Consider the following 54,545-nt stretch of genomic DNA (forward strand, 5'->3'; position numbering starts at 1 on the left):
CTTCATGCTGGGCCCGGCGACGGTCTGTCTCGCGGTGCCGCTGCATGCGAACCTGCCCAAGGTGAAACGCGCGCTTCTGCCGATCGCGGCGGGTCTGGCGGCGGGGTCGGTCACGGCCATCGTCTCGGTTCTGGCGATTGCAAAGGCGATGGGCGCGGGGCCTGAACTGCTCGCCTCGCTCGCGCCGAAATCGGTGACGGCCCCGGTGGCTATCGGGATTTCGCAATCGCTTGGTGGCGAGCCGTCGCTGACCGCGGCGCTGGTGATCCTGACCGGCATGATCGGGGCGATCACGGTGACGCCGATGCTCAACCTGCTGGGCTTTCGCGACTGGCGGGCGCGGGGCTTCGCGGTGGGTGTGGCCGCACACGGCATCGGCACGGCGCGCGCCTTCCAGGTGCATGAGACTGCGGGCGCGTTTGCGTCCATCGGCATGGGGCTGAACGCGGTGCTGACCGCTTTCCTCGCGCCGGTGGTGCTGAGTTACTTCGGCTAATCGCCGTCCGTCAGTATTGGCGCGGTGGGCGCGCCTTGTAGACCGGAAGCTTCCAGCCGAAGCGCAGCGATCCGGCCCGCAGCGCAAAGGTAACGCCGCCGCAGATCATCAGCGCTATCAGCGTATCCGCCCCGAGGGCCGTCGCGATTACCGCGCTCATGGCCCCCGCAAACGCGCAGGACAGATACAGCTCGCCCTGTTTGAGCACCAGCGGCACCTCGTTGCAGACCACGTCACGCATCAAGCCGCCGAACGTGCCGGTGGCGATGCCCATGATCAGCACGATCACCGGGCCATGCTCCAGTCGCATCGTGATCGCCACGCCTGCAGGCACCGCGACCGCCAATGCGCAGGCGTCGAGCCACAGCAGCGCGCGGTAGCGGCTTTCCAGAAGATGCGCGGTGAAGAAGACGACCACCGCCGCTCCTGCCGCGATCAGCACATAGGTCGGATCGCCGACCCAGAAAACCGGGTCGCGGCCCAGTAGCAGATCGCGCAACGTGCCGCCGCCGATAGCGGTCAGCGCGGCAATGAAGATGAAGCCCACGAGATCGAGCTGCTGGCGCGAGGCGACCAGAGCCCCGGTCAGCGCGAAGACCAGCACCGAGGCGTAATCCAGCGCAGCCCCCAAGGGAAACTCCCCCAGCCAGTCGGGCAGGGCGGTCATTTTTGCTTCGCCGGTTTGAAGGGCTCCATCCCGGCGCGGGCGAGCTCGTCGGCGCGCTCGTTTTCGGGGTGGCCCGCATGGCCCTTGATCCATTCCCACGTCACGCGATGGCGGCGCTGCGCCTCGTCCAGCCGCTGCCAGAGATCGACATTCTTCACCGGCTTCTTCGCCGCGGTCTTCCAGCCGTTGCGCTTCCAGCCGTGAATCCAGCCGGTCACGCCGTTCTTCACGTAAGCGGAGTCGGTGGTGATCGTGATCGCGGTGTCGCGGGTCAGGGTCTCCAGCGCGTTGATCGCGGCCAGAAGCTCCATCCGGTTATTGGTGGTCTCGGCCTCGCCGCCCTTCAGCTCGCGCTCCTTGACGACGCTTTCGCCGTCCATCGCGCGCATCAAGACGCCCCAGCCGCCGGGGCCGGGATTGCCGCTGCAGGCACCGTCCGTCCATGCGAAAAGCTCAGGCATCGAGACCCACATAGCCGTCGAGCGCTGCGATCCGGTCGAGCCAGCGGCGCAGCGCCGGGAAGGGCTCGAGATCATAACCGCCGCGGGTCTCGGCGGTATGGGTGTAAGCGTAAAGGCAGATATCGGCGAGGCTCATCGTGTCGCCCGCGAGCCAATCGGCCTGCTCCAGCCGCTGCTCCATGATGCCCAGCAGGACGTGGCCGCGCACTTCCAGCGCGTCGAGCGTCTCTTGCGTGCGCTCATGCGCGCGATGCGGATAGCACAGGATCGCGGCGCGCACGGCGATGACGCCCTCGTGCTGGTTCTGCTCCCAGAACATCCACGACAGCATCTGCGCCCGGACGAAACGATCCTCCGGCACGAAGCGCGAGCCCTCGCCGAGATAGGTCAGGATCGCGTTGGACTCCGCGAGCACCCGCCCGTCGTCGAGATGCAGCGCCGGCGCCCGCCCGAAGGGCAGCGCGCCGCTCTCGTGAGCCTCGGCCAAGGCGTCGGTGTCATACTCGACATCGATCTTGTCGTAGTTCTGGCCCAGCAGCGCCATCAGCAGGCGCACCTTGTAGCTGTTGCCCGAGGAGGGCATCGAATAAAGCTTCATCTCGTTCAGGTCCTCACAAGCGCGATCAGGCAGGCGACGACGACGACCGTCAGGCCGATGCGCAGTTTGAGCCACCAGCGCGGTGTGTGGCCGAATTTCTGGAACAGCCAGTCGAGCGGCAAGAGCGCGAGGAAGCCCAGGATCAGCACGAAATTCACCGGCATCCCGAGCGCCACGAAGGCGATGAAGAAGATGACCGGAGCGACGGCGAGGAAATAGCCGGTCTCCCATTCCGCGCTCGCGGCGAAGCCCCAGAGGCTGCCCGCCATGAAGCAGAAGATCATCAAACCATAGGCGAGCACCGCCACGCGCGGGTCCGCGATGAAGGCGAATTGGCCGGTCTGCACGACCAGCACGCCCCAAAGGAACGGGATCAGCCCGGCAAGGCCAAGAATCAGCGCGCCGCCGGGGATTTTCGGGCCGATTTCGCGCATCACGACGCCTCTCTCAGCACGCGGGGCACCTTGAATTCGATATCCTCGCGGGCGGTTTCGATCTGGTCGACGGTCAGGTCATAGCGCTGGCGGAAAGCGTCGATCACCTCGTCGATCAGCACTTCCGGCGCGCTCGCGCCCGCGGTCACGCCGACCGTCTGCACACCCTCCAGCGCGCGCCAGTCGATATCTGCGGCGCGCTGCACCAGCTGCGAATAGGCGCAGCCCGAGGCTTTGCCAACCTCGACCAGACGGCGCGAGTTGGACGAGTTCGGCGCGCCGATCACGAGCAGCGCGTCGATCTGATCGGCCATCGCCTTCACCGATGCCTGACGGTTGGTGGTGGCGTAGCAGATGTCTTCCTTCGCGGGGCCGACGATCTTCGGGAACCGGTCCTGCAGCGCGGCCACGATCGCCGCCGTGTCATCGACCGACAGCGTGGTTTGGGTGATGAAGGCCAGCCTATCGGGATCGCGCGGCGTGATCTTGGCGACGTCCTCGACCGTCTCGACCAGCAGCACCTCGCCATCTGGCAGCTGCCCCATCGTGCCCAGCACTTCCGGGTGGCCCGCGTGGCCGATCATGACCATCTGCAGCCCCTCGTTCGAGTGCCGCTCGGCTTCCTTGTGGACCTTGCTCACCAGCGGGCAGGTCGCGTCGACATAGATCATCTCGCGCCGCGAGGCCTCGGCGGGGACCGATTTCGGTACGCCATGGGCCGAGAAGATCACCGGGCGGTCATCGGGGCATTCGTCGAGCTCTTCCACGAAGACCGCGCCTTGGTCGCGCAGGCTGTCGACGACGTATTTGTTATGCACGATCTCGTGGCGCACATAGACCGGTGCGCCCCATTTCTCGATCGCCATCTCGACGATCTTGATCGCCCGGTCGACGCCCGCGCAAAAGCCGCGCGGGGCCGCCAGATAAAGGGTCAGGGAGGGTTTCATCGCGCGCTCCTTTGTTCGGGTTCAGACCTAAAGCCCCGTCCGCCTCGCGTCCAGAGGCGATCAGCTTGCGAGTTTGATCGCTTCCGCCGTCAGCCAGGCCAGCACCGCGTAACGTCCGGCTTTCGCGATGAAGACCAGCGGAATGAAAAGCCAGAGCGACATGCGCAGGATGCCGGAGATCAGGCAGATCAGATCGCCGCCGGGCGCCCAGCTCAACAGCAATAGCCCGATCCCCCAGCGCTCGAACCAGCGATGGCCGCGCGCGAGCTGCGCTTCGGAGGCGGGAAACCATTTGCGGTCTTTCCAGTGGGTGACGCCCAGTCCGATCACGTAGGTGACGAGCGAGCCGATCGTGTTTCCCACGGCGGCGATGAGGATCATCAGCCAGATATTCTGGGTGCCAAGCGTCTGCAGCGCGACGAATACGAGCTCCGACTGGAACGGGATCGGCGTCGCCGCCAGCAGCGCCGAGACGAAGAGGCCGAAGAGGGAGACGTTTTCGAGCATAGAGCTTTCCGCGAAAGGCAAAGGGCGCGCAGGTGATCTGCACGCCCCTTCAATCACGAATTACGGGTCGCGTCAGGCCCCTGATCAGCTCTCGTCGCCGTTCTCGTCCTCGCGCGGCTCACGCGGCGGGCGACCGATCACTTCGCGCAGCGCGTCGAGTTCGATGAAATTGTCGGCCTGACGGCGCAGCTCGTCGGCGATCATCGGCGGCTGCGAGCGGATCGTCGAGACGACCGAGACGCGGCAGCCCTGACGCTGAAGGCTTTCGATCAGCGGACGGAAATCGCCATCGCCCGAGAACAGCACGATATGATCGAGGCGCGGTGCGAGTTCCATCGCATCGACGGCCAGCTCGATATCCATATTGCCCTTCACCTTCCGGCGACCCATGGAATCCGTGTATTCCTTGGCCGGTTTGGTGACCATCGCGAATCCGTTGTAATTCAGCCAATCCACGAGCGGTCGGATCGGCGAATATTCTTCACTCTCCAGAAGAGCGGTGTAATAGAACGCGCGGACGAGTTTACCGCGACGTTCGAATTCTTGTCTCAACAGCTTGTAATCAATATCAAAGCCAAGCGCCTTGGCGGCCGCATAGAGATTAGATCCGTCAATGAACAGGGCGAGCCGTTCGTCCTTGTAGAACATACAGTCCTCTTGCACAGGTAGGGTGGACCAGTTCGCGCAGGTGCCGATACGGAAAGTATAGCCGCATCAATTGTGTTGCACAGGCGGGGAGGGCCGACCAGATTTATCTAGGACATATCGCATTTCGCGAGGGAAACGGAATCTGTCTTTATGGACACTAACTATTTGGTCGCTTTCGGGGCGAATCTACCAAGCCAATTCGGGTCTCCTCGCACTACGCTCTGCGCCGCGATCGAGCGGCTCGAGCAATTGGGGTTTTCCTTGGTTGCCGCCAGTCGGTTCTGGTCGACGCCTGCCGTTCCCGAAGGGTCCGGTCCCGATTTCGTGAACGCTTGTTGCAAAATGCGAAGCAGTTTGCAACCGCGCGATGCGCTCGCGCAACTTCATGGAGTCGAAGAAGAATTTGGCCGTGTGCGGGAAGGTCGTTGGAGCGCGCGTGTTGTCGATATCGACCTGATCGCCTCGGAGGATCGGGTTCTGCCAGATCGCGAGAGCTTTCTGCGCTGGAAAAACCTTCCGCCGGAGGCGCAGCAGCGCGAGGCTCCGACCGACCTGATCCTGCCGCATCCGCGCTTGCAGGACAGGGCCTTCGTGCTGATTCCCCTTGCCGAAATCGCACCGCTCTGGCGCCACCCGATCACGGGCGACAGCGTGATGGAAATGCTCGCCGCCCTTCCCGAGGCGGAAAAAACCCCGATTTCCCCTCTGTAACGTGGTCAAAACCCTGCGGACGGGCCGGATGGGCGCTTGTGTTTCTGCACTGCAAAGCCTAAGTAGGGCCCTCAATCCGAGTTCTTCTGGAGAGATTCATGGCCCGCGTGACGGTTGAAGATTGCGTTGACAAGGTTCCGAACCGCTTCGAGCTGGTAATGCTCGCTTCGCATCGTGCCCGCGAAATCGCTGCCGGCGCTCCCCTCACGGTCGAGCGTGACAACGATAAAAACCCCGTCGTCGCTCTGCGCGAAATCGCCGAGGAGACCCAATCGGCCGAGGATCTGCGTGAGCGTCTCATCGAGAGCAACCAGACCCAGATCGAGGTCGACGAGCCCGAAGAGGACTCGATGGCGATGCTCATGGGTGGCGAGTCCCCTGATCGTGCCGTCGAAGACGACATGAGCGAAGAGCGTATGCTGCGCGCGCTGATGGACGCGCAGGGGCGCGAGTAATCCACTGATTGGCTGGAACGAGCGCGAATGATCGACGTCGAAGACCTGATCGCGCTCGTCCGCAATTATAATCCAAAGACCGATGCGGATCTGATCCGGAAGGCCTATGCCTACGGAAAAGACATGCATGAAGGGCAGTTCCGGCATTCGGGCGAGCCCTATTTTTCGCATCCCGTCGCGGTGGCGGCGATCCTGACCGAGCAGCGTCTGGATGATGCGACAATCGTCACCGCCCTTCTGCACGACACGATCGAAGACACGCGCTCGACCTATGGCGAAGTGTCGGAGATGTTCGGCGAGCAGATCGCCGAGCTGGTCGATGGCGTCACCAAGCTGACCAACCTGCAACTCTCGAACGCGGCCTCGAAGCAGGCGGAGAACTTCCGCAAGCTGTTCATGGCGATGTCGAAAGACCTGCGGGTGATCCTCGTGAAGCTCGCCGACCGCCTGCACAACATGCGCACGATCCGCTCGATGCGGGCCGAAAAGCAGGCGCAGAAAGCGCGCGAGACGATGGAGATCTACGCGCCGCTCGCAGGCCGGATGGGGATGCAATGGATGCGCGAGGAGCTTGAAGACCTCGCCTTCAAGGTGCTCAACCCCGAGGCACGCACCTCGATCATTCGGCGCTTCGTCAGCCTGCAGAAGGAAACCGGCGATGTGATCCCGAAGATCACCGCCGACATCCGCGCGCTGCTCGAAGACGAGGATATCGACGCCGACGTCTTCGGGCGCGCGAAGCGGCCCTATTCGATCTGGCGCAAGATGGAGGAGAAGCAGCTCACCTTCTCGCGCCTGTCGGATATCTACGGTTTCCGCGTCATTACCCGCACCGAGATGGATTGCTACCGGGTGCTGGGCCTGATCCATCACCGCTGGCGCGCGGTGCCGACGCGGTTCAAGGATTACATCAGCCAGCCGAAGACCAACGGCTACCGCTCGATCCACACGACGGTTTCGGGGCGCGACGGCAAGCGCGTCGAGGTGCAGATCCGCACCCGGCAGATGCACGAAGTGGCCGAGGCCGGCGTCGCTGCGCACTGGTCCTATCGCGATGGCGAGCGGGCGCAGAACCCCTTCGCGGTCGATCCGGCGAAATGGCTCGCCTCGCTCAGCGAACGGTTCTCGGACCCCGACGGCGATGGCGATCACGACGAATTTCTCGAGAACGTCAAACTCGAGATGTATTCCGATCAGGTCTTCTGCTTCACGCCGAAAGGCGATGTGGTGAAGCTGCCGAAAGGCGCGACCCCGATCGATTTCGCCTATGCGATCCACACGCGGATCGGCAATAGCTGCGTCGGCGCGAAGGTCGACGGCATCCGCGTGCCGCTCTGGACCCGGTTGAAGAACGGCCAGTCGGTCGAGGTGATCACCGCCTCGGGCCAGCGCCCGCAGCTGACCTGGCTCGATATAGTGGCGACCGGGCGCGCCAAGGCCGCGATCCGCAAATCGCTGCGCGAAGAAGATCGCGACCGCTTCATCAAGCTGGGTCAGGAACTGGCGCGGGTGGCCTTCGAGCATGTCGGTCGCCGCGTGACCGAAAAGGCGCTGCGCACCGCCGGCAAGGCGCTGGGGATCGGCGATCAGGACGAGGTCTTGGCCCGGCTCGGCTCTGCCGAATTGGCGGCCTCGGACGTGCTCGACGCGCTTTACCCGGAGCTCGCCCAACGCCGCGAAGGCACCGAGATCGAGCCGACCCGCGCCGTTCTGGGCCTCGGCGCCGATCAGAGCTTCCGCCGCGCCGATTGCTGCCAGCCGCTGCCGGGCGAGCGCATCGTCGGCATCACCTATCGCGGCAAGGGCGTGGTGATCCACGCGATCGATTGCCCCGCGCTCGAAGAGTTCGAGGATCAGCCCGAACGCTGGGTCGATCTGCATTGGAAAACCGGGCAACACCCGCCCGCCTACACCGCGACCCTGAAGGTCACGATCTCGAACGATGCGGGCGTGCTGGGACATATCTGCACATTGATCGGTCAGCAGAAGGCAAATATTTCGGACCTCGACTTTGTGGAGCGCAAGCCGGACTTCTATTCGGTTCTCGTCGAGGTCGAACTGTGCGATGCAGAACATATGCATCGCCTGCTTACCGCCTTGGAGGCGGAGAGCGACGTGGCACAGGTGGAGCGGATCAGAAACCTGTCGCGCAAACCCTGACGCACACGGCGCAGGGGGGAGAAAGGACGGCGGCGTGGTCTTCAGACGACGCGAAAAACGGGGGGTTTGGGCCAACCTGCGCGAGGCGATCTGGCCGCGTTCGGGCTGGTCCCGCGCTTTCCAATACGTCAAGCACAGGGTCAACCGGCTTCCCGACCGACCGCACCGGATCGCGCGTGGCGTCTGGGCCGGGGTCCTGGTCTCGTTCACGCCGCTGTTCGGATTTCACTTCGTCAGCGCCGCCGCCGTGGCCTGGATCATGCGCGGCAATATCCTCGCCGCGATCCTCGCCACGTTCTTCGGCAACCCGGTCACCTTCCCGATCATCGCGGTCTTCTCGACCAAACTGGGGCACAAGATCCTGGGCGACCGGCTCGATCATGGTGGAGAGCCCGAAAGCCTGCTGCAGACCTTTCAGGCGGCGAGCCACGATCTGCTGCATAACTTCTGGGCGATGTTCACGCCCGAGCGCGCGGAATGGAGCGGGCTGGAGCGGTTCTTCACCGATGTCTGGTTGCCCTATCTGATCGGCGGGATCGGTCCCGGCGTGATCGCGGCGACGATCTGCTACTACGTGTCGCTACCGATCATCACCGCCTATCAGAACCGCCGCCGCAGCAAGCTGAAGTCGCGGCTGGAGAAGATACGGGCGAAGATCAAGCGCGAGGAACGCGCGGCGGCGGGGAAAGCAGAGAACCCCGAAGATTGAGTAGGGCTCAGGCCTGCGCTTCGCCTGCGCCCGCTTCGCTCAGCGCATAGCCGCGGCGCTGCGCTCGGCGACGAAACCGCTCCGCCGCATGGACCGCGTCGCGCAGGTTGGAAAACCACCGCAGACAGGACGCCCCGGTCTGGCCCTGCAGGCCCCATTCGCGCAGCACGGTATATTCCCCGAACAGGTTGTCGGAGACTTCCACGCGATAGAACCGTCGCGACGTCGGCGTGTGAAGAAGGAGATTGAGCATGGCAGTGCCCCTGTATCCCGATTTCGTGAAGTGAATCAGAGCGGGGCGGTTTTGGCCAGCGAAAAGAGGTTAACGCCTTGATGTCCGCGCTAGAGGCGGTGTCGTCAGCTCCAGCGAACCTCGCCCAGAAAAATATAGCCCGCGCCGTAGATCGTCTTGATAAGGCGCGGATTTTTCGGGTCTTCGCCAAGCTTCGTGCGCAGCCGCGAGATCCGCACATCCATCGCCCGGTCGAAGCTCTCGCCTGCCGCGCCGCCCAAGCTTTCCTGCATCTGCGCGCGGGTGATCAGTCGGTTCGGGCTTTCCAGAAACAGCCGAAGCACTTCGCCTTCGGCATGGGAGAACGAGGTTTCGGCCCCGTCCTCCGCCACCAGAAGGTAGCGGTCGAAATGTGCGGTCCAGCCTGCGAAATGGGCGGTCTGCGCCTGTGCTGGGCCTTCGCTGCGTCCCTTGCGCAGGCGCGCACGGATGCGGGCCACCACCTCGGCCGGATCGAAGGGTTTGATGATGTAGTCATCCGCGCCAAGTTCCAGCCCCGTCACCCGGTCCTGCACCTGCGCGCGGCCCGAGATGATGATGATCGCAGCGCCCGATTCCAGCGCCAGCCGATGCACCAGCGCCAGCCCGTCACGGTCGGGCAGGCCCAGATCGACGAGGCAGACATCGGGCGAGGAGCGCTTCAGCCCGGCTTCGAACTCGGTCGCGCGGCCGTAGCAGGTTGTGCGGAACCCGGCCTCTTCGAGCGCGTCGGAGAGCATCCGGCGGATTTCGGGCTCGTCGTCGAGGATCGCGACAAGGGGATGGTCGGCACTCATCGAGGCACTCCCGCAAGCAGCGCCGCAAGCTGCGCGGCGGTAAAGGGTTTCTGAAGGACCGGGCAGGGGGCCTGCGCGCGCAGCGCATCGCCCGGCGGCAGCGAGGTCATCAGGATCATGGGAACCTGATTGCGGATTTTGCGGGCGAGATCCACCCCGCTGCGCGGTCCGGGCAGCTGGATATCCGACAGGACCAGCGCGATGTCGGGCAGGTTCAGCAGGGCTTCGGCCTCGGCGATCGTGCCCGCCTCGACGACCGTGTGATCCATCGCGCGCAGCATGTCTCGGGTGCTGGCGCGAATGTCCTCGTCATCCTCGACCAAGAGCACCATCATCGGCTCGGCTTGGCGGGCGGCGGGTTTCAGCGGCAGGCGCATCGTGACGCGCGCGCCGTCCTCGGTATTGGCCAGCCGCAGCGTGCCGCCCGCGAGCTTGGTCTGGTCATAGACCATCGACAGGCCGAGCCCGGAGCCTTCATTGCCCTTGGTCGTGAAGAACGGATCGAGCGCATGTTCGAGCGCCTCCTCCGAGAATCCGCCGCCCTGATCGGTCACGGCGATCTCGACCCATGTATCGCGCACCGCACGGGCCTCGATCCGGATCGTGCCGCCCTCGCCGCGCATCGCGTGATTGGCGTTCAGGATCAGGTTCAGCAGGCTGTCCTGCAACGGGCCGGGATCGAGCAGGATCGGGTCTTTCAGATCGCTATTGTCGAAATCGAGCGTCACCGGATCATGCAGGGTCGGTCCTGCCATCGCGGCGAGATCGTCGAAGAGGTCGTCCAGCACGACGGCCTGCGGGCGCAGCTCGCGCGGGCCCGAGATCGCGGCGATCCGGTCGAGAAGGGTGCCGCCGCGCCGCGCCGCGCCAAGGGTCGCCCGGATCGCGTCCTGCGCGTCGGCGGGCAGCCCCTCCATCCGTTCGAGCCGCCCCTGCAGGCCGAGGATGATCGTCAGCAGATTGGCGAAGTCATGCGCGAGCCCCGACGACAGCTGCGCGGCCAATTCGCGCTTCGCGGATTGCGCGAGCGCCGCGCGGGCCTGCGCCTCATGCGTGACGTCGGTGGAGAGGATGTAGACCCCGCTCACCTCGTTCTTGCTGGCAAGATCGGGCGTCAGCGCGACGCGGATGCGCCGGCCCGACGGGTCATGCGTGATTTCGACGACGCTCGCCTCGCCCGCCAGCGCGCGCCGAAAGCCGGGTGTGATCTTGCGATAGGTCTCGGGGCCGAGCGCCTCGCTCGCGTGATGGCCGACCGCATTGGCGAGCGAGCCGGGCATTACGGTCGACAGGCGGCGGTTGGAAAAGGTGTAGATCAGGTTGCGATCGACCCGCGCGATATGGGCGGGCATCATCTCGGTCACCTGCCGCGTGCGGGCTTCGGTGATCGCCAGCTGGCGCGAGGTTTCCTCCAGCGCCATGTTGGTCGCGGCCAGTTCCCGGTTCGCAGCTGCCAGCGCCTCGGCATGGTCGAGGAGTTGGTCCGACAATTCCTCGGACCGCGCGCGCAACAGCGCCTCTTGCCGCTTCACCGGCGTGATATCGGTATAGACCGTGACCCAGCCGCCTTCGGGCAGCGGCGCGCCCTCGACCGAGATCGTGCGCCCGTTCGCCCGCTGGCGCTCCATGTAATGGGCCTCGAAGGCGCGGGCGGTCTCGACCCGCTCGCGGACGGCGGCTTCGATGTCGTCGACCTCGCCATATTCGCCCCGCGTGACGAGGAAGCGAATCGTATCCTCGAAGGTGGTTCCCGGCTGGGTCAGCGTGTCGGGCAGGTCGAACATCAGCTGATATTGGCGGTTCGACACGGCGAGCCGCAGATCGCTGTCGAAGATCGACAGCGCCTGTCCGATCAGGTTCAGCCCCGCCTGTGTCAGCCGCTCGCGGCTCGTTTCGCTCACCTCGCCCCTCCCGCTCCTTGGCTTTTGCTACCACCGGCGGGCGGCGCGGCAAAGCGTGTTTCGCGGCGACGCGAGGTCGTAAGAATTCGTTACAATCACGAAAAGATCACGAAAACTTTGACATGGACTGTCGAGCTATGCCGAACTGTGCGCGGAGGAGCGCCCGGGGCGGTCGAGGGACGCCGGACATACCGGCGCGAGGGAGGAAAATTTGGCTGACGCAGTCGCGAAGGGGCAGGAATCTGCCCAATCGATTCCTGCGCTTTTGGCGCGGAACGTGGCCCGATATGGTGGCTACCCCGCCTATCGCGAAAAGGAATTCGGGATCTGGCAGAGCTGGAGCTGGGCCGAAGCGGCCGAGAAAATCCGCGCGATGGCGCTGGGCTTCCTGAGCCTCGGCGTGGAACGGGGCGATTATATCGCCATCATCGGGCGCAACCGCCCCATGCATTACTGGTCAATGGTCGCGGCGCAGATGTGCGGCGCGATTCCGGTGCCGCTCTATCAGGACGCGGCGGCCGACGAGATGGCCTATGTGATGGAGCATTGCGGCGCGCGCTTCGTCGTCTGCGGCGATCAGGAGCAGGTCGACAAGATCGTCGAGATCGAGGACCGCATCCACGCGATCACCCATGTCACCTACACCGACAAGCGCGGCATGCGGAAATACGACCATTCGCGCATGAACGCGCTGGAGGACGTGCAGGCCGAGGGTCGCGCGGGTCATTCGCGCTACGAGGCCGAGCTGGACAAGCGCATCGCCGAGCTGACCTATGACAGCACCTGCGTGATGCTCTACACCTCGGGCACGACTGGGAAGCCGAAGGGCGTGGTCCTGTCGAACCGCAACATCATCGAGACCGCCAAGGCGTCCTCGGAATTCGATCACCTGAATCATAACGACGAGGTTCTGGCCTACCTGCCGATGGCATGGGTGGGCGATTTCATCTTCTCGATCGGGCAGGCCTATTGGTCGGGCTTCACCGTGAACTGCCCGGAAAGCCCCGAGACGATGATGATCGACCTGCGCGAGATCGGGCCGACCTATTTCTTCGCGCCGCCGCGGGTCTTCGAGAACCAGCTGACCTCGGTGATGATCCGCATGGAAGACGCGGGCAAGCTGAAGAAGAAGCTGTTCGATCACTACATGAAGGTCGCGCGCGAAGTCGGTCCCGACATTCTCGACGGCAAGCCCGTCAGCTTCGGCAAGCGGATGTCCTATGCGCTGGGCAATTTCTTCGTGTATGGCCCGCTCAAGAACACGTTGGGCTTCTCGCGCATCCGCGTCGGCTACACGGCGGGCGAGGCGATCGGGCCGGAGATCTTCTCCTTCTACCGCTCGCTCGGGATTAACCTGAAGCAGCTCTACGGTCAGACCGAGGCGTCGGTCTTCATCACCCAGCAGCCCGATGGCGAAGTGCGCGCCGATACGGTGGGCGTGCCGTCTCCGGGCGTCGAGGTGAAGATCGCCGACAATGGCGAGGTGTTCTATCGCAGCCCCGGCACCTTCGTGGAGTATTACAAGAACGCTGAGAGCACGGCCTCGACCAAGGACCCGGAAGGCTGGGTCGCGACGGGCGATGCGGGCTTCTTCGAGGAAGACACCGGGCATTTGCGGATCATCGACCGCGCCAAGGACGTGGGCAAGATGGCCGACGGTCGCCTGTTCGCGCCGAAATATGTCGAGAACAAGCTGAAGTTCTACCCCTCGATCCTCGAGGCTGTGGTGTTCGGCGCAGGCAAGGACCGGTGCACGGCTTTCATCAATATCGACCTCACCGCGGTCGGCAACTGGGCCGAGCGCAACAACATCTCCTACGCCTCCTATCAGGAGCTTGCGGGCCATCCGCGCGTCTATGAGATGATCCGCGAGCATGTCGAAGAGGTGAACGAAAGCATCGCCGAAGACCCGATGCTCTCGGGCTGTCAGGTCCATCGCTTCCTGATCCTGCACAAGGAACTCGACGCCGATGACGGCGAGATGACCCGCACCCGCAAGGTGCGTCGCAACGTGATCGCCGAGAAGTTCAACGACCTGATCGAGGCGCTCTATGACGGGCGCGACGAGATCTACACCGAAACGGAAGTGACCTACGAGGACGGGCGCAAAGGCTCGATCAAGGCGACGCTGAAGATCGCCGACGCGAAGGTCGTGGCCCCGAAACAGATGGCGGAGGCGGCGGAATGAAAGACATGAACGAAGGTTACGTCACCGCCGACGGCCGCCAGATCGGCGGGGTCATCATGGAGATGAAGAACATCACGCTGCGCTTCGGCGGGGTGGTGGCGATCAAGGATATCTCCTTCGACATCCGCGAGGGCGAGATTCGCGCGATCATCGGGCCGAACGGCGCGGGGAAATCCTCGATGCTGAACGTCATCTCGGGCTTCTATATCCCGACCGAAGGCGAGGTGTTCTACAAAGACATCAAGCGCGGCCCGATGAAGCCCTATCAGGTCGCGCGCCTCGGTATCGCGCGCACCTTCCAGAACATCGCGTTGTTCGACGGCATGTCGGTGCTCGACAACATCATGACCGGCCGGCTGACCCATATGAAGAAGGGTCTCATGTCGCAGGCGGGCTGGTGGTGGACGGGTGCCGCCGCCGAGGAGCACGAGAACCGCGAGAAGGTCGAGAAGATCATCGACTTTCTCGAGATCCAGAATATCCGGAAAACACCGGTGGGACGTCTGCCCTACGGCCTGAAGAAGCGGGTGGAGTTGGCGCGCGCATTGGCCGCCGAGCCGAAAATCCTTCTGCTCGACGAGCCGATGGCCGGGATGAACGTCGAAGAGAAAGAGGACATGAGCCGCTTCATCCTCGACGTGAACGACGAATTCGGCACCACCATCGTCCTGATCGAACACGATATGGGCGTCGTGATGGACCTCTCCGACCGCGTGGTCGTGATGGATTACGGCAAGAAGATCGGTGACGGCACGCCCGACGAGGTGCGCAGCAATCAAGACGTGATCGACGCCTATCTGGGGGTGGCCCATGACTGAGACCACCCGCATCGCAATTCAGACATCGGAGGCGCGTCATGCCTGATATCGTTCTCTATGCCGTCGAGGTGACGCTGAACGGCCTGATGGCAGGGGTGCTCTATGCGCTCGTGGCGCTGGGCTTCGTGCTGATCTTCAAAGCCTCTGGCATCTTCAACTACGCGCAGGGTGTGCTCGCGCTCTTTGCCGCGCTGACGCTGGTCGGCATCCAGAAGGGGCAAGTGCCCTTCGCCCATCTCATCAACGCGATGACGGGCAATCACTACACGAATTTCCCGTGGGAGGTTCCGGCAATCGTCGCGATCCTGCTGGCGGCGGCCGTGATGGTGGTCCTCGCGATCATCATCGAGAAAGTGGTGCTCAAGCATCTGGTGAACCAGGCGCCGATCATCCTCTTCATGGCGACGATCGGGATGGCCTATTTCCTCGAAGGCTTCGGGGACGTGATGTGGGGCTCTGACATCAAGACGCTCGATGTGGGGCTGCCGCAGGGCATTAACGAGACCATCGACACCGTCACCTACAACATGTTCGGCTACGGCTTCTTCATCGACAATCTCGATATCGTGGCGGCGATCGTTGCGGTGCTGCTGGTGTCGGCGCTGACCGTGTTCTCGCAATACTCCAAGCAGGGCCGGGCGCTGCGCGCGGTGGCCGACGATCACCAGGCCGCGCTGTCGGTCGGGATCTCGCTGCGCTTCATCTGGATCCTTGTCTGGTCGATCGCGGGCTTCGTGGCGCTGGTCGCGGGCATCATGTGGGGCTCGAAATCGGGTGTGCAGTTCTCGCTGTCGCTGATCGCGCTCAAGGCGCTTCCGGTGCTGATGCTGGGCGGCTTCACCTCGATCCCGGGCGCCATCGTCGGCGGTCTGATCATCGGTGTGGGCGAGAAACTGTTCGAACTGCTGATCGGGGCGCCCTTCCTGGGTGGCGCGACCGAGAACTGGTTCGCCTATGTGCTCGCGCTCGTCTTCCTCGTCTTCCGGCCGCAGGGCCTGTTCGGCGAGAAGATCATCGAGAGGGTCTGACCGATGATCACGACGCTTTCACGCCACGGTGAAAAATTCCTTGATCGAGCCGCAGGGGTGCGACAAGCTGCCACATGTCGTGGCGTCAAGGGGAGGGGAGCCCAGTGTCGTCGCGCTGATGTGACGATCATTGGGAGGACCGTTACCGATGAAGACCTGTGCAACCGTGTTCACGATTGGCTGGGGAGCCGCGCTCGCATTCGGATGGATCGCGCTGGCCGCGCCGCCGGAAGAACCGACCACCTTGCAAACACTGAATATCGTGCTGGCCGCCTTGGGGGCGGGAGCCGGGCTCTGGGCCTGGGTGAGGATCCGGCGCGGCAACTGCTGACGGGAGACGACGCGCTCTCCCTGACGAAAGGGAGAGGCTGATGTTTTACCGCGAAGCAGGTGATTTCAAGACATCCTACCGGGAGGACAGTCAGACCTTTCCGATCAAATTCGACCGGCTGCGCTATTACGCGGTGCTGGTGGTCGCTTTCGGGATCGTGCCGCTGTTCATCAATGACTACTGGGCGAACGCGGTCGCGGTGCCCTTCCTGATCTACGCCATCGCGGCGATCGGGCTGAACATCCTCGTGGGCTATGCGGGGCAGGTCAGCCTTGGCACCGGGGGCTTCATGGCTGTGGGCGCCTATGCCGTCTACAAGCTGATGACGGCCTTCCCTGACATCAACATCTTCTTCCACGTCATCATCGCGGGGTTCATCACCGCCGCTGTGGGCGTGATCTTCGGCCTGCCGAGCCTGCGCATCAAAGGGTTCTACCTCGCGGTGGCGACGCTGGCGGCGCAGTTCTTCCTCGTCTGGCTCTTCAACAAGGTGCCGTGGTTCTACAACTACTCGGCCTCGGGTCAGATCAACGCGCCCGAGCGCACCGTCTTCGGCGTCTTCGTGACCGGCGCGCAGACCTCGGCGATGGCGAAATACATGTTCTGCCTGGTGATGCTGACGCTGGTGGCGCTGGTCGCGCGGAACCTGACGCGCGGCACGGTGGGGCGCAAATGGATGGCGATCCGCGACATGGATATCGCCGCCGAGATCATCGGTGTGAACCCGCTGACGACGAAACTGTCGGCCTTCGCGGTCAGCTCCTTCTTCATCGGCATCGCCGGCGCGCTGTTCTTCGCTGTCTACCTTGGCGCGGCGGAAGTGGGCGAAGCCTTCGGCATCCAGAAGTCCTTCCTGATCCTCTTCATGGTGATCATCGGCGGTCTGGGCTCGATCTTCGGCTCGTTTGCGGGCGCTGCCTTCCTCGTGCTGCTGCCGGTCTTCCTGAAGAACGTGCTCGTCGGCACGCTCGGTTGGCCCACGGACCTCGCCGCGCATATCGAACTGATGATCGTCGGCGGGCTGATCGTGGCCTTCCTGATCGCGGAACCGCATGGCCTCGCGCAGCTCTGGCGCGTCGCGAAAGAAAAACTCCGGCTTTGGCCCTTCCCGCACTGACGGCCGGGCCGCCCAACACAAAGAACCGGGACACGCCCGGCGCAACACTCGAACATTCTGGGAGGAGAACCGAATGAAGAAGACCCTAACCGCACTGGTCGCGGCGGCGATGACGCTGACCACGGCCCCGGCTTTCGCCGAACTGGTGGTGCCGAACCTCAGCTATCGCACCGGGCCCTATGCCGCGAATGGCATTCCCTATGCCGATGGCTTCAACGACTATTTCACCCTGCTCAACGAGCGTGACGGCGGCATCGGCGGCGAGATGGTTGCGACCCCCGAATGCGAAACCGCCTACAACACCGAGAAGGGCGTGGAATGCTACGAGTCGACCAAGGGCGAAGGCGCGCTGGCCTATAACCCGCTCTCGACCGGCATCACCTATCAGCTGATCCCGAAGGTCACCGCTGACGGCATCACGCTCTACACCCCGGGCTACGGCCGCACCTCGGCCGCGAACGGCAAGGTGTTCAAGTGGGTCTTCAACTTCCCGGCCAACTACTGGGATGGCGCCTCGGTCGCGATCAAACACATCATTGATCAGGAAGGTGGTGACATCAGCGGTAAGAAAATCGCGCTGGTCTATCACAACTCCGCCTATGGCAAGGAGCCGATCCGCACGCTCGAAGAGCTGACCAAGAAGCACGGTTTCGAGCTTTCGACCCTGCCCGTCGACCACCCCGGTCAGGAGCAGAAGTCGCAATGGCTGCAGATCCGTCGTGACAAGCCCGACTATGTCCTGATGTGGGGCTGGGGCGTCATGAACCAGGTCGCCATCCAGGAAGCCGTGAACATCCGCTTCCCGATGGATCACTTCATCGGCGTCTGGTGGTCGGGTTCGGAGAACGACGTGGCCCCGGCAGGCGACAAGGCCTCGGGCTACAAGGCGCTCTCGTTCCACGGCACCGGCATGGACTACCCGGTCTATGCGGACCTCAAGCAATATGTCGTCGATGCCGGCAAGGCGTCGGGCGCAGGCGATCAGGTCGGCACGATGCTCTATTCGCGCGGCATGTACGCGGCGATGATCATCTCGGAAGCGATCCGCAAAGCGCAGGAGATGGCCGGCAAGTCGAACGTCAACGCCGCGGAAGTGCGCGACGGTTTTGAAAACCTCGACCTCACCGAAGCCCGTCTGGAAGAGCTCGGCCTGCCGAACTTCGCCCAGCCGATCAAGGCGAGCTGCGAGAACCACGGGGGCCCCGGCTCCGCCAAGGTCTTCCAGTGGGATGCCGGTGCGAAGAAGTGGAACGAAGCCTCTGACTGGATCGAATCCGACAAGGACGTGCTGAACCCGCTGATCGAAGAAGATTCCGCAGCCTTCGCTTCGGAAAACAACATCACCGACCAGTGTAACTGATCGAAAACGGCCTCCGGCGCGCGCCGCCGGGGGCCACCCCAACGTCCCGGAGGGAACCATGCTCGACGCTTCGAAAACCGATAACACCCTTCTCGAGGTCAACAATATCGAGGTGATCTACAATCACGTCATCCTCGTGCTGAAAGGGGTGAGCCTGAGCGTGCCCAAGGGCGGGATCACCGCGCTTCTGGGCGGCAACGGCGCGGGCAAGACGACGACGCTCAAGGCGATCTCCAACCTGCTCAAATCCGAGCGCGGCGAGGTGACGAAAGGCTCGATCACCTATCGCGGCGAACGGGTGCAGGACGGCTCCCCCGCCGATCTGGTCCGCAAGGGCGTGATCCAGGTGATGGAGGGACGCCATTGCTTCGAACACCTGACCGTCGAGGAAAACCTGCTGACCGGCGCCTATACCCGCAAGGACGGGCGCGCCGCGATCCAGGCCGACCTCGAGATGGTCTACGACTACTTCCCGCGCCTCAAGGAGCGCCGCAAATCGCAGGCGGGCTATACCTCGGGCGGGGAGCAGCAGATGGTCGCGATGGGCCGTGCGCTGATGAGCCGCCCTGAGACGATCTTGCTGGACGAACCCTCGATGGGTCTCGCGCCGCAGCTGGTGGAGCAGATCTTCGAGATCGTGAAATCGGTCAACGAGAACGAGGGCGTGACCTTCCTTCTGGCCGAGCAGAACACCAATGTCGCGCTGCGCTACGCCCATTACGGCTACATTCTGGAGAGCGGGCGCATCGTGATGGACGGTCCCGCCAAGGAATTGCGCGAGAACCCGGACGTGAAGGAATTCTACCTCGGCATGTCCGACGAAGGCCGCAAGAGCTTCCGCGACGTGCGCAGCTACCGCCGCCGCAAGCGCTGGCTGGCGTAACGGTAACTTGTTGATTCAATTGAATTGCTGCGCAGCATTTTGGACGCGGCACAGGGGCGGTTTGTCCGCTGAATGGAAAGGGTCGAGAGATGCGCGAACATTTCGACGAATTGGAAACCCGCAGCGCCGACGCGCGTGAGGCCTCTCTGGCGGAGTGCCTGCCGGCTCTGATCGGTGCGGCGATGAAGGCTCCGGGGATCGCGGCGCATCTGCAAGGCGTCGATCCGAGCGCGATCACCTCGAGCGAGGCGCTCGCGAAGCTGCCGGTGCTGCGCAAGTCCGACCTTGGCGCGGCGCAGAAAGGCGCGCCGCCCTTCGGCGGGCTGGTCACGAAACCCGCCCATGCCTTCGCGCATATCTTCCAGTCTCCCGGCCCGATCTACGAGCCCGGCGATACCAGCCACAACTGGTGGCGGCTGGGGCGCTTCGTCCATGCCGCGGGCGTCGGTCCCGGCGATATCGTGCAGAACTGCTTCGGCTATCACCTCACCCCCGCGGGCATGATGTTCGAGAATGCCGCGCGCACGGTGGGCGCCGCCGTTCTGCCTGCAGGCACCGGCCAGACCGAACTGCAGGTCCGCGCCGCCGTCGATATCGGCACCACGACTTACGCGGGCACGCCCGATTACCTGCGCATCATTCTCGAGAAGGCCGAGGAGATGGGCGAGGCCCTGAAAATCACGAAGGCCACCGTGTCGGGCGGCGCGCTCTTCCCGTCTCTGCGTCAGGATTATGCGGATCGCGGCATCGCCTGCCTGCAATGCTACGCCACTGCCGATCTGGGCAATATCGCCTATGAGAGCGCCGCGATGGAGGGGATGATCGTGGATGAGGGCGTGATCGTCGAGATCGTCCGCCCCGGCACCGGCGATCCGGTGGCCCCCGGCGAGGTGGGCGAAGTCGTCGTGACCACGCTCAATCCCGACTACCCGCTGATCCGCTTCGCGACCGGCGATCTCTCGGCGGTGATGGAAGGCGTCAGCCCCTGCGGGCGCACCAATATGCGCATCAAAGGCTGGATGGGCCGCGCCGATCAAACCACCAAGATCAAGGGCATGTTCGTCCGTCCCGAGCAGGTCGCCAGCTTCGTCTCGGCCCATGCAGAGGTGCAAAAGGCCCGTGTCATCGCCACCCGCGATGGCGAGATGGACGTGATGACCGTGCAGATCGAAACCGAGGCCGACGATCCCGCCCGTTTCGACGGTGGCATCCGCGAGGCGCTGAAGATGAAGGGCGTGATCGAACTGGTGTCGCCCGGCTCTTTGCCCAATGATGGGAAGGTCATCGACGACCAGCGGAAATACGACTGAGGAACCGCGCGTGCACTCAAGGGGTTTCTCCGGAAAGAGAGTGGAGGAACCCATGCGTAAACTTCTTCTGACAGGTGCCGCGATCGCGGCGCTTGGCCTTCCCGCCCATGCCGCCGATCTGGCGCTGGTGCTGGGCAATTCCGATTATCAGCGGATCGACGATCTTCGCTCGGGCACCGCGCTGACCGACAGCGAAGCAAAGCTGCAGACGGCGGGCTTCTCGGTGCTGATCGAGGATGATGCCGACGCGGCCGAAATCCGGTCCCGCTTCCGCGATTTCGTGACCCGCGCACCCGAGGCCGAGCGGCTGGTCGTGGCGCTCTCGGGCCGTTTTGTCCATTCCGACGGCGAGACGTGGTATCTGCCGGTCGACGCCCGCGACACCTCGCTGCCCGAAGCGGTGAGCGAGGCGCTGCCGCTGTCCGCGGTGATGACCGTGCTCGCCGCCCATCCGGGGCGTGCCGTTCTGCTGCTTGGGTCGGCGGATGACGCGGGCAATGGCCAGGGCCTGACCCAGCCTGGGATCGGGACGCTCGACATTCCGCAGGGCGTGACGGTGCTGCGCGGCAGCCCTAAGGATGTGGCCAGCCTGATGTCGGGCGATCTGACCGAGCCGGGTGCCTCGCTGATGCAGTCGGCGCAGTCCGAAGACCTGCGCGCGAGTGGCTACATGCCGCGGGATTTCGTACTGGTCACCGAGCCGACGGGCAAGAAACCCGCCCCGGTGAAGACCCCCGCGGCTGACCCGTCAGCCCCCTATTGGGACATGGCGCGTTCCGAGGACACGATCACCGCCTATCAGCTCTATCTCGACCGCTATCCGAATGGCACGAATGCGGCTCAGGCGAAGCAGCGTATCCAGCAACTGCGCGACGAGCCTCAGCGGCAAGCGAAGGCTACCGAAGAGGCGCTGAACCTCAGCCGCGATCAGAAGCGCGAGGTCCAACAGAACCTGACGATCCTGAAATTCGATCCGAAAGGCGTCGACGGAATCTTCGGGCCCGGCTCGCGCGGGGCGATCGCGCGCTGGCAGAAAGCCAACGGGTTTGATGATACGAGCTACCTTACCCGCGCGCAGCTTACCGCGCTGTCGGCGCAGGGCGAGAAACGCGCCGCCGAGCTGAAGGCCGAGGCCGAGGCCCGTCAGGCCAAGATCGATCAGCAGGACCGCGCCTACTGGGAGCAGACCGGCAAGGCGGGCGATGAGGCCGGGCTGCGCGCCTATCTCAAGAAATATCCTGACGGGCTGTTTGCGGAACTCGCGCAGGAGCGCCTCGACAAGATCGAAGCGGACCGCCGCGATGAAGCGCAGTCGGCCGATCGCGCTGACTGGGACGCCGCACGTAAAGCCGACACCATCGCCAGCTACCGTGACTATCTGGCAAGCCGCTCCGACCCGGCCTTCAAAGCTGAGGCCGAGGCACGCATCGCTGAGCTGCAGCAACAGAATCAGCAAAGCGATGCGATGAAGGAAGCCGCCGCAAAAGAGGCCGCCCTCAACCTGCCCGGCGTCGCGAAATCGCTGGTGGAGCAACGCCTTGCCCAGATGGGCCTGAAGCCCGGCAAGGTCGACGGTGTGTTCGACAAGGATACCCGCCGCGCGATTCGCCGCTATCAGACTGCAGGCGGGCTGGAAGCCACCGGCTATCTCGATCAGGCCACCGTGGCGCAGCTTCTGGCCGGGGCGATCGGCGCGCGCTAAGCGCCGATCCCTCTCAGCCTCGAAACGCTGAACAAAGGAAAAGGCCGCGCCGGGATATCCCTGGCGCGGCCTTTATTCGTTTCGGCTCGGCTGCCTCAGCCCTGACGGGCTTTGAAGCGCTTCTGCGTCTTGTTGATCACGTAGACGCGGCCTTTGCGGCGCACGACCTGGCAATCGCGATGACGCTGCTTGAGCGAGCGGAGCGAGTTGCGGACCTTCATCGGCCTTCTCCTGTATCGCGGCGCGCGGTGCGCCTTGAAAAACGAATGCCCCGGGCTTGCAAGCCGGGGGCGGTGAATAGATGGTGGGCGGTACTGGGATCGAACCAGTGGCCACTACGATGTCAACGTAGTGCTCTACCGCTGAGCTAACCGCCCACACCCGTGCGATCCCGTTTGATGCCTTTGATTCGCGCTTGCGGCTAGGCCGCGAAGGGAACCGAAAGGCGCGGTGTCGCGTCGGTCTGGGGGTCTATATAAAGAGTCGAAACGGCTTTCAAGAGGGTTTTGGCGTGAAAGCGTTCCAGTGTAAGATATTAGGCGATCATAAGAGGTTTCATGTCCGACAGCCCAGCCCTTTTGCCGCCGTTCCGGCTGGTTCGCCCCAAGGCGTTGCGGACGGCTGCGGTCTTCGCCTCGCCCCATTCCGGTGCGCAATACCCGCATAGCCTGCAGGAACGGGCCGTTCTGGACATGCTGCGCCTGCGGTCTTCCGAAGACGCATTCGTCGATGAGCTGCTGGCGGACGTTCCGCGATTCGGCGCGCCGCTTCTCTGCGCGCAGTATCCGAGGGCCTGGGTCGATCTCAACCGGGCGGAGGACGAACTTGATTCGGCGCTGATCGCCGGGCTGGACCGGGCGCATCCGGGGCCGCGCGTCGCTGCCGGTCTCGGGGTGATTCCCCGCGTGGTGTCCGGTGCGCGGGCGATCTATCGCGGCAAGATCCCGATGATCGAGGCCGAGGCGCGGATCAACCATGTCTGGCGGCCCTATCACGCGCAGCTCGAGTCGCTGATGGCCGAGGCGCATGGGGCTTTCGGGCAGGCGATCCTGCTCGACATGCATTCGATGCCGTCCGAGGCCTTGGCCGCGAGCGGGCCGCGCCGCGCGGAGATCGTGCTCGGCGATCGCTATGGCACCAGCGCCGACCGGGAGATCGTGCGCGAGATCGAACTGATCTTCGAAGGCGAAGGGCTGAACGTGGCGCGCAACAGCCCCTTTGCCGGGGCCTATATCACCCAGCGCTACGGGCATCCGCGCGAGGGGTATCACGCGATCCAGATCGAGATCGACCGCGCCCTCTACATGGATCAGCACCGCATCGCGCCGAACGAGAATTTCAATGCGTTCGCGGCGCTGATGAGCCGGGTGGCGCGTCAGATCGCTGATCTCGGGGCACATCCGCTGCGTCACGCAGCGGAGTAAATCACTCCCCGTCCCAGCCGCGCCCGTTGCGGATCGCATCCGCCCCGAATCGCGCCCGGATCGCATCTTTGGCCCGCTCCGCCCCCGCGCGCTTGCCCGCGTAAGGATCAAGCAGGTCGCCCGCCGGATCGCGCCCATCGGCCGCCGTGAGGTCGGAAAACCCGATGCCGATGAGACGGTAGGCCTGCCCTTTCGGCAGCTTGTCGAACAGCGTCTCGCCCGCGCGATAGAGTGTGTCGGCCAATTGGCTCGGCTCCTCCAGCCGGGTCTGCCGGGTCACGGTCGCGAAATCCGCCTTCTTGAGCTTCAGCGTCACCGTCCGCCCGGCCAGATCGCGCGCCTTCATCCGGGCCGAGACCTTCTCGGCCAGATGCCACAGCTTGCCCATCAGCGCCTCGCGATCGGCGATATCGGTGTTGAAGGTGGTCTCGTTCGACACCGATTTCATCGGCGAGTCTGGAGAGACCCGCCGCGCATCGAGACCGCTGGCCAACTCAAAGAGCCGCCGCCCCGATGCGCCGAAACGGTCCTCCATCCGCGACAGCCCCGCGCGGCGAATATCGGCGAGCGTGCGGATGCCCGCGCGCCCCAGGGCCGAGCGCGTCGCCGCCCCCACGCCCCAGAGGATAGACACCGGCTTGTCGCGAAGAAACTCTTCCGTATCGCCACGCCCGATCACCGAAAACCCGCGCGGCTTGTCGAGGTCCGAGGCGATCTTGGCGAGAAACTTGTTATGCGAGAGGCCGACCGAGGCCGTGACCCCGATCTCCGTCTCGATCTCCCGCGCAAGCCGTGCCATCAGGAGCGCGGGCGGCGCATGATGCAGCCGCTCCGTCCCGCCCAGATCGAGAAACGCTTCGTCGAGCGAGAGCGGCTCGATCAGCGGCGTCAGTTCCACCATCTTCGCCCGGATCTCGCGCGAGACGCTGGCGTAATGCTCCATCCGCGGTTTGATGATCACCGCGTCGGGGCAGAGCTTGCGGGCCTGAAACATCGGCATGGCCGAGCGCACTCCGGAGATTCGCGCGATATAGCAGCAGGTCGTCACCACCCCGCGCGTGCCGCCGCCCACGATGACCGCCTGCGAAGACAGTTCGGGATTGTCGCGCTTCTCGACCGAGGCATAGAAACTGTCGCAATCGATATGCGCGATGGGCAGGTCGAACAGCTCCGGATGCGAAAGGATGCGCGACTTCCCGCAGGCGGGGCAACGCTTCGGCGCCTCGTCAAAACTCTTCAGGCAATGGCGGCAAAGGGCGGGCATGGGGACTCGATCCGGGGAATATCCCCTAGATACTCCTTCTTCCTCTTGGCGAAAATATCCCGGGGTGAATTGGCGCAGCCAAGAGGGGCAGCGCCCCCTTATGCCAACGAAAAGGGGCGGATCGCTCCGCCCCTCTCAATCGGTATTCAGCTGGCCTTAGTGCAGCGGCACGCCGTCGGCAGGCTTCGTGCCCCCCAGTGGCGCTGCATGGCCGCCGACGATCAGTCCGTTCGGGCCCGCCGTCACCTCGACCGTCGCACCATCCATGATCTCGCCGCCAAGGATCGCCTCGGCCAGCGGGTCCTGCAGCGCGCGCTGGATCACCCGCTTCAGCGGACGTGCGCCATAGACCGGGTCGTAACCCGCATCGGCGAGCCACTTGTGGGCCGACTCGTCCAGATCCAGCGTGATCTTGCGCTGCGCCAGACGTTTCTCCAGCCGCTTGAGCTGGATCTCCACGATCCCGTCCATGTTCTCGCGGTTCAGGCGATCGAAGATCACCATCTCGTCGAGACGGTTCAGGAATTCGGGGCGGAAATGCGCCCGCACCGCATCCATCACCTGACGCTTGGCCTCGCCCGCATCCGTGCCTTCCGGCAGCTGGCTGAGCGCTTGGCTGCCGAGGTTCGAGGTCAGTACGATCAGGGTCTGCTTGAAGTCGACCGTGCGGCCCTGACCATCGGTCAGCACACCGTCGTCAAGCACTTGCAGCAGCACGTTGAACACGTCCGGATGCGCCTTCTCGACCTCGTCGAACAGCACGACCTGATAGGGACGCCGCCGGACCGCTTCGGTCAGAACGCCACCCTCGTCATAGCCGACATAGCCCGGAGGGGCACCGATCAGCCGCGCCACGGAGTGTTTCTCCATGAACTCGGACATGTCGATCCGCACCATCGCCTGATCGTCGTCGAACAGATAATTCGCGACGGCCTTGGTCAGCTCGGTCTTACCCACACCGGTCGGGCCGAGGAAGAGGAACGAACCCAGCGGGCGGTTCTCGTCGTTCAGCCCCGCACGCGCCCGGCGCACGGCGTTCGACACGGCGGTGATCGCTGCATCCTGACCGACGACGCGCTTGTGCAGCTCGTCTTCCATCTTCAAGAGCTTCTCGCGCTCGCCTTCCAGCATCTTCGAGGTCGGGATGCCGGTCCAGCGTTCGACCACTTCGGCGATCTGCTCCGGACGCACCGATTCCTCGACCATCAGCTCTTCGCCCTCGGCCTCATCGGCTGCGGCGAGTTGCTTCTCGAGGCTCGGGATGATGCCGTAGCTCAGCTCACCGGCGCGGGCGAGATTGCCCTCGCGCTTGGCTTGATCGAGTTCGGCCCGGGCCTTGTCGAGCTGCTCTTTCAGGCTCCGGCCCGATTCCAGCTTGTCACGCTCGGCCTGCCATTTGGCAGTCATTTCCGAAGCGCGATCCTGCAGATCGGCCAGTTCCTTCTCGAGCTTCTCGAGACGGTCCTTCGACGCAGTGTCGTCCTCTTTCTTCAGCGCTTCCGCTTCGATCTGCATCTGCAGGATCTGACGGTCGAGCGCATCGAGCTCCTCGGGCTTGCTGTCCACTTCCATGCGCAGACGCGAGGCGGCCTCGTCCACGAGGTCGATCGCCTTGTCGGGCAGGAAGCGGTCGGTGATGTAGCGATGCGAGAGCGTCGCCGCCGAGACCAGCGCCGAGTCGGAGATCTTCACCCCGTGGTGGAGTTCGTATTTCTCCTTGATGCCGCGCAGGATCGAGATCGTGTCCTCGACCGTCGGCTCTTCCACCATCACGGGCTGGAAACGCCGGGCCAGAGCCGCGTCCTTCTCGACATATTTGCGATACTCGTCGAGCGTCGTCGCCCCCACGCAGTGCAGCTCACCGCGCGCCAGCGCCGGCTTGATCAGGTTGGCCGCATCCATCGCACCATCGGATTTCCCGGCGCCCACGAGCGTGTGCATCTCGTCGATAAACAGGATGATCTCACCCGCAGCGGCCTCGATTTCCTTGAGGATCGCTTTCAGACGCTCTTCGAACTCGCCGCGATATTTCGCACCTGCGATCAGCGCGCCCATGTCGAGCGCGAGGAGCCGCTTGTCGCGCAGCGATTCCGGGACGTCCCCGTCGATGATGCGCAGCGCGAGGCCTTCCGCGATCGCGGTCTTACCCACGCCGGGCTCACCGATCAGAACCGGGTTGTTCTTGGTCCGGCGCGATAGCACCTGCATCGCGCGGCGAATTTCCTCGTCGCGGCCGATGATCGGGTCGATCTTGCCCTGCTCGGCGGCCTCGGTCAGATCGCGCGCGTATTTCTTGAGCGCCTCATAGCCCTCTTCGGCCGAGGCCGAATCCGCCGTGCGGCCCTTGCGCAGATCGTTGATCGCGGCGTTGAGCTTCTGCGCCGTCACAGCGCCCGCATCGAGCGCATCCTTGGCGCGCGTGTTCACCATGGCCAGAGCCATCAGCACACGCTCCACCGGGACGAAGCTGTCGCCCGCTTTCTTGGCGATCTTCTCGGCCTCGTCGAGCACGCGCACGAGGCTCTGCTCGACATAGACCTGCCCGTCGCCGCCCGACACTTTCGGCAGTTTCGACACGGCCAGATCGACGGCTTCGAGCACGCGGGCAGGTTCGCCGCCGGCGCGCTTGATCAGATTGGCCGACAGCCCCTGATCGTCATCCATCAAAGCCTTCAGAAGATGCTCGGGCACCACACGTTGATGACCCTCGCGCATCGCGATCGTCTGCGCGGCCTGAAGGAAACCACGAGACCGCTCCGTGAACTTCTCCATGTTCATCGGCATTCTCCTTTTTTAAAGCCCCCGGGATGTGTCTGGCCCTGAATAGGCGCCGTCCTGACCGGGTCTCGATATGAAAAATGGGATGTGGCGCATCCCGCTTCAAGAGCTTTATGGCGACCATTTCGCCGCAGGTGGAAACCAAAACGCAAGGTTTAGCGTTTACGCAAGGACACCCATGCAGGAGGCTCCGAGGATGCATCATGCCAGCGCCACGCGTATCGCGCGCCTGATTTACAACGCCGCGCAGCGCCGTTTCGAGGCAGTCGTCGAATTCTTCACCCCCGGGATCGCGCAGCCGCTGCGGGTGCCCGTTCGGGTCGAAGCCAGTCCGAATATTTCCCATCGCCAGCTTGCCCGCGCGCTGACCCGCGAAGCGCAACGTCGTGGCATAGGCGGGCTGTGATCCCGCGAACGGCTTGACGTAGCGGTGATTGATCCGCATCAGGGGGCGATCTTGAAAAGGAGCGCCCAGCGATGACCGACATGACCCTGCCCGCCGACGACCGTCTCATCGTCGCCCTCGACGTGCCGAGCGCCTATGAAGGCCTCGTGCTGGCGAACCAGCTGGGCGACTCGGTGTCCTTCTACAAGATCGGTCTGGGAATGCTCACCGGCGGCGGCCTCGCGCTGGCCAGCGAGCTGAAGCAAGATCAGGGCAAACGCATTTTCCTCGACATGAAGCTGTTCGACATCGGCGCGACGGTCGAGAACGCCGTGCGCGGGCTGGCACAGTTCGATCTCGACTTCCTGACCGTGCATGGCGACCCCTATGTGGTGAAGGCCGCCAAGGAAGGCGCGGCGGGCACCGATCTGAAAATCCTCGCCGTGACGATCCTGACCTCGCTCGACCGCGAGGACCTGAACGGGGCGCTGATCAAGGATGGCGCGATCAGTGACCTCGTGGCGGAGCGTGCAGGCCGCGCCTTCGAGGCAGGCGCGGATGGCGTGATCGCCTCGCCGCAGGAAGCCGCGATGATCCGGGCGCTGCCCGAAGCGGCTGGCAAGCTCATCGTGACGCCGGGTGTGCGCCCGACGGGGGCCGATCTTGGCGATCAGAAGCGGATCGCGACCCCGGCGGCGGCCGTGGGCGCAGGTGCCGACCATATCGTCGTCGGTCGCCCGATCCACCGCGCGCCCGATCCGCGGGCTGCGGCGGAAGCGATCCTCAAAGAACTGCAGGGCTGATTAGCGTCTCTTACTGACCGTCGCCACCTGTCGCCGGGCCGCTCGTTTTCGATTCGGGCGCCACGTCGACCTTCGCGGCGTTCGGGTCGGACATCTGCTGCTCGCTCGGCGGGTCGGTGGCGGCGTCGTCACCCCCGTCGATTGGCGTATCGGCAACGAGCCAGACCACGACACCCAGTGCCGCGACCAGCGCAACCAGGGTGAGTATCAGGCCGCCGATACTGCTCTGTCGGTTCGAATCCTTGGCCATTCTTGCTCGCCTCTTCGCTTTGATCCCTCGGTAAAGGAAACGCGAGGCTCTGACCTGCGTTCCTCCTCCCGTCATCAGATAGGCGGAGCATGGCGCAAAATGAAACGGCGCCCCGCAGGACGCCGCTTCACTTGCACGTGATCTGCGAAAGCGGGATCAGTTCGAACCGCCGCTTTGCGTGGTGGCCTCAGCCGAGGCGCCGCTCGTGTCAGTGCTGCCGCTGTCGCTGGCTGCGGCATCGCCCGAGGCGTCGGCGCTCGACGAGTCCGCCGGGGCTGCGTTGTCGTTGTTCTCGATCGTGACCGAGGTGGCGCTCGCATCGCTCTCGGTGGGCGCAGTGCTGGCGCTTTCGTCCCCGGGCGACATCATGAGCCAAAGAACGATACCGAGGGCGACGACGACCGCGCCCAGAACGAAATAGATGCCGCCCAGACCCGAGCGTTCGTGATTATGCGTGTCAGACATGATGATCTCCTGTCGATTTTCATCTCTCTGTATTGGCGAGAGAACATCGATAGGCCGCTTCCAGTTCCCGCGATGCGCGGGAAGTCGCCGGCAGCGGTTTCGTCACACGTCTTCAGTTCTCGTTGATATCGTCATGCCATTGCTTCACCTGACCGCGCCGCACGCCCATCAGTTTGCGTAGCGCGAGCCATGCGATGATCGACAGAACCGCGAAGGTGATCAGCGTGATCGGCACCGACTTTCCGACGATGCCGATCCAGATCAGCCCGCCGGTGATCACCGCCCCGATCGAGAAGCCGAGGAAGATGAAGCCGGGGATGATCATCTCGGCTCCGCCCAGAACCAGACCGGCCAGAACCCAGACCCACGGAAGTTGCCAGAGGTCCATCACGCTTTCCTCAGAAGCTGGAAGGCGTCGGTGAAGGCCTCGAGGGCTGCGGCAGGCAGGATCACGGTCTGCTTGCCTTCGCCCTTGGCAACTTGAGCCAACGCGTCGACCTGTTTCAGCGCGACCTGATATTGCGCGGCTTCCAGGCCGTTCTTCGCAATCGCCAGCGCGACGACTTCCGTGGCATAGGCTTCGGCATCGGCAGAGATGCGGCGGGCTTCGGCCTCTTTCTGCGCCTGAAACAGCTGGGCTTCGGCGGCGAGTTCGACCGCGCGCTTCTTGCCCTCTGCCTCGGTCACCTGCGCCCGGCGCGCGCGCTCGGCATTTAACTGCTGCAGCATCGCGGCGCGGGTCGCCTCGTCGAGATTGACGTCGAGAATCTCCGCGCGCGTCACCTCGATCCCCCAATCGTCCACCATCACGGCGACCTGTTCACGGACCTTCTCGATCAGGCGGGCACGGTTCGATTGCACCTCGTCGAGTTCGATCACCCCGATTTCGGAGCGCACGATCCCCGCAACGGTCGTCGCGATCGCGGCGTCGACATCGCGGATGCGGTAGACGGTCTTTTCCGGCTCGGTGATCCGGTAGAACACCGAGGTTTCGACCTTCACCAGCACATTGTCAGCGGTGATCGCGTCCTGCATCGCGTTGGGCAACTGGCGCTCGAGGATCGAGATCTTGTGCGGCACCCGGTCGAGGAACGGCACGATGAAGTTGATGCCGGGGCCGAGTACCGCGCGCAGCCGCCCGAAGCGCTCCACGACGTGCTTCTCGGATTGCGGCACGATCCGCACGCCGAGGAAGACCGACAGGATCAACAGAACCGCGACGGCGATCATCACGATATCGCTGCCGGTTAGGGAATTAAGGAAATACATCTGGGCCTCGACCTTCTGAACTCACACTTGATTACCGGGAAAGACGCGCAAGGCGAGCAGCGTCAGCACCACGAGCACGGCCCAGCCACCGGGCCGTGAGATGAGCCAGACCGCGAGCGCGAAGCCTATCCCGAGGATACGACTGCTCGCCGTCGCGAGAAAGCCGAACAGCACGCCCATCAGGCGAATTCCATCAAATTGGGGGGCATCGACTGCTCCTTGTGGTTTTTCCACAAGTTTGCCGCAACTTCCGCGATTTGGGAAGGCCGTTGCGCTCAGCCTAAGCGTGCAGGCAGGCGCAGGCCACGCAACACGTCGGCGCCGGACATCGGGCGCTTGCCAGGGCGTTGGGCTTCGAGGATTTCCAGCGCGCCCGCGCCGCAGGCGATGGTAAACCCGTCGAGTATCTCGCCCGGTGCGCCACTTCCCTCTGCCGGGGCGGCGCGCAGCAGCTTGATCCGTTCACCCGCGATCTCGGTCCAGGCACCGGGGAAGGGGGAGAGACCGTTGATATGGCGGATCACCTCGTCGGCCGGGCGCGTCCAATCGACCTGCGCCTCCGCCTTGTCGATCTTCGCGGCATAGGTGACGCCATCCTCGGGCTGCGGCTGAAGGATCAGCGAGTCGATCTCGGACAGCGCGTCGAGGATCAGCCGCGCGCCCATCGCGCTCAGCCGATCATGCAGCTCGCCGGTGGTCTCGGTCGCGCCGATCTCCGTCGCTTCGCGCAGCAGAACCGGCCCGGTATCGAGTCCGGCTTCCATCTGCATGATGCAGATGCCCGTCTGGCTGTCGCCCGCCATGATCGCCCGGTGGATCGGGGCCGCCCCGCGCCAGCGCGGCAAAAGCGAGGCGTGGATATTCAGGCAGCCCTTCGCGGGCGCATCCAGAATGGCCTGCGGCAGGATCAGCCCGTAAGCCACCACGACCGCGATATCGGCATTCAGCGCGGCGAAGGCCTCGCGGTCCTCGGGGGCTTTGAAATTCCGCGGGGTGCGCACCTCGATCCCCAACTCCTCAGCCTTTGCATGGACCGGCGAGGGGCGCTCTTTCTTGCCGCGACCGGCGGGTCGGGGCGGCTGGCTATAGACGGCGACAACCTCATGCGCGCCGGCCAGCGCCTCCAGAACGGGGACGGAGAACTCCGGCGTTCCCATGAAGATGACGCGCATCGCTTAGCCTTTCGCGAGTTTCTTCGACTTCTGCACCAGCATCTTGCGGCGCAAGGGCGAGAGATGATCGACATACATCTTGCCGTTGAGGTGGTCGATCTGGTGCTGAACGCTCGTCGCCCAGAGGCCCACGAAATCGCGGTCCTCCATTTCGCCGTCCTCGTTGAGGAAGCGCACCGTAACCGCGCGGGGCCGCTCGATCGGGGCGGAGATACCCGGCAGGTTCGGCGAGGCCTCTTCATGCTTGCGCATCTGCACCGACGCATGCAGCACTTCCGGGTTCGCCATCCGCACGGCCTGACCGCGCTTGTCGGATGCATCGACCACCGCGAGGCGCATCATGATCCCGATCTGGGGGGCGGCAAGCCCGACACCGGGCATCGCATCCATCGTCTCGACCATGTCGTCCCAGATCATCCGAACGGTCTCGGTGATCGTCTCGACCGGCTCGGCGGGGCGATGCAGGCGGCGGTCGTCATAGGGGATGAAGGCGCGCGAAGCCATCAGAGGATCGGATCCTTGGCCGCGCCCGCACGGGCGCGCTCGCGCTTGAGCTTCTCCATCTTGCGGGTGATCATCTTGCGCTTCATCGGACCGAGATAGTCGATGAACAGCTTGCCGTTGAGGTGGTCGAACTCGTGCTGCGCGCAGGTCGCCCAGAGCGCGTCGAACTGCTCCTCATGGCTTTGCCCGTCGAGGCCGAGCCACTTCATCCGCACCTCGGAGGGGCGCGTCACCTCGGCATATTGATCCGGGATCGACAGGCAGCCTTCCTCGTAGACATTGGTCTCTTCCGAGGTCCAGCTGATCTCGGGATTGATCAGGACCATCGGCTCGGGGGCCGCTTCCTTGTCCTTCACGCAATCCATCACGAAGATCCGCTTCATCACGCCGACCTGTGGCCCGGCCAAGCCGATGCCGGGCGCGTCATACATGGTCGCGAGCATGTCATCGGCGAGCTTGCGGATCTCGTCGTTAACTTCGGGCACCGGCTCGCAGACCTTTTTCAGGCGCGGATCGGGATGGATCAGGATCGGTCGTAGCGTCATGGGCAGGGATTTAGGCGAAGCAATGCGTCTGTGCAATGGCAGCGGTGATTGTGCCAGTGACAAAACGCCGTTTGTAACCCGGCTTTGCTTTTGCTCAGATGCGCCCGATCCGACCAATGAGAGGCCCAGATGAGTAAACCCGACTTCGACGAAATCATCGACCGCGTAGGCACCCATTCGCAGAAATGGGACGGGATGGAAAAGTATTACGGGGTTTCGCCGGAAGACGGGATCGCGATGTGGGTCGCGGATATGGATTTCCGCCCGCCCACCTGCGTGCAGCGCGCGCTCGAGGAAATGGTCGCGCAGGGAATCTACGGGTACTGGGGCGGCGAGGACGAGTATCGCGCCGCGATCCAGTGGTGGATGCGCGAGCGCCACGGCTGGGAGATCGAGCCGGACTGGATCTTCACGACCCACGGTCTGGTCAACGGCACCGCGCTCTGCGTCGATGCCTATACCGACCCGGGTGATGCGGTGGTTCTGATGACGCCGGTCTACCATGCCTTCGCGCGGGTCATCCGTGCGGCCGGGCGCGAGGTGCGCGAATGCCCGTTGAAACTGGTCGATGGCCGCTACGAGATGGATTTCGACGCCTGGGACGGGTCGATGACGGGGGCCGAGAAAATGCTCGTCCTCTGTTCGCCGCATAACCCCGGCGGGCGCGTCTGGACCCGCGCGGAGCTTGAGGCCACGGCGGCATTCGCGAAGCGCCACGGGCTGGTGCTGGTCTCGGACGAGATTCACCATGACATCGTGATGCCGGGCGAAACCCATACCCCGATGGCAAATGCCGCGCCCGATCTGCCGCTGGTGATGATGACGGCCACCACGAAGACCTTCAACATCGCGGGCACGCATACGGGCAACGTGATCATCTCGGACCCGGATCTGCGCGCCCGATTCGCGTCGCGGATGGCTGCTTTGGGGATCTCGCCCAACAGTTTCGGCATCGCGATGGCGACGGCGGCCTACAGCCCCGAGGGGGCGGCGTGGGTCGATGCGCTGAACGAATATCTCGACGAGAACCGCCGGATTTTCGATCAGGGGGTCGCCGAGATTCCGGGGCTGAAGTCGATGCCTCTCGAAGCGACCTATCTCGCTTGGGTCGATTTCTCCGGCACTGGAATGGAGCCCGAGGAATACAAGTCGCGTGTTCTGAAGGATGCGAAGATCGCAGTGAATTTCGGGGCGACGTTCGGGGCAGGCGGCGAGACCTTCCTGCGCTTCAACCTCGCCACGCCGCGGGCGCGGGTGCGCGAAGCGGTGGAGCGCTTGCAAGCCGCCTTCTCTGATCTGCAATGAAAAAAGGGCCGGTTTTCCGGCCCTTTCCTTTGAGATCTCGGTCTCTCTCAGATCTTCGTCAGGTAGCCCGACAACGCCGGTCCTTCCTGCGCGAAATCGAGCGCCGCGCGATCGCTGACAGGGGTTTCGCGCTTCACCGTGCAGATCAGCTCGTTTCCCTGAATTTCCGAGGCCACGATCAGGCAGGTCGCGACGTGCTTGGCGCCGTCGTAAAGATCGACATGGCCGCGCAGATGCGTGACTTCGTCGGCATCCAACGCGAAGCCACCCGGCACCCGGCGCAGCACCGGCCAGATTTGACCGCCCGCGAGAACACGCAGGCGTGCCTTTTTCGCCGCATCGCGTTTCTGCGCGGCGCGCAGTCCTTCAAGGACCTCCTTCGGCAGGAATTCCATGACATCCTCCAACAGCTTCCCCGTGATCCATGCTGATCACCTCAATGTAAAAAGCAAGTTAACCATTCAGACGATCCGATTCTGCGGCTGCAAAGAGTGCTGAAATTGCAACGGCTTGCATGGCCGCCGCATCGGGTTGTCGCGCTGGGCCGCGCGAGATAGCGTCGAGGGTGACCGCGCAACCCGGAGGCTCTCATGCGTAAAGCTCTGCTCACCCTGACCCTCGCTCTCTCGCCCATGTTCAACGTCGGTATTGCCCATGCCGAGTGCGGCGGTAGCTGGTCCGGTTTCCTGTCCGGGATTCGCAGCGATCTGCAGGCGGCTGGATTGAACGCGCAGCAGGCCGATGCGTTCCTCGCCGGTGCGCGGCAGAATCAGGCCGTGTTGCGGGCGGACCGGGCGCAGGGGGTATTTCGCAAAACCTTTCTCGAATTCGCGAGCGCGGTGATCAGCAAGAACCGGATGGTCAACGGGGCGAAAAACGCCAAGCGCTATGCGAAAACCTTCGACCGGATGGAGCAGACCTATGGCGTCTCGCGCGGGGTTCTGCTCGCCTTCTGGGCGCTCGAGACCGATTACGGCGCAGTGCAGGGCGATTTCAACACGCGCGATGCGCTGCTGACGCTGGCCCATGATTGCCGTCGGCCCGAGCTGTTCCGTCCGCAAGTGATTGCCGCGGGCGAGCTGTTCCGGCGCGGCGATTTCGATCCCAAGCGAACCACCGGTGCCTGGGCGGGAGAGATCGGGCAGGTGCAGATGCTGCCCGAAGACATCCTGCACAACGGGGTCGATGGCGATGGCGACGGCCATGTGCGCCTGAAGACCTCGGCGCCCGATGCGCTGATGTCGGGGGCGAATATGCTGCGCGATATGGGGTGGCGCCCGAACGAGCCGTGGATGCAGGAAGTGACTGTGCCCAACAATCTCGATTGGTCCCAGACCGGGCTCACCACCGAATTGCCGGTCTCCGAATGGGCGGCGCGCGGCGTGCGTGCGCGGCAGGGGCAGCTTGCGCGCAACCTGCGCGGGTCGATCCTTTTGCCGATGGGGCGCAAGGGGCCAGCCTTTATCGTCTATCCGAATTTCCGCGTGCTGTTCGAATGGAACAAGAGCTTCGTCTACGTCACCAGCGCGGCCTATTTCGCCACGCGCCTCGAAGGGGCGCCGCGCCTCGATCCCGGCGCGCCCGAACCGGGGCTGAGCGTGTCGCAGATGAAGCGGTTGCAGGAGAAGCTGGTCGCGAAGGGCTACGACGTGGGGGCGGTTGACGGCATCCTCGGCGCCAACACTCGCAACGCGGTCCAGACGGCGCAAGAGAAGTTCGGACTGCCCGCGGATGGATGGCCGACACGCGCCTTGCTCGATCGGTTGTGACCGCGTCGGGGCGGGCGGTCACCCCGCTGCGCCGCCAAGTGCGAAGAAATCGAGGAACGGGCTGAGTAGGTAGCGGATCGGAGAGACCGGTGCGGTCTGCAGGAAGACCTCGGCGGGCATACCGGGCACGAGCAGCCTGCGTTCTTCCGCGTCGAGCTCGTCCATATCGAAGGTGATCCGCACTTCGAAATAACTTTTCCCGGTCGCCGGATCGGTCAGTGTGTCCGGGGAAATACGCGTGATAGTGCCTGTCACGTCACTCGAGATTCGCCGCGACAGTCCCGGAAAGCGGAGGATCGCAGTTTGGCCTGCCGCCACCCCGTCGATATTGGTCGGATCGACCTGCGCATTTATGATGAGTGGCCGCCCGGTCTCTACGATTGCCATCGCCATCTCTGCCGGGCGCAGCACCGCATGCGCGCCGCGCAGGCGCACATCGTGCACCGTGCCGCTGACTGGCGCGCGTAGGGTGCGCCGCGCCAATTCGTGGCGCAGATGTGTGGTGCGCGCAGAGAGCTCGATGGCGCGGGCGTTGCTGGATTCGAGTTGTGACTCGATTTCCTCCCGGCGTTGCCATTGCAGCCGCGACGCGGTGAGCACCACGCCGCCGCTTTGCACCGTGAGCTGCGTTTTCTGGGCGCTTAACGCGCCGAGTTGTCGCTCCAGCGAGACCTGCTCGCGGGTGAGGCCGAGTATTTGCGCCGATGTGGCGAGGCCGCGATCCTTCAGCCGTTCGCGGAGGGCGAGTTCTTTTTCGATCAACCGCTCTTCGCGTTCCAGCGCTGTGACCTGTGCATCGAGCCCGTCGCGCTGCGCGCGGATTTGCTGCAGCTGCCGCGCCATTTCGGCGCGTTGCTGAGCGAAGGACTGTTTGCGGGCTTCGAACAGGGAATTCTGCCCCTCGACCAGATCGGCGACATCCGCGCGGAGCTTGGCCGCCTCCAAAAGCTGCCTCGGGTAAGGGACCGTGTTCGCACCGTCCCGTTCGGCTTGCAGCCGCGCGCGCTGGGCCTGCAGGGCAAAATCCGAGGCTTCGACGATGGCCAGCTCGGTCCGGATGTCGTCCGAGGCAAGGCGCATCAGCACTTGGCCGCGGGTGACGTGATCGCCGCTTTTGACATAGATCTGTTCGATGGTCCCGCCGCTCGGATGCTCGATCACATGGCGGGAGCTGTCGACTTCGATCCGCCCTGAGGCCTGGATGGATCCGGCGAGCCGCGTGACGGTGAGCCAAAGGGCGGATCCGATGAAGAGGGCTACGATCGCCGCGAGGCCGAAGCTGATCGGGACGCCATGTTGCGAAGGGGTGCAGCAGGTGCCCCCTTGCCCGGAATGGATGCAGGCGTCGCTCACGCGGCGCTGTCCGCGCGTGGAACCACGCGGGCCTTCGTGGCCGAGGCGATCATGCGCTTGAGAACGTCGTCACGCGCGCCGAGGGCGCGCTGCGCCCCGTGGTCGAGTACGAGGATGCGTTCGCATTCGGCGAGCGCGCCGGGGCTGTTGGTCATCACGATCGCCGCGCCGCCGCGTGCCTTCAGATCGCTCAGCATCGTGTGCAGACACGCGCCGCCATCTCCACTGAGCAGGAGGTTCGGTTCATCGAGAATAAGCAGGATCGGGTCGTGATAGAGCGCCCGCGAAAGCGCGACGAGCTGGCGCTGGCGATCGGAGAGCGAAGCCCCCTCGAATTCGATCGGTGTGTCGTAGCCCGCGGGCATTTTGAGAATCATCTGATGCGCGCCGGCGCGTTTGGCTGCGGCGATGACTCGGTCCATGTCGGGTGCGAGGTCGAGCCGGGCGATATTCTCGGCCACGGTGCCGGGGAAAAAGGTGACCGATTGCGGCAGGTAGCCGATCAGTCGCCCCAAATTGTCGCGGTCGTATTGATCCAGCGGCACCTCGTCGAGGCGGATCGTGCCCGAGCTTGGATGGGAGAAGTTGCACAGGCTGCGCGCGAGAACGGATTTGCCTGCGCCGAGCGGGCCGATCACCCCGAGCGCCTCGCCGGGTTCGAGCGTGAAGCTGATCATCTCGATCGCCGCTCGGTCGGAATTGGCCGGCCGGACGGTGATGTCTTCGACGGCGAGGCGCGCCTTCGGGCTCACCCATTCGGTGCCCTTTTGCGCGGCCGGGTGAGCGCCGAGCAGGGCCGCCAGCCGGTCGCGGGCGACGGTGGCGCGCTGCCATTGCGTCCATCCGCCCACGGCAAGCTCGACCGGTGCGAGCGATCGACCCATCAGGATCGAGGCGGCGATCATCGCCCCCGCGCTCAACTCGCCCTGCAGGACGAGATAGGCGCCAAGCGCCAGCATCGAGGTTTGCAGCAGCATCCGCAGCGCGCGCATCGAGGCATGGAAGCTGCCGCTGAGATCAGTGGCCCGAATCGCATTGTCCATCGTTTCATGCCGCGCCGCCTGCCAGCGTTTGAAGCCGCTTTCGCGCATCCCAAGCGAAACGACCGTTTCGATCTGGCGAAGAAAATCGTTTCCGAGATACCGGGCTTTGTTCTCCAGCTGCGTCGTCTCTTCCATACGCCCGCGCGTCACGAATTGCGTGGCGAGAGACAGCAGGATCAACGTGGCACCCCCGGCGAAGGCCAGAGCGCCGAGCCACGGGTGAAACACGAACAGCACTCCGAGATAGAGCGGCGTCCAGGGCAGATCGAACACCGCCGCCGCGACCGGGGAGGCATAATAGCGCTGGACGATTTCCAGATCGCGCAGGGCGTTGTTGGAGGACCGCTCCTGCGTGTTGATGGTGGCGTCGATGATGGCGGCGTCGAACACGCGCCGCTCGAGGCCGCGCTGATGATCCGCCCCGATTCGGGCGAGCAGGCGACCTCGCGCCCAATCAATGACGCCCATCATCGTGAAGAGAAAGGCCACCAGCAGGAACAGGTTGATCAGCGTCGGCAAGGACCGCGCGGGCCGCACGCGGTCATAGACCTGCAGCATGAACAGCGGCCCCGCGAGAACGAGCAGATTAATGAAGGCCGCAAATATTGCGACCAGCACGAATTGCCTTCGTACCCGGCCCAGCAGCCGGGCCATCTCCCGTCGTCCTTTGAGGATGTTGCGTTTGATGATGGCTTGATCGGTGTTGGAATATGGCATCGTGCTCTCCCCGCGATGACGGGCGCTGATCGGAGCGCCGCGCTTGGCAAGGGTGATGCGAGCGCGCTGAACGGGCCGTTAATTTCGCCGCTCCTTTTCCCGTCAATTCGATCCATTTCTTCCGGAACTCCGGAGTTCTGAGCGACTCGCGTTGCGGCAAGACCGGATGCGCCCTATCTATTTCAGGACCTAAGCCGCAACGCAGGGGGGGGAGCGACTTTGGCGCAGGATTTAGAAAAGAGGGCCTCGGCGCGCGTCGGCGTGCGGTGGTCTGCGGTGGCTACGATGACGGCGCTTGCGCTGGGGTTGGCCGCCTGCGCACCTGCGCCGCCCGCGACCGGCATTCCGGACCCTTACGAGGCGGCAAATCGCAAGACGCATGAGTTCAACAAGAAGCTCGATTCGGCCTTCTTCCGCTCCGATTCGACCGATGGCAGTGGCCCCGGTCCGGTGACGAAAACGCTCTATAATGTCGGCAGCAATCTCAGCCTTCCGGGGAAGGTGCTCAACTCTCTGCTGCAAGGACGACCCGAGCCGGCCGTGAAGAACACCTTCCGATTCTTCATCAACTCGACGATCGGGCTGGGAGGGATTTTCGATCCGGCGGGGACGGATTTCTCGTTGCCCGAGACGGATACCGACTTCGGCGAGACGCTGCATGTCTGGGGCGTGGGCGAGGGTAATTATCAGGAATTGCCGGTCTTCGGGCCGTCCACGACGCGTGATACAGTCGGGATGGTCGTCGATTTCGTGATCGACCCGCTGGGCGCGCTGCCCGACAAGGAGCGCATCGCCGCAGGGGCGCTACGCTTCGGCGGCAATGTGGCGAAGCGCAACATGTATGGCACCACTGTCGATTCGATCCTGTATGACAGTGCCGACAGCTATGCTCAAAGCCGGCTTCTGTATCTGCAGAACCGACGCTACGAACTCAATGGCGAGGAGGCCACCGATGCGAATGCCTACGATCCCTACGAAGACCTTCTGCCGCAATAGGCGGCAGGTTCTGGGCCTCGGCGCGGCGGGTCTGGCGGCGGCGATGGTGCCGGGGTCGGCATATGCGCTGACCGATGCGCAGGCGCGCGCACTGATCCAGAAAGCGGTGAACGAGGTCAATGCGGCCATCGCCTCGGGGCGCACCGGGCCCGCGCTCTATGCGATGTTCGAACGGATTTTCGCGCGATATGCGGATGTGAACGTCATCGCGCGTTCGGCGCTGGGCGTGGCGGCGCGGCAAGCGAGCCCGGCGCAACTCGCGGCCTTCACCAAGGCGTTCCAGGGCTACCTCTCGCGCAAATACGGCAAGCGGTTCCGCGAGTTCCAGGGCGCGAAGTTCCAGATCCAGGGCGCACGCCCGATCAAGACCTTCTACGAGGTGAAGACGCTCGCGACCCTGCCGGGGCAGGCGCCGTTCGAGGTGCTGTGGCAGGTCTCGGATCGCTCCGGCAGCGACAAGTTCTTCAACCTGATCGTCGAGGGCGTGAACATGCTCGCCTCCGAACGGGCCGAGATCGGTGCGATGCTCGATCGGCGTCGCGGCAATATCAACGCGATGATCGAGGATCTGAAACGAGCCGGCTAAGCCGCGCAGGCTTCGGCCCGGCGAGACGCCGTACCAAATGAAAGCGCCCGGGCCAGTGGTCCGGGCGTTTCTTTCGTTTCGGCTCGGTCGCTCAGTTGCTGCCGAAGATGTTGAGCAGCTCGTTGAGGATCGACTGCGACGGATCGCGCCGCTGCCGCTGGGGCTCGGCGGGCGCTTGACCCGCGCTCTGGCTTTGACCCTGAGACTGCTGAGCCGGCACCTGCCAGTCGCCGGGATGGGCCATCGGCAGCGGCTTGGGATCTTCACCGTTGAGCACACGCTTCATCGTCTCGTGGAAGATCTCGGCGGGCAGGCCACCCCCGGTCGTGCCTTTCAGCGGCGTGTTGTCGTCATTGCCCATCCAGACGCCGACCACGTAATCCGAGGTGAAGCCCACGAACCAGGCATCGCGCGCGCTCTGCGTGGTGCCGGTCTTGCCTGCGATCTCGTAGCCGTCGATGTTGGCGCGGCGGCCGGTCCCGTGCAGCACGACCTGACGCATCATATAGGTCAGTTCTTGCGCCGCTTTCTTCGAGATCACGCGCTCGCCGATCCCGCCGGGCTTACCGAAGAGCGGCTGGTCGTCGCCTCTCAGCGTCAGCGAGGTCAGCCCGTAGGGTTGAACCGAAGAGCCGCCATTGAGGATGCCCGCATAGGCCCCCGTCATATCGAGCAGGTCCGATTCCCCCACGCCAAGCGCCACCGAAGGCAGGTTCGGCAGGTCCTGCGCAAAGCCGAAGCCTTCCGCGACCTTGATGACATTCTCGCGGCCCACGGCCTCGGAGACGCGCACGGTCGCCACGTTCACCGAATGCTCCAGCGCCGTGGTCAGTGTGATCGGCCCCATGTAGCTGCGCTCGTAGTTGCGCGGGCTCCAATCCGGCGAGCCGGGCATCTTCACCGTGAGCGGCGCGTCATCCACCATCGAATCCGGCGTGTAGCCCAGATCGAGCGCGGTCGCGTAGACGAAGGGCTTGAAGGTCGAGCCGGTCTGCCGCTGCGCCATGGTCGCGTGGTTGAACGCACCCGAGACCTTCGTGGCCCGACCACCTACCATGCCGCGCACGGCGCCATCAGCGCTCATCACGACGATCGCGGATTCGGCCTTCGAACCTTTGGAGACCTTGTTGTCGTAGACCGACTTCATCGCGTCTTCGGCCGCCGACTGGATGCGCTGATCGAGCGTCGTGTTGATGACAACATCCTCGGTCGTGTCTCGCGACAGGAAGTCCGGGATCGTATCCATCACCCAATCCGCGAAATAGCCGCCCGCGCGTTTCTGCGCTGCCTGGCTCAGAGTGGCGGGGTTGTTCTTCGCGTCGAGGTACTGCCGATCCGTCAGGTAGTTTTGCTCATGCATGAGGCTGAGAACGGTCGCTGCCCGCTCCTGCGAGCGTTCGAGGCTGGAGGTCGGGGCGTAGTAGCTCGGGGCTTTCAGAAGGCCCGCCAGCATCGCCGCTTGCTGCGGATCTACATTGGCCGCCGAGATGCCGAAATAGCGCTCCGACGCGGCTTCGAAGCCGCGCGCACCCGCACCGAGATAGGCGCGGTTGAGGTAGATCGAAAGGATTTCATCTTTCGAGTATTTCAGTTCCAGCGCGAAGGCGTAGGGCACTTCCTTGATCTTGCGGCGCAGACCGCCCGAACGGCAGTCATTCTCGTAGGCGGCTTCGTTCTTCCATTTCTTCGGGTCGAACTTCACGCCGAGGCACAGGAGCTTCGCGGTCTGCTGCGTGATGGTCGAACCGCCGTTGCCATCGAAAGGCCCGCGCCCTTCGCGCATGTTGATCGCCATTGCCGAGGCGATGCCGCGCGGCGAGATGCCGAAGTGATGGTAGAAGCGGCGGTCTTCGGTCGCGACCACGGCGTCGCGCAGATAGGGCGAGACGTTTTTCGCGTCGATCTGGCCGCCGAAGGTCTCGCCGCGCCAGGCGAAGACCTTGCCCTGATCGTCGAGCATCGTGACCGAGCCGCGGGTGCGGCCGTCGAGCAGCTTCGTGTAGTCAGGCAGGGTCGAGTAGAAATACAGCGTCGCTGCGCCCACCACGAGGGCGACGATCATCGCGAGGCGCCAGCCGACGCCCCATACGACCCGCCAGATCAACCGGGCGAGGCCGATGATCAGGCCGGTGACCGGCCCGTTGCGCCGCGGCGGCTTACCTCGGCCGCCACCGCCACCTCCGCCGTTACCTCCACCCCGGCGCGCATTCTTGCGCGGCTTGGTGGGTTTCGATGCCTTGGGAGGCTGCTTCGACGAGGAATAGCGCTTGTCGGCCACGAGGCGCCCGCGCCCTCCGCCTTTCTGAGTCATCTGCCTGTTCCGCTGCCTGCGATTTAATTGCGCGCAATCTACACGGGCCGACCCGAGATGTGCACCCGCGAAAAATCACGTTTCAGATTTGCAATGTGATTAAAAAAGCGGCAAAGCGCACAAATTGTGCAAATTTGAGCCAGAATCCGCTGAGGCTGCCACTCGGACGGAACCTCGTTTCCTTGTGCGAAAGGGGCACAGCGGGCCTTTTAACACCGTGCGATGTCACCAAGCGGGCATCGAAAGGGCTGAACAAGGAAGGGATGTCAGGTGAAACTCATCATTGCAGCAATCAAGCCGTTCAAGCTGGAGGAGGTGCGCGAGGCGCTCACCACCATCGGCGTGCGCGGAATGATGGTGACCGAGATCAAAGGCTTCGGTGCCCAGTCGGGTCACACGGAAATCTATCGTGGTGCCGAATACGCCGTGAACTTCGTGCCGAAGGTCAAGCTGGAGATCGTCGTCGCGGACGGCCTCGCCGACGAGGTTGTCGACACGATCATGAAAGCCGCGAAAACCGACAAGATCGGCGACGGCAAAATCTTCGTTCTCGATGTCGGGCAGGCGGTTCGCGTGCGTACCGGCGAATCCAATGACGACGCGCTTTAAGGCGCGACAGGGGGAAAGTAGGAAAATGAACAAGCTTTCGAAAATCACTGGCCTTGCGGTTGCGATGACCGCGGTGGCCCTGCCGGCGCTGGCGCAAGACGCCGCCCCGGTCGATCCGCCGGCCAATGAGATCGGCTTCATCCTGAACACCTTCATGTTCCTCGTCACCGGCTTCCTGGTGATGTGGATGGGCGCGGGCTTCTCGATGCTCGAGGCTGGCCTCGTGCGTTCGAAGAACGTGACCATGCAGTCGCTGAAGAACATCGCGCTCTTCGCGATCGCGGCGATCATGTACTACCTGATCGGCTACAACCTGATGTACCCGGGCGACGGCTGGTCGATCAACGGCGTGCTCGGTGCTTTCTCGACCACCTCGCTCGAGCCCGTTGGCGTCGGCGCGGATTCGGTCGACCTGACCTATGCTTCGGTCGGTTCGGACTTCTTCTTCCAGCTGATGTTCTGCGCCACCACCGCGTCGATCGTTTCGGGCACCCTGGCCGAGCGCATCAAGCTGTGGCCGTTCCTGATCTTCACCGTGATCCTGACGGGCTTCATCTACCCGATCCAGGCTTCGTGGAAATGGGGCGGCGGCTTCCTGGACGCCGATTTCGGCTTCCTCGACTTCGCTGGCTCGACCGTCGTGCACTCGGTCGGTGGCTGGGCAGCTCTCGCAGGCGCTCTGATCCTCGGCCCGCGTATCGGCAAGTATAAGGACGGCAAGGTCCAGGCTATGCCCGGTTCGAACCTGACGCTCGCTACGCTCGGTACCTTCATCCTGTGGCTCGGCTGGTTCGGCTTCAACGGCGGTTCGCAGCTCTACATGAACACCGTGGGCAACGTCGCCGACATCTCGCGCATCTTCGCCAACACCAACACGGCAGCTGCCGGTGGCGCGATCGCCGCGCTGATCCTGACCCAGATCCTCTACAAGAAGCCGGATCTGACCATGGTTCTCAACGGCGCTCTGGCTGGCCTCGTGTCGATCACGGCTGAGCCGCTGACCCCGAGCCTCGGTGCAGCGACCATCATCGGCGCGATCGGCGGTATCATCGTGGTCCTGCTGGTTCCGATGCTCGACAAGCTGAAGATCGATGACGTCGTGGGCGCTATCCCGGTCCACCTCGGCGCTGGTATCTGGGGCACGCTGGCTGTTCCGATCACCAACCCCGACGGCACCTTCTATGGCCAGATCGTTTCGATCATCATCGTCGGCATCTTCGTCTTCGTGGTCTCGGCAATCATCTGGTTCATCCTCAAAGCCGTCATGGGCATCCGCGCCCCGGCCGAGGACGAGATGATGGGCCTCGACAAGGCGGAACTCGGCATGGAAGCCTATCCGGAGTTCGTCAACTAAGACGCCGCATCCAAGACAAAGCGAAAGGCCCGGGAGCGATCCCGGGCCTTTTTCATTGCGTCTGGTGTCGGCTTACTCGGTGACCGGAGCGCCTTGCGGCTTCTGGCCTCCGCCGCTGTTCTGGTAATCCGGCTTGCGCAGGAAGAAGACGAGCGGGATGGCCGCCAGCGTGACCCACATCATGAACTTGAAGTCGTCCACGTAAGAGATCATCGCCGCCTGCTGCGTCGCGAGGTTGTTGAGCACCGTAAGGGCCGCCTCTCGCGACATGCCGCTCGCACCGTTCATCACGCCCGAGAGGTTCTGCGGATTGATCGCAGAGACGATCTCGGAATGGTTCACCGCGATATTGTGGGTGAGCAGCGCGGTCACAATCGAGATCCCGATGGACGAGCCGATATTGCGCAGAAGCGAGAACAGCGCCGTGCCGTCGCCGCGATATTCCGGGGCGAGCGTGGCGAAAGCCAGCGTCGAGATCGGCACGAAGACCGAGCCCAGCCCGAAGCCCTGAATCACGCCCGAGATGATGATCCATTTCGGTCCCATCTGCGGCGAGAAGGTCGACATGATGTGCAGCGAATAGGCCGTGAAGGACAGCCCGACCACCACGAGGATACGCAGGTCGATGACCTTCACCAACCGCCCGATCAGCAGCATCATGATCATCGCCCCCACGCCGCGCGGTGACATCACCAAGCCCGTCGTGAGCGTCGGATAGCTGAAGATGTTCGACAGCATCGGCGGCAGCAGTGCCAGCGAGGCGAGCAGGATGATCCCGATCACGAAGATGAACAGCAGCCCCATCGAGAGGTTGCGGTCGAGGAACATCTTCGGTTCGAGGAAGGGCTTTTTCGCGCTGAGAATCCACACGAGGAAGACCCAGAACCCGCTGATCGCGAGCGCGGCCTCGATCCAGATCTCGCGCGAGGCGAACCAGTCGAGATCGGACCCACGGTCGAGCATCATCTGCAACGACCCGATAGCCACCGCCAGTGCCGCGAAGCCGAAGAAGTCGAAGCCGATCTTCTTCTTGGGGGTCTCGGGCAGGAAGAAGGCGGAGCCCGCGATGGCGATCATCCCGAGCGGCACGTTGATGTAGAACACCCAGCGCCAGTTGATCACTTCGGTCAGATAGCCGCCCAGCGTCGGGCCGATGATCGGGCCAAGCATGATACCCGCGCCGAACATCGCCATCGCCTGCCCGTGCTTCTCGCGCGGGTTGATGTCGAGCATGAAGTTCTGTGCGAGCGGCACGATGGCCGCGCCGAACACGCCCTGCATGAGTCGGAAGATCACCATCACGTCGAGCGACCACGCGATCCCGCAAAGCATCGAGAAAACGACGAAGCCGATCACCGCGACCATGAAGATCTCGCGCCGTCCGAAGCGGTTGGCAAGCCAACCCGACAGCGGGGTCACGATAGCTGCGGCCACGATATAGGAAGTCAGCACCCAGTTGATCGTATCGCGCGACGCGCCGAGGTCGGCGCGCATGTCCGGCAGGGCCACGTTCGCGATGGTGGTATCGAGCACCTGCATGATCACGGCCAGCATCAGCGACGCCATGATCAGCGCGCGATGCGGCACGTTATTCGGGTCGATCCCCTTGGGTTGTTTGTCTGCGGCCTCGGCCATGACTTACTGCCCCTGATCGGTCGTGCTCGCCACCGCGGCCGAGCTGTTCGCCTTGTCGAGGATGCGCTTGTAGCGCGGCTGCGAGGCGGTATCGACGGTGACACTGGCCGACAGACCTGCGCGCAGGCCTTCGAGGTTCGCGCCTTCGTCGAGACGCAGGCGCACCGGAACACGCTGGGTTACTTTCACCCAGTTGCCGGTCGCGTTCTGCGCCGGAAGGATCGAGAACTCGGCCCCGGTGCCCGCGCCGACCGCGTCGACCGTCGCGTGATATTCGCGATCCGGGAAGGCGTCGAATTCGACGGTGGCCGACTGGCCCTCTTGCATATGGGTCAGCGCGGTTTCCTTGAAGTTCGCGATCACCCAGACGTCGCTGGTATCGACCAGCGTGAAGAGGCTGGCACCGGCACCGACCATCTCGCCCGCTTTGAACGAGGAGGCCTGGTAGATGATGCCATCGGTGGGCGCATCGACCTCGGTCTGCGAGAGGTTGTACTTGGCGTCATTGACCGCCGCGATCGCCGATTTCACCGAGGGGTGTTCATCGACTTGAATCTCGGGATTGCCGTTGAGCGCAACCTTGGCCGACGCCACTTTCTGCTTCGCGGCGGCCAGCGTGTTCTGCGCAGCTTGCGTCGCCGTGCGCTGCTGGTCGAGCGCCTGCTGCGTCGTGGTGCCGGATTTGATCAGCTTTTCCTGACGGTCGAGCTGTTTTTTCTGATACGCCGCGTTATCGGCTGCCTGTTTCTCGTCGGCGAGCGCGGCCTTGTAGGAGGCGCGAAGCTGTTCGACCTGAAGGCGAGCCTGCGACAGTGCGGCCTCGGCCTTGGCCAGCGCCAGCTCGTAGGGCTTCTTGTCGAGCTCGAAGAGCGGCGCGCCTTTTTTCACATGCTCGTTGTCATGCACGAACACTTCGGTCACACGGCCCGAGATTTGCGAGGCGACGGGGATTCTCGCCATCTGGAAATTGGCGTTCTCGGTGCTTTGCGAGCCACCGGCGCTCAGCCAGTACCACGCGCCGCCCAGTACGATGAGGGCGGGCACGAGAATAAGGAGCCAGAATTTCGGCCCCTTCTTCTGTTTCTGTTTCGGTTGGTTTGCCGCGCTGTCCGCGGTCGGGTTCTGGTCACTCATGATTTATCTCTGACGTGGAGGAGGTGTCTTCGGAGAGGTTACGGATGATCGCCCGCAGGGTGTTCAGTGCGGTCGCGACTTCGTCATCGCTCAGCCCGGCCAGTGCCTGCTCGTAGATGTCATCCGCGATGGAGCGAGCATTCTCGAACGCGTTGCGCGCCTTGGCCGAGGGATGCACGAGCTTGACGCGTCGATCGTTCGGATCAGCTTTGCGGCAGACCCAGTCGGCTTCTTCCATGCGGTCGACGAGGCGCGAAACCGAAATCGGTTCGATTTCGAGCAGCTCGGCCAGCCGGGCCTGCGCCAGCGCGCCCTCCTTCTTGAGGTAGACGAGCAGCCGCCATTGCGCGGTCGTCAGGCCGAACTCGTTGGCGCGTGCCTCGAAGCGACGGCGGATCAACCGCGTCGCGTCATGCAGGAGAAAACCTAGGCTCTGATCGGGCATCCGGGGCTCCGTTGAAATTAAAGTAAGCCTCTATATTATGAGCCTGCTTATTATTTCAAGGGCGCAATGCGGAAAAATCCACGACGAAAAACGGCGGCCCGAATGGACCGCCGTTCTGAATTTACTTGTTGTCGGAAGCGTTTAGACGCCAGCGTCGATCAGCGCGCGGGCCAGAAGCGGCACGCTGTTTTTGTTAAGGCCCGCGATGTTGATACGCGAGTCGCCGACCATGTAGATCGCGTTGCCTTCCTTCATCGCAGCGACCTGCTCGGGTGTTGCGCCAAGGCGCGAGAACATGCCGCGGTGCTCTGCCACGAAGTCGAAGCGGTCGGAATTGGAAAGCTTGCGCAGTTCGTCGGCGAGTTGCTGGCGCAGTTCTAGCATCCCGGTGCGAACCTCTTCCAGCTCGGCTTCCCAATCGGCACGCAGCTCGGGATCGGTGAGCACGCGGGTGACCAGCGCCTGCCCGTGATAGGGCGGGAAGGAGTAGGTCTGACGGTTGAGATAGGCGAGGTTGCCCTGAACGGTCTTCTTGGTCTCTTCCGAACCCAGAACCATCAGGCAGCCGGTGCGCTCGCGATAGATGCCGAAGTTCTTCGAGCAGGACGCCGCGATCAGGACTTCCGGCAGACGCTCGGCGATCAGGCGGGTGCCTGCGGCATCGGCTTCAAGTCCGTCCCCGAAGCCCTGATAGGCGAGGTCGATCATCGGCACGGCGCCGGTCTCTTTCAGCAGATCGGCGACCTTGCCCCACTGCTCGAGCGTCAGGTTCGCGCCGGTCGGGTTATGGCAGCAGCCGTGCAGCAGCACGATGTCGCCTTCCTTGGCGCCCTTCAGGTCTTCCATCATCGCGTCGAAATCGACCGAGCGGGTCTCGGCATCGAAATAGCGATAGGTGGTGAAGTCCTGATCCATGAATTTCAGGATCGAGAGGTGGTTCGGCCAGGTCGGATCGGAGACCCAGATCTTGGTGCCGGGGTTCGCCATGCGGGCAAGCTCGAAGCCCATCCGGCAGGCGCCGGTGCCGCCCACGGTCGAGAGGCACGCCAGACGATCGGCCGGGTAGCCTTTGCCCAGAACCATCTCGGCCATCGCCGCGTGAAATTCCGGCTGGCCGGCGAGGCCAGCGTATTTCTTCGTGGTTTCCTGATCCCAGACCTGCTTTTCCGCCTTGTGGATGGCGCGCATGATCGGGGTTTCGCCTTCGGCGTTCTTGTAGACGCCAACGCCGAGATCGACCTTCTGGTCGCGCTCATCGGCACGGTATTCTTCCATCAGCGCAAGGATTTTGTCCGGCGCCTGCGGCTTGAGATTGTTCAGCATCATGCTTCTCCCGTTGCGACCTTGAGGTCGTTATACATGCCCCATTCCGACCAGGACCCGTCATAGAGTGACCAGTCGGACTTGCCGATCAGTTCGAGCGCGAGCGACAGGATCGCGGCGCTGACACCGGAGCCGCAGGTCGTGATCGCGGGCTTCGACAGGTCGACGCCGGCGGCCTCGAACAGGGCCTTGATCTCTTCTGGGGATTTGAAGGTGCCCTCGGGGGTCAGCAGTTCGCCGAAGGGCAGGTTGCGCGAGCCGGGGATATGACCCGAACGCAGCCCCGGGCGCGGCTCCGTGCCGTTGCCGAGGAAGCGCTCGTTCGGGCGCGCGTCGATGATTTCGTGATCGCCGAGCTTGCTGGCATGGGCGACCTGCGTGACGTCTTTCACCAGACCGGGGTGGCGTTGCACCGTCATGTGACGGTCGCGCACCATCGGCGGCATGTCTTCGAGCGGGCGGCCCTCGGCCTCCCACTTCGGCAGACCGCCATCGAGCACCGCCACATCCGTCTTGCCCATCAGGCGGAAGGTCCACCAGACGCGCGGCGCGGAGAAGACGGAATGCTGGTCGTAGATTACGACCTGATGGCCGTCGCCCACGCCCATCGCGCGCATCCGCGAGATGAACTTCTCGGGCGGCGGCGCCATATGCGGCAGATCCGAGCGATTATCGGCGATATCGTCGATGTCGAAGAAACGCGCACCGGGGATGTGCTTGGCGTCGTAAGTCGCCTTCGCATCCATCTCCATCTGCGGCAGGAACCACGAAGCGTCCAGAATGCGCAGGTCGGGGTCCTTCAGATGGGCAGCAAGCCAATCCGTCGATACGAGCGTTTTCGGGTCATCCATCGTCATGCGCCTCTTTTGCCGGTCGGGATTGCTTAGACTCAGCGGCGCGCAAGACGCAAGGGCAGGGCGGGTAAATCCGCCCCATGCCCCTAGTAATTCTGCTTCAGAAGGCGCTGTTTCTGGCGGTTCCAGTCGCGTTTCGCCTCAGTTTCGCGCTTATCGGCCTGCTTCTTGCCCTTGGCGATCCCGATCAGGACCTTCGCGATGCCCTTCTCGTTGAAGTACATCTTCAGCGGCACGATGGTCATGCCCTCGCGCTGGGTGGCGTTCCACAGGCGCGCCAGCTCTCGCTTCGAGACCAGAAGCTTGCGTTTGCGCCGCTCCTCGTGGCCGAAATGCGAGGCTTGGTTCAGACTCGCGATATAGGAGTTGATCAGCCACAATTCGGCATCCTCCACCGAGGCGTAGCTCTCGGCGATGTTCGTCTGCCCGACGCGCATCGATTTCACCTCGGAGCCTTGCAGCACGATGCCCGCCTCGAGCGTGTCCTCGACGGCGTAGTGATAACGGGCCTGCCGGTTCTCGGCGATCAGCTTGGAATTGGGGTCTGAATGCTTTGCCATAGTCGCATCGAGATAGGGCAGGCAAGCGGCTCTGTCTAGTGCGGCACCGCTGCGCTTGACGCCCGTGCGGTGGCGCGAAATAGCTAGGGCAGGAGGAAACGTTCATGATCATTCAGATCGCCATCGGTTCGGTGATGATGCTTTTGACCGTGTGCATCGCCGCGCTCAGCGCCTGGGCGATCGAGGCGACATTCTCGCGGCTGCACTGGTGGATGCTGCGTGAGCCGCACCGCCCGAAACTGATGCTTATGGTCGTCGTTGCCGCGCTCTGGGCGCTGGCGATGGTCACGGCGGGCGTCTGGCTCTGGGCGTTCTGCTTCCGCATCCTGGGCGTGTTCAACACGATGGAGCAGTCGGTCTACTTCTCCCTCGTGAGCTTCACCACGCTGGGATACGGCGACATCCTGCTTTCGCATCAATGGCGCATCCTTGGCGGGATGGCGGCGGCGAACGGACTGCTGAACGTGGGGCTTCTGACCGCGCTGCTGGTCGAGGTGATCCGGCATGTGCGCAAGAGCCAGCTGGAAGCCCGGGCCGAGCGTGGCGCGAGCTGAGCTGCTGTGCTCGCGCGCGCGGGTGCGCACGCGAGCTATATATCCGTCAGTCGAGCATCAGCGCGTCTTTGACGATCCCGGTCAGCATATCGGTCACCGGCTGCATCGACTCTTCGTCATAGGAGCGGAAGCCCACCGTCACGTGATCCGTGTCCTCGGGCGTCTGGTAGACGAAGATCGTGTAGGGGCAGTACTGGAAGTTGGTGATATCCGCCTCCATCACCTCGCGCGACGTCTGCGCCGAGCAGAAGGAGAATACGTCCGCGCCGGTGAACAGCGTCTTGGTGCTGCCGACCGCGTCTTTCGTGCGCTCCAGCATGTCACCGGTATGGCTGACGTGATCCACCACGAGCCCCGCGCCGATGATTGCGTTCTGCACTGCGAAGGTGACGTTGTCGAAGGTGTCTTCGGTGGTCCAGGTATGGGCGTCCCCGGCCGTTGCCGCGCTCGCCCCCACTGTGATGACCGCCGCGAGTGCGGCGCCGATGAAGCGTTTCATCTCTCTCTCCCTTGTCTCCCGATCGGACGACTTTGCGCCGTCCGTTGATCCAGTCTCGATACTGGCGCGTATTTTTATACGTGCCTAGAGGTAACAATGTCGCTGTAAGCTCCGAAGTGTAAGCGACGGGCACCGCCCCATATGTAGGGGCAGAGAGGAGATTTCCATGCGCAAGATAAGACCGAACGATCCGAGCTGGGCCGATGTGACGCCGAAGGCCGACTTCCTGAACCGCCGCCAAATCATGGCAGGCGCGGGGGCCATGGCGCTTGGCTCGATTGCCGGGCCCAGCTTTGCCAGCATCGACGCCAAGCCCTCGAAATTCTCGACCGACGCCAAGCCGAACACCCTCAAGGAGATCACCTCCTATAACAACTTCTACGAATTCGGCTGGGACAAGTCCGACCCGGCGAAATACGCCGGTCAACTGGTGACCGACCCGTGGTCGATCGAGATCGACGGGATGGTCGACAAGCCCGGCTCCTATCCGCTCGACGACATCCTCAAGCCCGTGACGCTCGAGCAGCGCATCTATCGCTTCCGCTGCGTGGAGGCGTGGTCGATGGTCGTGCCGTGGATCGGCTTCGAGCTGTCCAGCCTTCTGAACCGCGTGGGCGTGCAGCCGTCCGCGAAATACGTGGCCTTCCAGACGCTCTACCGTCCCGAGCAGATGCCGGGGCAGAAACAGGGCGGTATCGACTGGCCCTATGTTGAGGGGCTGCGCATCGACGAGGCGATGAACCCGCTGACCATTCTGGCGACCGGTCTCTATGACGAAGAGATGCCGAACCAGAACGGCGCGCCGGTCCGCCTGATCGTGCCGTGGAAATACGGCTTCAAATCGATCAAGAGCATCGTGAAAATCTCGCTGACCGATAAGCAGCCGCCGACGACGTGGAACCAACTGCAGCCGCGTGAATACGGCTTCTATGCCAATGTGAACCCGAAGGTGGATCACCCGCGCTGGTCGCAGGCCACTGAACGTCGCGTGGGCGCGGGCCTCTTTGCAGGCCGTCAGGAGACGCTGATGTTCAACGGCTACGGTGACGAGGTCGCGCAGCTCTATAAAGGCATGGACCTCGCGAAATATTACTGATGATCAGCGCAACCCTCTCCGCCCCGATCAACACCGCACTGCGTCGTGTGCCCAGCTGGGCCGTCTATCTGGCGGGGCTGATCCCGCTGGCATGGGTGGTCTGGCTGACACTGACCGGCGGTATCGGCGTCGACCCCGTCAAAGCGATCGAGCATCGGCTGGGCAAGATCGCCCTGTGGTTCCTGATCGGCGGGCTGGCCATCACGCCTGCGCGCCGCTTCCTCGGTCTCAACCTCATCAAGTATCGCCGCGCGGTGGGCTTGCTGGCCTTCTTCTATGTCGCGCTGCACCTGATCGCCTGGGTGGTGCTGGATATGGGGATGCTCTGGGCACAGGCCGCGGCGGACCTCATCAAGCGCCCCTACCTCTTCTTCGGCATCTCCGCTTTCGTTCTGTTGATCCCCTTGGCGGTGACCTCGAACAACGCCTCGATCCGCAAGCTGGGGAAGAACTGGCGGCGGATTCACATGCTGGTCTATCCGGCTGTGGCGCTCGGCGTGATTCACTACCTTTGGCAGATGAAGGTGATTTCCACGGAAGGCTGGGTGTGGCTCGGAGTTTTCCTCGCATTGATGGCTGTTCGCTTCCGTACGTTTCGCTGGTGACTCGGGGTGTTTGGTTTGCTGCCCTTGGGGCAGGGTCCTCAGGAGGTTTCGCGGGGGCGGGTGATTTGCGCAAGATTCTTCCCTGCGGTGGTTTGGTGTGAATTGAGTGCATTTGCAGTGGCGTTGAAAACGTAGAGATTTCAGTGGTTTGGTGAGTTCTTTCGAGAAAAGTGACAGTTTTTCGAAAAAGGCACTTGCGACTCCCGGGTGTGATCCGTAAATACCGCCTCACCGAAGCGGCACACACCGCAACGGGGCGCCGGAAGGGCTCGCAAGGGACTGAAGGCGAAGGAAATTTTGGAGATACGGTTGGCAGGCGGCGCCCCAAGGGATTGAGGCGAGGCCGGTTGATTTTGTCTCCGCGCTCTTTGACATTGATAGATATCTGAAGAGATATGCGGGCGGTTTGGTCGATGATCGATGCGGACCGGAGCATATC

58 protein-coding genes and 1 tRNA gene (1 of these 59 cut by a window edge) are annotated in these 54,545 nt (G+C 63.6%); 26 read left to right on the top strand and 33 right to left on the bottom strand.

The window, feature by feature from the left end; genetic code table 11:
* Positions 1-496, top strand: partial view of an LrgB family protein gene (locus BMI86_RS12575; RefSeq protein WP_078541701.1) — the 3' portion only. It extends 221 nt beyond the left edge of the window; the window shows 496 of its 717 coding nt (coding positions 222-717); its start codon lies beyond the left edge, outside the window; the stop codon is at positions 494-496.
* Positions 497-506: 10 nt separating this feature from the next.
* Here BMI86_RS12575 and BMI86_RS12580 read toward each other — a convergent pair whose 3' ends face one another.
* The 7 genes from BMI86_RS12580 to BMI86_RS12610 all read right to left on the bottom strand — a co-directional run bounded on the left by BMI86_RS12580 (position 507) and on the right by BMI86_RS12610 (position 4,758).
* Positions 507-1,163 (bottom strand): trimeric intracellular cation channel family protein, encoded by a 657-nt coding sequence (locus BMI86_RS12580; RefSeq protein WP_078541702.1) that lies wholly within the window; start codon positions 1,161-1,163, stop codon positions 507-509.
* The gene (rnhA, locus tag BMI86_RS12585) at positions 1,160-1,624 is read right to left on the bottom strand and encodes a ribonuclease HI (RefSeq protein ID WP_078541767.1); all 465 of its coding nucleotides are present in this window, start codon (positions 1,622-1,624) and stop codon (positions 1,160-1,162) included. Before rnhA ends, BMI86_RS12580 begins: the two co-directional genes overlap by 4 nt.
* A complete protein-coding gene (locus tag BMI86_RS12590) occupies positions 1,617-2,222 on the bottom strand; it encodes a glutathione S-transferase family protein (RefSeq protein WP_078541703.1) in 606 nt (201 codons plus the stop codon). The genes rnhA and BMI86_RS12590 overlap by 8 nt, the downstream gene beginning before the upstream one ends.
* A gap of 5 nt (positions 2,223-2,227) precedes the next feature.
* Positions 2,228-2,656 carry a DUF3429 domain-containing protein gene (locus BMI86_RS12595; protein ID WP_078541704.1) on the bottom strand — a complete coding sequence of 143 codons (429 nt, stop codon included), beginning with the start codon at positions 2,654-2,656 and terminating at the stop codon, positions 2,228-2,230.
* Positions 2,656-3,603 (bottom strand): 4-hydroxy-3-methylbut-2-enyl diphosphate reductase, encoded by a 948-nt coding sequence (gene ispH / locus BMI86_RS12600; RefSeq protein ID WP_078541705.1) that lies wholly within the window; start codon positions 3,601-3,603, stop codon positions 2,656-2,658. The genes BMI86_RS12595 and ispH overlap by 1 nt, the downstream gene beginning before the upstream one ends.
* Before the next feature lie 60 nt (positions 3,604-3,663).
* Entirely contained in the window at positions 3,664-4,110 is a 447-nt protein-coding gene (locus BMI86_RS12605; RefSeq protein WP_078541706.1) for a YqaA family protein, read from the bottom strand.
* 84 nt (positions 4,111-4,194) lie between these two features.
* On the bottom strand, positions 4,195-4,758 hold the full coding sequence (locus tag BMI86_RS12610) for an NYN domain-containing protein (RefSeq protein WP_078541707.1): 564 nt from the start codon (positions 4,756-4,758) through the stop codon (positions 4,195-4,197).
* 165 nt (positions 4,759-4,923) lie between these two features.
* Between BMI86_RS12610 and folK the strand changes: the two genes are divergently transcribed.
* The 4 genes from folK (at position 4,924) to BMI86_RS12630 (ending at position 8,793) form a co-directional block, all read left to right on the top strand.
* Positions 4,924-5,469, top strand: coding sequence for a 2-amino-4-hydroxy-6-hydroxymethyldihydropteridine diphosphokinase (gene folK / locus BMI86_RS12615; RefSeq protein WP_246831706.1), 546 nt, complete (start codon positions 4,924-4,926; stop codon positions 5,467-5,469).
* 98 nt (positions 5,470-5,567) lie between these two features.
* Positions 5,568-5,924, top strand: a complete 357-nt coding sequence (gene rpoZ, locus BMI86_RS12620; protein ID WP_078522357.1) for a DNA-directed RNA polymerase subunit omega — start codon at positions 5,568-5,570, stop codon at positions 5,922-5,924.
* Between the two features lie 27 nt (positions 5,925-5,951).
* On the top strand, positions 5,952-8,084 hold the full coding sequence (locus BMI86_RS12625) for a bifunctional (p)ppGpp synthetase/guanosine-3',5'-bis(diphosphate) 3'-pyrophosphohydrolase (RefSeq protein ID WP_078541709.1): 2,133 nt from the start codon (positions 5,952-5,954) through the stop codon (positions 8,082-8,084).
* A gap of 34 nt (positions 8,085-8,118) precedes the next feature.
* Entirely contained in the window at positions 8,119-8,793 is a 675-nt protein-coding gene (locus BMI86_RS12630) for a DUF2062 domain-containing protein (RefSeq protein ID WP_078541710.1), read from the top strand.
* A gap of 7 nt (positions 8,794-8,800) precedes the next feature.
* Here the strand turns inward: BMI86_RS12630 and BMI86_RS12635 are convergent, their stop codons facing one another.
* From BMI86_RS12635 to BMI86_RS12645, 3 genes are all read right to left on the bottom strand, one after another.
* Positions 8,801-9,046 (bottom strand): WGR domain-containing protein, encoded by a 246-nt coding sequence (locus BMI86_RS12635; protein WP_078541711.1) that lies wholly within the window; start codon positions 9,044-9,046, stop codon positions 8,801-8,803.
* A gap of 104 nt (positions 9,047-9,150) precedes the next feature.
* A complete protein-coding gene (locus BMI86_RS12640) occupies positions 9,151-9,861 on the bottom strand; it encodes a response regulator transcription factor (RefSeq protein ID WP_078541712.1) in 711 nt (236 codons plus the stop codon).
* On the bottom strand, positions 9,858-11,762 hold the full coding sequence (locus tag BMI86_RS12645; protein WP_078541713.1) for a PAS-domain containing protein: 1,905 nt from the start codon (positions 11,760-11,762) through the stop codon (positions 9,858-9,860). Before BMI86_RS12645 ends, BMI86_RS12640 begins: the two co-directional genes overlap by 4 nt.
* Before the next feature lie 211 nt (positions 11,763-11,973).
* Between BMI86_RS12645 and BMI86_RS12650 the strand changes: the two genes are divergently transcribed.
* The 9 genes from BMI86_RS12650 to BMI86_RS12690 all read left to right on the top strand — a co-directional run bounded on the left by BMI86_RS12650 (position 11,974) and on the right by BMI86_RS12690 (position 22,499).
* The gene (locus BMI86_RS12650) at positions 11,974-13,950 is read left to right on the top strand and encodes a long-chain fatty acid--CoA ligase (protein ID WP_078541714.1); all 1,977 of its coding nucleotides are present in this window, start codon (positions 11,974-11,976) and stop codon (positions 13,948-13,950) included.
* Positions 13,947-14,768 (top strand): ABC transporter ATP-binding protein, encoded by an 822-nt coding sequence (locus tag BMI86_RS12655; protein WP_078541715.1) that lies wholly within the window; start codon positions 13,947-13,949, stop codon positions 14,766-14,768. The genes BMI86_RS12650 and BMI86_RS12655 overlap by 4 nt, the downstream gene beginning before the upstream one ends.
* A gap of 38 nt (positions 14,769-14,806) precedes the next feature.
* Complete coding sequence (locus BMI86_RS12660; RefSeq protein ID WP_078541716.1) at positions 14,807-15,796, top strand: branched-chain amino acid ABC transporter permease; 990 nt, start codon at positions 14,807-14,809, stop codon at positions 15,794-15,796.
* Between the two features lie 148 nt (positions 15,797-15,944).
* On the top strand, positions 15,945-16,127 hold the full coding sequence (locus BMI86_RS12665; RefSeq protein WP_078541717.1) for a hypothetical protein: 183 nt from the start codon (positions 15,945-15,947) through the stop codon (positions 16,125-16,127).
* 40 nt (positions 16,128-16,167) lie between these two features.
* Positions 16,168-17,244 (top strand): branched-chain amino acid ABC transporter permease, encoded by a 1,077-nt coding sequence (locus tag BMI86_RS12670; RefSeq protein ID WP_078541718.1) that lies wholly within the window; start codon positions 16,168-16,170, stop codon positions 17,242-17,244.
* 73 nt (positions 17,245-17,317) lie between these two features.
* Positions 17,318-18,604 carry an ABC transporter substrate-binding protein gene (locus tag BMI86_RS12675; protein ID WP_078541719.1) on the top strand — a complete coding sequence of 429 codons (1,287 nt, stop codon included), beginning with the start codon at positions 17,318-17,320 and terminating at the stop codon, positions 18,602-18,604.
* Positions 18,605-18,662: 58 nt separating this feature from the next.
* Positions 18,663-19,487 carry an ABC transporter ATP-binding protein gene (locus BMI86_RS12680; RefSeq protein ID WP_078522368.1) on the top strand — a complete coding sequence of 275 codons (825 nt, stop codon included), beginning with the start codon at positions 18,663-18,665 and terminating at the stop codon, positions 19,485-19,487.
* An 89-nt stretch (positions 19,488-19,576) separates the two neighbouring features.
* Positions 19,577-20,797 carry an AMP-binding protein gene (locus BMI86_RS12685; protein WP_078541720.1) on the top strand — a complete coding sequence of 407 codons (1,221 nt, stop codon included), beginning with the start codon at positions 19,577-19,579 and terminating at the stop codon, positions 20,795-20,797.
* Positions 20,798-20,849: 52 nt separating this feature from the next.
* A complete protein-coding gene (locus tag BMI86_RS12690; RefSeq protein ID WP_168173851.1) occupies positions 20,850-22,499 on the top strand; it encodes a peptidoglycan-binding protein in 1,650 nt (549 codons plus the stop codon).
* Between the two features lie 95 nt (positions 22,500-22,594).
* Here BMI86_RS12690 and ykgO read toward each other — a convergent pair whose 3' ends face one another.
* Positions 22,595-22,720: a type B 50S ribosomal protein L36 gene (gene ykgO, locus BMI86_RS12695; RefSeq protein ID WP_038074920.1), complete on the bottom strand. Its 126-nt coding sequence runs from the start codon at positions 22,718-22,720 to the stop codon at positions 22,595-22,597.
* Positions 22,721-22,801: 81 nt separating this feature from the next.
* A tRNA-Val gene (locus tag BMI86_RS12700) sits at positions 22,802-22,876 on the bottom strand.
* Between the two features lie 180 nt (positions 22,877-23,056).
* On the opposite strand from BMI86_RS12700, the gene BMI86_RS12705 reads away from it, so the two are divergent.
* The gene (locus tag BMI86_RS12705) at positions 23,057-23,923 is read left to right on the top strand and encodes an N-formylglutamate amidohydrolase (protein ID WP_143594790.1); all 867 of its coding nucleotides are present in this window, start codon (positions 23,057-23,059) and stop codon (positions 23,921-23,923) included.
* Position 23,924: 1 nt separating this feature from the next.
* Here the strand turns inward: BMI86_RS12705 and BMI86_RS12710 are convergent, their stop codons facing one another.
* Positions 23,925-25,187 (bottom strand): DNA polymerase IV, encoded by a 1,263-nt coding sequence (locus BMI86_RS12710; RefSeq protein WP_078541722.1) that lies wholly within the window; start codon positions 25,185-25,187, stop codon positions 23,925-23,927.
* A 156-nt stretch (positions 25,188-25,343) separates the two neighbouring features.
* Positions 25,344-27,965: an ATP-dependent chaperone ClpB gene (gene clpB, locus BMI86_RS12715; protein WP_078541723.1), complete on the bottom strand. Its 2,622-nt coding sequence runs from the start codon at positions 27,963-27,965 to the stop codon at positions 25,344-25,346.
* Positions 27,966-28,161: 196 nt separating this feature from the next.
* Between clpB and BMI86_RS12720 the strand changes: the two genes are divergently transcribed.
* Both BMI86_RS12720 and pyrF read left to right on the top strand, forming a co-directional pair.
* The gene (locus BMI86_RS12720) at positions 28,162-28,371 is read left to right on the top strand and encodes a hypothetical protein (protein WP_078541724.1); all 210 of its coding nucleotides are present in this window, start codon (positions 28,162-28,164) and stop codon (positions 28,369-28,371) included.
* Between the two features lie 80 nt (positions 28,372-28,451).
* Positions 28,452-29,153, top strand: coding sequence for an orotidine-5'-phosphate decarboxylase (pyrF, locus tag BMI86_RS12725; RefSeq protein ID WP_078541769.1), 702 nt, complete (start codon positions 28,452-28,454; stop codon positions 29,151-29,153).
* A gap of 10 nt (positions 29,154-29,163) precedes the next feature.
* On the opposite strand, the gene BMI86_RS12730 is transcribed toward pyrF, so the two are convergent.
* The 8 genes from BMI86_RS12730 to def (BMI86_RS12760) all read right to left on the bottom strand — a co-directional run bounded on the left by BMI86_RS12730 (position 29,164) and on the right by def (BMI86_RS12760) (position 33,358).
* On the bottom strand, positions 29,164-29,403 hold the full coding sequence (locus BMI86_RS12730) for a hypothetical protein (protein WP_078541725.1): 240 nt from the start codon (positions 29,401-29,403) through the stop codon (positions 29,164-29,166).
* A gap of 156 nt (positions 29,404-29,559) precedes the next feature.
* The gene (locus tag BMI86_RS12735; protein ID WP_078522375.1) at positions 29,560-29,868 is read right to left on the bottom strand and encodes a hypothetical protein; all 309 of its coding nucleotides are present in this window, start codon (positions 29,866-29,868) and stop codon (positions 29,560-29,562) included.
* A 112-nt stretch (positions 29,869-29,980) separates the two neighbouring features.
* Positions 29,981-30,256, bottom strand: a complete 276-nt coding sequence (locus BMI86_RS12740) for a hypothetical protein (protein ID WP_078522376.1) — start codon at positions 30,254-30,256, stop codon at positions 29,981-29,983.
* A complete protein-coding gene (locus BMI86_RS12745) occupies positions 30,256-31,137 on the bottom strand; it encodes an SPFH domain-containing protein (protein WP_078541726.1) in 882 nt (293 codons plus the stop codon). Before BMI86_RS12745 ends, BMI86_RS12740 begins: the two co-directional genes overlap by 1 nt.
* Before the next feature lie 21 nt (positions 31,138-31,158).
* On the bottom strand, positions 31,159-31,317 hold the full coding sequence (locus BMI86_RS21270) for a hypothetical protein (RefSeq protein WP_165756939.1): 159 nt from the start codon (positions 31,315-31,317) through the stop codon (positions 31,159-31,161).
* A gap of 95 nt (positions 31,318-31,412) precedes the next feature.
* The gene (gene fmt / locus BMI86_RS12750; RefSeq protein WP_078541727.1) at positions 31,413-32,309 is read right to left on the bottom strand and encodes a methionyl-tRNA formyltransferase; all 897 of its coding nucleotides are present in this window, start codon (positions 32,307-32,309) and stop codon (positions 31,413-31,415) included.
* A 3-nt stretch (positions 32,310-32,312) separates the two neighbouring features.
* Positions 32,313-32,813, bottom strand: coding sequence for a peptide deformylase (gene def / locus BMI86_RS12755; RefSeq protein WP_078522379.1), 501 nt, complete (start codon positions 32,811-32,813; stop codon positions 32,313-32,315).
* A complete protein-coding gene (gene def / locus BMI86_RS12760; RefSeq protein ID WP_075775430.1) occupies positions 32,813-33,358 on the bottom strand; it encodes a peptide deformylase in 546 nt (181 codons plus the stop codon). Before def (BMI86_RS12760) ends, def (BMI86_RS12755) begins: the two co-directional genes overlap by 1 nt.
* 129 nt (positions 33,359-33,487) lie before the next feature.
* Between def (BMI86_RS12760) and BMI86_RS12765 the strand changes: the two genes are divergently transcribed.
* Positions 33,488-34,663 (top strand): MalY/PatB family protein, encoded by a 1,176-nt coding sequence (locus BMI86_RS12765; protein WP_078541728.1) that lies wholly within the window; start codon positions 33,488-33,490, stop codon positions 34,661-34,663.
* Between the two features lie 47 nt (positions 34,664-34,710).
* On the opposite strand, the gene BMI86_RS12770 is transcribed toward BMI86_RS12765, so the two are convergent.
* Complete coding sequence (locus tag BMI86_RS12770) at positions 34,711-35,058, bottom strand: hypothetical protein (protein WP_078541729.1); 348 nt, start codon at positions 35,056-35,058, stop codon at positions 34,711-34,713.
* Between the two features lie 195 nt (positions 35,059-35,253).
* Between BMI86_RS12770 and BMI86_RS12775 the strand changes: the two genes are divergently transcribed.
* On the top strand, positions 35,254-36,432 hold the full coding sequence (locus BMI86_RS12775; protein ID WP_078541730.1) for a lytic murein transglycosylase: 1,179 nt from the start codon (positions 35,254-35,256) through the stop codon (positions 36,430-36,432).
* A gap of 18 nt (positions 36,433-36,450) precedes the next feature.
* Here the strand turns inward: BMI86_RS12775 and BMI86_RS12780 are convergent, their stop codons facing one another.
* Together BMI86_RS12780 and BMI86_RS12785 are read right to left on the bottom strand one after the other, a co-directional pair.
* Positions 36,451-37,785, bottom strand: coding sequence for an HlyD family type I secretion periplasmic adaptor subunit (locus tag BMI86_RS12780; RefSeq protein WP_078541731.1), 1,335 nt, complete (start codon positions 37,783-37,785; stop codon positions 36,451-36,453).
* Entirely contained in the window at positions 37,782-39,545 is a 1,764-nt protein-coding gene (locus BMI86_RS12785; RefSeq protein ID WP_078541732.1) for a type I secretion system permease/ATPase, read from the bottom strand. Before BMI86_RS12785 ends, BMI86_RS12780 begins: the two co-directional genes overlap by 4 nt.
* 285 nt (positions 39,546-39,830) lie before the next feature.
* On the opposite strand from BMI86_RS12785, the gene BMI86_RS12790 reads away from it, so the two are divergent.
* Positions 39,831-40,541 (top strand): VacJ family lipoprotein, encoded by a 711-nt coding sequence (locus BMI86_RS12790; RefSeq protein WP_078541770.1) that lies wholly within the window; start codon positions 39,831-39,833, stop codon positions 40,539-40,541.
* Entirely contained in the window at positions 40,504-41,127 is a 624-nt protein-coding gene (locus BMI86_RS12795) for an ABC transporter substrate-binding protein (RefSeq protein WP_078541733.1), read from the top strand. The genes BMI86_RS12790 and BMI86_RS12795 overlap by 38 nt, the downstream gene beginning before the upstream one ends.
* A 91-nt stretch (positions 41,128-41,218) precedes the next feature.
* On the opposite strand, the gene BMI86_RS12800 is transcribed toward BMI86_RS12795, so the two are convergent.
* The gene (locus BMI86_RS12800; protein WP_078541734.1) at positions 41,219-43,438 is read right to left on the bottom strand and encodes a transglycosylase domain-containing protein; all 2,220 of its coding nucleotides are present in this window, start codon (positions 43,436-43,438) and stop codon (positions 41,219-41,221) included.
* A 270-nt stretch (positions 43,439-43,708) separates the two neighbouring features.
* Between BMI86_RS12800 and BMI86_RS12805 the strand changes: the two genes are divergently transcribed.
* Both BMI86_RS12805 and BMI86_RS12810 read left to right on the top strand, forming a co-directional pair.
* Positions 43,709-44,047: a P-II family nitrogen regulator gene (locus BMI86_RS12805; RefSeq protein WP_078522388.1), complete on the top strand. Its 339-nt coding sequence runs from the start codon at positions 43,709-43,711 to the stop codon at positions 44,045-44,047.
* Positions 44,048-44,111: 64 nt separating this feature from the next.
* A complete protein-coding gene (locus tag BMI86_RS12810; RefSeq protein ID WP_078522416.1) occupies positions 44,112-45,401 on the top strand; it encodes an ammonium transporter in 1,290 nt (429 codons plus the stop codon).
* Between the two features lie 72 nt (positions 45,402-45,473).
* Here BMI86_RS12810 and BMI86_RS12815 read toward each other — a convergent pair whose 3' ends face one another.
* The 6 genes from BMI86_RS12815 to smpB form a co-directional block, all read right to left on the bottom strand.
* Positions 45,474-47,036 (bottom strand): DHA2 family efflux MFS transporter permease subunit, encoded by a 1,563-nt coding sequence (locus BMI86_RS12815; protein WP_078541735.1) that lies wholly within the window; start codon positions 47,034-47,036, stop codon positions 45,474-45,476.
* A gap of 3 nt (positions 47,037-47,039) precedes the next feature.
* Positions 47,040-48,170 (bottom strand): HlyD family secretion protein, encoded by a 1,131-nt coding sequence (locus BMI86_RS12820; protein WP_078541736.1) that lies wholly within the window; start codon positions 48,168-48,170, stop codon positions 47,040-47,042.
* Entirely contained in the window at positions 48,163-48,615 is a 453-nt protein-coding gene (locus BMI86_RS12825) for a MarR family transcriptional regulator (protein ID WP_078541737.1), read from the bottom strand. The genes BMI86_RS12820 and BMI86_RS12825 overlap by 8 nt, the downstream gene beginning before the upstream one ends.
* 141 nt (positions 48,616-48,756) lie before the next feature.
* On the bottom strand, positions 48,757-49,938 hold the full coding sequence (locus BMI86_RS12830) for an amino acid aminotransferase (RefSeq protein WP_078541738.1): 1,182 nt from the start codon (positions 49,936-49,938) through the stop codon (positions 48,757-48,759).
* Positions 49,938-50,795 (bottom strand): 3-mercaptopyruvate sulfurtransferase, encoded by an 858-nt coding sequence (gene sseA, locus BMI86_RS12835; protein WP_143594791.1) that lies wholly within the window; start codon positions 50,793-50,795, stop codon positions 49,938-49,940. Before sseA ends, BMI86_RS12830 begins: the two co-directional genes overlap by 1 nt.
* A gap of 83 nt (positions 50,796-50,878) precedes the next feature.
* Entirely contained in the window at positions 50,879-51,352 is a 474-nt protein-coding gene (smpB, locus tag BMI86_RS12840; RefSeq protein WP_078522393.1) for an SsrA-binding protein SmpB, read from the bottom strand.
* A gap of 104 nt (positions 51,353-51,456) precedes the next feature.
* Here smpB and BMI86_RS12845 point away from each other — a divergent pair, with 104 nt between their 5' ends.
* Positions 51,457-51,906, top strand: coding sequence for an ion channel (locus tag BMI86_RS12845; protein ID WP_078541739.1), 450 nt, complete (start codon positions 51,457-51,459; stop codon positions 51,904-51,906).
* Positions 51,907-51,952: 46 nt separating this feature from the next.
* Here the strand turns inward: BMI86_RS12845 and BMI86_RS12850 are convergent, their stop codons facing one another.
* A complete protein-coding gene (locus tag BMI86_RS12850; RefSeq protein ID WP_078541740.1) occupies positions 51,953-52,405 on the bottom strand; it encodes a hypothetical protein in 453 nt (150 codons plus the stop codon).
* A 166-nt stretch (positions 52,406-52,571) separates the two neighbouring features.
* Between BMI86_RS12850 and msrP the strand changes: the two genes are divergently transcribed.
* Positions 52,572-53,501 (top strand): protein-methionine-sulfoxide reductase catalytic subunit MsrP, encoded by a 930-nt coding sequence (gene msrP, locus BMI86_RS12855; RefSeq protein ID WP_078541741.1) that lies wholly within the window; start codon positions 52,572-52,574, stop codon positions 53,499-53,501.
* Positions 53,501-54,106 (top strand): protein-methionine-sulfoxide reductase heme-binding subunit MsrQ, encoded by a 606-nt coding sequence (gene msrQ, locus BMI86_RS12860; RefSeq protein ID WP_078541742.1) that lies wholly within the window; start codon positions 53,501-53,503, stop codon positions 54,104-54,106. Before msrP ends, msrQ begins: the two co-directional genes overlap by 1 nt.
* Positions 54,107-54,545 lie beyond the last annotated feature (439 nt).

This window comes from Thioclava sp. DLFJ5-1 (genome assembly GCF_002020115.1).
Classification (GTDB): domain Bacteria; phylum Pseudomonadota; class Alphaproteobacteria; order Rhodobacterales; family Rhodobacteraceae; genus Thioclava; species Thioclava sediminum.

Excerpts from the sequence above, each read along its gene's own strand:
- BMI86_RS12670 (WP_078541718.1), top strand. The coding sequence starts at position 16,168 with ATGTTTTACCGCGAAGCAGGTGATTTCAAGACATCCTACCGGGAGGAC.
- BMI86_RS12795 (WP_078541733.1), top strand. The coding sequence starts at position 40,504 with ATGCCTACGATCCCTACGAAGACCTTCTGCCGCAATAGGCGGCAGGTT.
- BMI86_RS12705 (WP_143594790.1), top strand. The coding sequence starts at position 23,057 with ATGTCCGACAGCCCAGCCCTTTTGCCGCCGTTCCGGCTGGTTCGCCCC.
- BMI86_RS12785 (WP_078541732.1), bottom strand. The coding sequence starts at position 39,545 with ATGCCATATTCCAACACCGATCAAGCCATCATCAAACGCAACATCCTC.
- BMI86_RS12830 (WP_078541738.1), bottom strand. The coding sequence starts at position 49,938 with ATGCTGAACAATCTCAAGCCGCAGGCGCCGGACAAAATCCTTGCGCTG.
- BMI86_RS12815 (WP_078541735.1), bottom strand. The coding sequence starts at position 47,036 with ATGGCCGAGGCCGCAGACAAACAACCCAAGGGGATCGACCCGAATAAC.
- BMI86_RS12850 (WP_078541740.1), bottom strand. The coding sequence starts at position 52,405 with ATGAAACGCTTCATCGGCGCCGCACTCGCGGCGGTCATCACAGTGGGG.
- clpB (WP_078541723.1), bottom strand. The coding sequence starts at position 27,965 with ATGAACATGGAGAAGTTCACGGAGCGGTCTCGTGGTTTCCTTCAGGCC.
- BMI86_RS12720 (WP_078541724.1), top strand. The coding sequence starts at position 28,162 with ATGCATCATGCCAGCGCCACGCGTATCGCGCGCCTGATTTACAACGCC.
- fmt (WP_078541727.1), bottom strand. The coding sequence starts at position 32,309 with ATGCGCGTCATCTTCATGGGAACGCCGGAGTTCTCCGTCCCCGTTCTG.
- BMI86_RS12655 (WP_078541715.1), top strand. The coding sequence starts at position 13,947 with ATGAAAGACATGAACGAAGGTTACGTCACCGCCGACGGCCGCCAGATC.
- BMI86_RS21270 (WP_165756939.1), bottom strand. The coding sequence starts at position 31,317 with ATGGGCGTGCTGTTCGGCTTTCTCGCGACGGCGAGCAGTCGTATCCTC.
- def (WP_075775430.1), bottom strand. The coding sequence starts at position 33,358 with ATGACGCTACGACCGATCCTGATCCATCCCGATCCGCGCCTGAAAAAG.
- BMI86_RS12710 (WP_078541722.1), bottom strand. The coding sequence starts at position 25,187 with ATGCCCGCCCTTTGCCGCCATTGCCTGAAGAGTTTTGACGAGGCGCCG.
- BMI86_RS12580 (WP_078541702.1), bottom strand. The coding sequence starts at position 1,163 with ATGACCGCCCTGCCCGACTGGCTGGGGGAGTTTCCCTTGGGGGCTGCG.
- BMI86_RS12680 (WP_078522368.1), top strand. The coding sequence starts at position 18,663 with ATGCTCGACGCTTCGAAAACCGATAACACCCTTCTCGAGGTCAACAAT.
- BMI86_RS12660 (WP_078541716.1), top strand. The coding sequence starts at position 14,807 with ATGCCTGATATCGTTCTCTATGCCGTCGAGGTGACGCTGAACGGCCTG.
- BMI86_RS12775 (WP_078541730.1), top strand. The coding sequence starts at position 35,254 with ATGCGTAAAGCTCTGCTCACCCTGACCCTCGCTCTCTCGCCCATGTTC.
- BMI86_RS12745 (WP_078541726.1), bottom strand. The coding sequence starts at position 31,137 with ATGTATTTCCTTAATTCCCTAACCGGCAGCGATATCGTGATGATCGCC.
- BMI86_RS12610 (WP_078541707.1), bottom strand. The coding sequence starts at position 4,758 with ATGTTCTACAAGGACGAACGGCTCGCCCTGTTCATTGACGGATCTAAT.
- BMI86_RS12730 (WP_078541725.1), bottom strand. The coding sequence starts at position 29,403 with ATGGCCAAGGATTCGAACCGACAGAGCAGTATCGGCGGCCTGATACTC.
- BMI86_RS12605 (WP_078541706.1), bottom strand. The coding sequence starts at position 4,110 with ATGCTCGAAAACGTCTCCCTCTTCGGCCTCTTCGTCTCGGCGCTGCTG.
- BMI86_RS12685 (WP_078541720.1), top strand. The coding sequence starts at position 19,577 with ATGCGCGAACATTTCGACGAATTGGAAACCCGCAGCGCCGACGCGCGT.
- BMI86_RS12765 (WP_078541728.1), top strand. The coding sequence starts at position 33,488 with ATGAGTAAACCCGACTTCGACGAAATCATCGACCGCGTAGGCACCCAT.
- BMI86_RS12770 (WP_078541729.1), bottom strand. The coding sequence starts at position 35,058 with ATGGAATTCCTGCCGAAGGAGGTCCTTGAAGGACTGCGCGCCGCGCAG.
- BMI86_RS12735 (WP_078522375.1), bottom strand. The coding sequence starts at position 29,868 with ATGTCTGACACGCATAATCACGAACGCTCGGGTCTGGGCGGCATCTAT.
- smpB (WP_078522393.1), bottom strand. The coding sequence starts at position 51,352 with ATGGCAAAGCATTCAGACCCCAATTCCAAGCTGATCGCCGAGAACCGG.
- BMI86_RS12845 (WP_078541739.1), top strand. The coding sequence starts at position 51,457 with ATGATCATTCAGATCGCCATCGGTTCGGTGATGATGCTTTTGACCGTG.
- ispH (WP_078541705.1), bottom strand. The coding sequence starts at position 3,603 with ATGAAACCCTCCCTGACCCTTTATCTGGCGGCCCCGCGCGGCTTTTGC.
- def (WP_078522379.1), bottom strand. The coding sequence starts at position 32,813 with ATGGCTTCGCGCGCCTTCATCCCCTATGACGACCGCCGCCTGCATCGC.
- BMI86_RS12820 (WP_078541736.1), bottom strand. The coding sequence starts at position 48,170 with ATGAGTGACCAGAACCCGACCGCGGACAGCGCGGCAAACCAACCGAAA.
- rnhA (WP_078541767.1), bottom strand. The coding sequence starts at position 1,624 with ATGCCTGAGCTTTTCGCATGGACGGACGGTGCCTGCAGCGGCAATCCC.
- BMI86_RS12640 (WP_078541712.1), bottom strand. The coding sequence starts at position 9,861 with ATGAGTGCCGACCATCCCCTTGTCGCGATCCTCGACGACGAGCCCGAA.
- BMI86_RS12665 (WP_078541717.1), top strand. The coding sequence starts at position 15,945 with ATGAAGACCTGTGCAACCGTGTTCACGATTGGCTGGGGAGCCGCGCTC.
- BMI86_RS12825 (WP_078541737.1), bottom strand. The coding sequence starts at position 48,615 with ATGCCCGATCAGAGCCTAGGTTTTCTCCTGCATGACGCGACGCGGTTG.
- BMI86_RS12635 (WP_078541711.1), bottom strand. The coding sequence starts at position 9,046 with ATGCTCAATCTCCTTCTTCACACGCCGACGTCGCGACGGTTCTATCGC.
- pyrF (WP_078541769.1), top strand. The coding sequence starts at position 28,452 with ATGACCCTGCCCGCCGACGACCGTCTCATCGTCGCCCTCGACGTGCCG.
- BMI86_RS12800 (WP_078541734.1), bottom strand. The coding sequence starts at position 43,438 with ATGACTCAGAAAGGCGGAGGGCGCGGGCGCCTCGTGGCCGACAAGCGC.
- msrP (WP_078541741.1), top strand. The coding sequence starts at position 52,572 with ATGCGCAAGATAAGACCGAACGATCCGAGCTGGGCCGATGTGACGCCG.
- BMI86_RS12625 (WP_078541709.1), top strand. The coding sequence starts at position 5,952 with ATGATCGACGTCGAAGACCTGATCGCGCTCGTCCGCAATTATAATCCA.
- BMI86_RS12595 (WP_078541704.1), bottom strand. The coding sequence starts at position 2,656 with ATGCGCGAAATCGGCCCGAAAATCCCCGGCGGCGCGCTGATTCTTGGC.
- BMI86_RS12790 (WP_078541770.1), top strand. The coding sequence starts at position 39,831 with ATGACGGCGCTTGCGCTGGGGTTGGCCGCCTGCGCACCTGCGCCGCCC.
- rpoZ (WP_078522357.1), top strand. The coding sequence starts at position 5,568 with ATGGCCCGCGTGACGGTTGAAGATTGCGTTGACAAGGTTCCGAACCGC.
- BMI86_RS12590 (WP_078541703.1), bottom strand. The coding sequence starts at position 2,222 with ATGAAGCTTTATTCGATGCCCTCCTCGGGCAACAGCTACAAGGTGCGC.
- BMI86_RS12810 (WP_078522416.1), top strand. The coding sequence starts at position 44,112 with ATGACCGCGGTGGCCCTGCCGGCGCTGGCGCAAGACGCCGCCCCGGTC.
- sseA (WP_143594791.1), bottom strand. The coding sequence starts at position 50,795 with ATGACGATGGATGACCCGAAAACGCTCGTATCGACGGATTGGCTTGCT.
- BMI86_RS12690 (WP_168173851.1), top strand. The coding sequence starts at position 20,850 with ATGCGTAAACTTCTTCTGACAGGTGCCGCGATCGCGGCGCTTGGCCTT.
- BMI86_RS12740 (WP_078522376.1), bottom strand. The coding sequence starts at position 30,256 with ATGGACCTCTGGCAACTTCCGTGGGTCTGGGTTCTGGCCGGTCTGGTT.
- BMI86_RS12675 (WP_078541719.1), top strand. The coding sequence starts at position 17,318 with ATGAAGAAGACCCTAACCGCACTGGTCGCGGCGGCGATGACGCTGACC.
- ykgO (WP_038074920.1), bottom strand. The coding sequence starts at position 22,720 with ATGAAGGTCCGCAACTCGCTCCGCTCGCTCAAGCAGCGTCATCGCGAT.
- msrQ (WP_078541742.1), top strand. The coding sequence starts at position 53,501 with ATGATCAGCGCAACCCTCTCCGCCCCGATCAACACCGCACTGCGTCGT.